The 57671-nt window shown below is 41.5% G+C and carries 44 protein-coding genes and 2 pseudogenes (1 of these 46 running past the window's edge); 18 read left to right on the plus strand and 28 right to left on the minus strand.

Annotated features, from left to right (window positions below; translation table 11 throughout):
• Positions 1–35 precede the first annotated feature (35 nt).
• Positions 36–668, minus strand: a complete 633-nt coding sequence (locus B4Z47_RS17250; RefSeq protein WP_070568694.1) for a hypothetical protein — start codon at positions 666–668, stop codon at positions 36–38.
• Between the two features lie 208 nt (positions 669–876).
• On the opposite strand from B4Z47_RS17250, the pseudogene B4Z47_RS17255 reads away from it, so the two are divergent.
• From B4Z47_RS17255 to B4Z47_RS17270, 4 genes and pseudogenes are all read left to right on the plus strand, one after another.
• Positions 877–1196, plus strand: a pseudogene (locus B4Z47_RS17255) (ArsR/SmtB family transcription factor).
• A complete protein-coding gene (locus tag B4Z47_RS17260) occupies positions 1144–1662 on the plus strand; it encodes an SRPBCC domain-containing protein (protein ID WP_312195394.1) in 519 nt (172 codons plus the stop codon). Before B4Z47_RS17255 ends, B4Z47_RS17260 begins: the two are co-directional and overlap by 53 nt.
• An 8-nt stretch (positions 1663–1670) precedes the next feature.
• Positions 1671–2255, plus strand: coding sequence for a YdeI/OmpD-associated family protein (locus B4Z47_RS17265; RefSeq protein WP_236560166.1), 585 nt, complete (start codon positions 1671–1673; stop codon positions 2253–2255).
• Between the two features lie 152 nt (positions 2256–2407).
• Positions 2408–3967, plus strand: coding sequence for a sulfatase family protein (locus B4Z47_RS17270; RefSeq protein ID WP_115048099.1), 1560 nt, complete (start codon positions 2408–2410; stop codon positions 3965–3967).
• 226 nt (positions 3968–4193) lie between these two features.
• On the opposite strand, the gene B4Z47_RS17275 is transcribed toward B4Z47_RS17270, so the two are convergent.
• The 4 genes from B4Z47_RS17275 to B4Z47_RS17290 all read right to left on the minus strand — a co-directional run bounded on the left by B4Z47_RS17275 (position 4194) and on the right by B4Z47_RS17290 (position 6672).
• Positions 4194–4943, minus strand: a complete 750-nt coding sequence (locus B4Z47_RS17275; RefSeq protein ID WP_286727701.1) for an SDR family NAD(P)-dependent oxidoreductase — start codon at positions 4941–4943, stop codon at positions 4194–4196.
• Between the two features lie 109 nt (positions 4944–5052).
• On the minus strand, positions 5053–5736 hold the full coding sequence (locus tag B4Z47_RS17280; protein ID WP_046675907.1) for a hypothetical protein: 684 nt from the start codon (positions 5734–5736) through the stop codon (positions 5053–5055).
• A 107-nt stretch (positions 5737–5843) separates the two neighbouring features.
• On the minus strand, positions 5844–6368 hold the full coding sequence (locus B4Z47_RS17285; RefSeq protein WP_070568706.1) for a hypothetical protein: 525 nt from the start codon (positions 6366–6368) through the stop codon (positions 5844–5846).
• 4 nt (positions 6369–6372) lie between these two features.
• Entirely contained in the window at positions 6373–6672 is a 300-nt protein-coding gene (locus B4Z47_RS17290; protein WP_046675905.1) for a hypothetical protein, read from the minus strand.
• A gap of 143 nt (positions 6673–6815) precedes the next feature.
• Here B4Z47_RS17290 and mazG point away from each other — a divergent pair, with 143 nt between their 5' ends.
• The 4 genes from mazG to kdsB all read left to right on the plus strand — a co-directional run bounded on the left by mazG (position 6816) and on the right by kdsB (position 10165).
• Complete coding sequence (mazG, locus tag B4Z47_RS17295; protein ID WP_115048097.1) at positions 6816–7628, plus strand: nucleoside triphosphate pyrophosphohydrolase; 813 nt, start codon at positions 6816–6818, stop codon at positions 7626–7628.
• A 76-nt stretch (positions 7629–7704) separates the two neighbouring features.
• Positions 7705–8703 (plus strand): tryptophan--tRNA ligase, encoded by a 999-nt coding sequence (trpS, locus tag B4Z47_RS17300; protein ID WP_046675903.1) that lies wholly within the window; start codon positions 7705–7707, stop codon positions 8701–8703.
• A 12-nt stretch (positions 8704–8715) separates the two neighbouring features.
• Positions 8716–9333, plus strand: coding sequence for a deoxynucleoside kinase (locus tag B4Z47_RS17305; protein WP_046675902.1), 618 nt, complete (start codon positions 8716–8718; stop codon positions 9331–9333).
• An 88-nt stretch (positions 9334–9421) separates the two neighbouring features.
• Positions 9422–10165, plus strand: coding sequence for a 3-deoxy-manno-octulosonate cytidylyltransferase (gene kdsB, locus B4Z47_RS17310; RefSeq protein WP_070568708.1), 744 nt, complete (start codon positions 9422–9424; stop codon positions 10163–10165).
• 6 nt (positions 10166–10171) lie between these two features.
• On the opposite strand, the gene B4Z47_RS17315 is transcribed toward kdsB, so the two are convergent.
• The 3 genes from B4Z47_RS17315 to B4Z47_RS17325 are packed head-to-tail and all read right to left on the minus strand — an operon-like array spanning position 10172 to position 12788.
• Positions 10172–11077, minus strand: a complete 906-nt coding sequence (locus tag B4Z47_RS17315; protein ID WP_070568711.1) for an aldo/keto reductase — start codon at positions 11075–11077, stop codon at positions 10172–10174.
• A complete protein-coding gene (locus B4Z47_RS17320) occupies positions 11064–11795 on the minus strand; it encodes an FKBP-type peptidyl-prolyl cis-trans isomerase (RefSeq protein ID WP_286727702.1) in 732 nt (243 codons plus the stop codon). Before B4Z47_RS17320 ends, B4Z47_RS17315 begins: the two co-directional genes overlap by 14 nt.
• Positions 11796–11801: 6 nt before the next feature.
• Positions 11802–12788: a glycosyltransferase family protein gene (locus tag B4Z47_RS17325; RefSeq protein ID WP_046675898.1), complete on the minus strand. Its 987-nt coding sequence runs from the start codon at positions 12786–12788 to the stop codon at positions 11802–11804.
• Positions 12789–13007: 219 nt separating this feature from the next.
• Between B4Z47_RS17325 and B4Z47_RS17330 the strand changes: the two genes are divergently transcribed.
• Positions 13008–13919 carry a zinc dependent phospholipase C family protein gene (locus B4Z47_RS17330; RefSeq protein WP_236560165.1) on the plus strand — a complete coding sequence of 304 codons (912 nt, stop codon included), beginning with the start codon at positions 13008–13010 and terminating at the stop codon, positions 13917–13919.
• Between the two features lie 101 nt (positions 13920–14020).
• Complete coding sequence (locus B4Z47_RS17335; RefSeq protein WP_070568720.1) at positions 14021–15907, plus strand: TonB-dependent receptor plug domain-containing protein; 1887 nt, start codon at positions 14021–14023, stop codon at positions 15905–15907.
• A 154-nt stretch (positions 15908–16061) separates the two neighbouring features.
• Here B4Z47_RS17335 and B4Z47_RS17340 read toward each other — a convergent pair whose 3' ends face one another.
• The 3 genes from B4Z47_RS17340 to B4Z47_RS17350 all read right to left on the minus strand — a co-directional run bounded on the left by B4Z47_RS17340 (position 16062) and on the right by B4Z47_RS17350 (position 18224).
• Positions 16062–16778, minus strand: a complete 717-nt coding sequence (locus B4Z47_RS17340; RefSeq protein WP_070568723.1) for a ThuA domain-containing protein — start codon at positions 16776–16778, stop codon at positions 16062–16064.
• Positions 16779–16899: 121 nt separating this feature from the next.
• A complete protein-coding gene (gene aroB, locus B4Z47_RS17345; RefSeq protein WP_070568725.1) occupies positions 16900–17967 on the minus strand; it encodes a 3-dehydroquinate synthase in 1068 nt (355 codons plus the stop codon).
• Positions 17968–18017: 50 nt separating this feature from the next.
• Complete coding sequence (locus B4Z47_RS17350; RefSeq protein ID WP_070568728.1) at positions 18018–18224, minus strand: RNA-binding S4 domain-containing protein; 207 nt, start codon at positions 18222–18224, stop codon at positions 18018–18020.
• Between the two features lie 95 nt (positions 18225–18319).
• Between B4Z47_RS17350 and B4Z47_RS17355 the strand changes: the two genes are divergently transcribed.
• From B4Z47_RS17355 to xpt, 3 genes are all read left to right on the plus strand, one after another.
• Positions 18320–19513, plus strand: a complete 1194-nt coding sequence (locus B4Z47_RS17355) for a proline dehydrogenase family protein (RefSeq protein WP_046675892.1) — start codon at positions 18320–18322, stop codon at positions 19511–19513.
• 260 nt (positions 19514–19773) lie between these two features.
• Positions 19774–21552 (plus strand): AMP-dependent synthetase/ligase, encoded by a 1779-nt coding sequence (locus B4Z47_RS17360; RefSeq protein WP_070568731.1) that lies wholly within the window; start codon positions 19774–19776, stop codon positions 21550–21552.
• A 68-nt stretch (positions 21553–21620) separates the two neighbouring features.
• Complete coding sequence (gene xpt, locus B4Z47_RS17365; protein WP_070568735.1) at positions 21621–22196, plus strand: xanthine phosphoribosyltransferase; 576 nt, start codon at positions 21621–21623, stop codon at positions 22194–22196.
• A gap of 67 nt (positions 22197–22263) precedes the next feature.
• On the opposite strand, the gene B4Z47_RS17370 is transcribed toward xpt, so the two are convergent.
• A complete protein-coding gene (locus tag B4Z47_RS17370) occupies positions 22264–22749 on the minus strand; it encodes a hypothetical protein (RefSeq protein WP_070568738.1) in 486 nt (161 codons plus the stop codon).
• 177 nt (positions 22750–22926) lie between these two features.
• Here B4Z47_RS17370 and mnmE point away from each other — a divergent pair, with 177 nt between their 5' ends.
• Entirely contained in the window at positions 22927–24306 is a 1380-nt protein-coding gene (gene mnmE / locus B4Z47_RS17375; RefSeq protein ID WP_070568741.1) for a tRNA uridine-5-carboxymethylaminomethyl(34) synthesis GTPase MnmE, read from the plus strand.
• Positions 24307–24420: 114 nt separating this feature from the next.
• Here mnmE and B4Z47_RS17380 read toward each other — a convergent pair whose 3' ends face one another.
• The 8 genes from B4Z47_RS17380 to B4Z47_RS17415 form a co-directional block, all read right to left on the minus strand.
• Positions 24421–26865 (minus strand): glycoside hydrolase family 2 TIM barrel-domain containing protein, encoded by a 2445-nt coding sequence (locus B4Z47_RS17380; protein ID WP_115048094.1) that lies wholly within the window; start codon positions 26863–26865, stop codon positions 24421–24423.
• A 4-nt stretch (positions 26866–26869) separates the two neighbouring features.
• Positions 26870–27805 carry a hypothetical protein gene (locus B4Z47_RS17385; protein WP_070568744.1) on the minus strand — a complete coding sequence of 312 codons (936 nt, stop codon included), beginning with the start codon at positions 27803–27805 and terminating at the stop codon, positions 26870–26872.
• Positions 27806–27854: 49 nt separating this feature from the next.
• Positions 27855–29483 carry a RagB/SusD family nutrient uptake outer membrane protein gene (locus B4Z47_RS17390; RefSeq protein WP_070568747.1) on the minus strand — a complete coding sequence of 543 codons (1629 nt, stop codon included), beginning with the start codon at positions 29481–29483 and terminating at the stop codon, positions 27855–27857.
• Positions 29484–29495: 12 nt separating this feature from the next.
• Positions 29496–32633 carry a SusC/RagA family TonB-linked outer membrane protein gene (locus tag B4Z47_RS17395; RefSeq protein ID WP_201303509.1) on the minus strand — a complete coding sequence of 1046 codons (3138 nt, stop codon included), beginning with the start codon at positions 32631–32633 and terminating at the stop codon, positions 29496–29498.
• Between the two features lie 28 nt (positions 32634–32661).
• Positions 32662–35526, minus strand: coding sequence for a TIM-barrel domain-containing protein (locus B4Z47_RS17400; protein WP_201303508.1), 2865 nt, complete (start codon positions 35524–35526; stop codon positions 32662–32664).
• A 182-nt stretch (positions 35527–35708) separates the two neighbouring features.
• Positions 35709–39719 carry a hybrid sensor histidine kinase/response regulator transcription factor gene (locus tag B4Z47_RS17405; protein WP_115048092.1) on the minus strand — a complete coding sequence of 1337 codons (4011 nt, stop codon included), beginning with the start codon at positions 39717–39719 and terminating at the stop codon, positions 35709–35711.
• A gap of 420 nt (positions 39720–40139) precedes the next feature.
• Entirely contained in the window at positions 40140–40730 is a 591-nt protein-coding gene (locus tag B4Z47_RS17410; RefSeq protein WP_046675883.1) for a YdeI/OmpD-associated family protein, read from the minus strand.
• A gap of 545 nt (positions 40731–41275) precedes the next feature.
• The gene (locus B4Z47_RS17415; RefSeq protein ID WP_115048090.1) at positions 41276–42973 is read right to left on the minus strand and encodes an ISL3 family transposase; all 1698 of its coding nucleotides are present in this window, start codon (positions 42971–42973) and stop codon (positions 41276–41278) included.
• 539 nt (positions 42974–43512) lie between these two features.
• On the opposite strand from B4Z47_RS17415, the gene B4Z47_RS24610 reads away from it, so the two are divergent.
• Together B4Z47_RS24610 and B4Z47_RS24615 are read left to right on the plus strand one after the other, a co-directional pair.
• The gene (locus B4Z47_RS24610; protein ID WP_115048088.1) at positions 43513–44043 is read left to right on the plus strand and encodes a metallophosphoesterase; all 531 of its coding nucleotides are present in this window, start codon (positions 43513–43515) and stop codon (positions 44041–44043) included.
• A 48-nt stretch (positions 44044–44091) separates the two neighbouring features.
• A pseudogene (locus B4Z47_RS24615) lies at positions 44092–44442 on the plus strand (metallophosphoesterase); the annotation flags it as partial.
• Between the two features lie 109 nt (positions 44443–44551).
• On the opposite strand, the gene B4Z47_RS17425 reads toward B4Z47_RS24615, so the two are convergent.
• The 6 genes from B4Z47_RS17425 to B4Z47_RS17445 form a co-directional block, all read right to left on the minus strand.
• The gene (locus B4Z47_RS17425; RefSeq protein ID WP_115048086.1) at positions 44552–46321 is read right to left on the minus strand and encodes a RagB/SusD family nutrient uptake outer membrane protein; all 1770 of its coding nucleotides are present in this window, start codon (positions 46319–46321) and stop codon (positions 44552–44554) included.
• An 11-nt stretch (positions 46322–46332) separates the two neighbouring features.
• Positions 46333–49578, minus strand: coding sequence for a SusC/RagA family TonB-linked outer membrane protein (locus B4Z47_RS17430; protein WP_115048084.1), 3246 nt, complete (start codon positions 49576–49578; stop codon positions 46333–46335).
• Positions 49579–49954: 376 nt separating this feature from the next.
• Positions 49955–50731, minus strand: coding sequence for a phosphatase PAP2 family protein (locus tag B4Z47_RS17435; RefSeq protein ID WP_070561926.1), 777 nt, complete (start codon positions 50729–50731; stop codon positions 49955–49957).
• A gap of 116 nt (positions 50732–50847) precedes the next feature.
• Positions 50848–50931, minus strand: a complete 84-nt coding sequence (locus B4Z47_RS24760; protein WP_083295797.1) for a hydroxyisourate hydrolase — start codon at positions 50929–50931, stop codon at positions 50848–50850.
• A 61-nt stretch (positions 50932–50992) separates the two neighbouring features.
• Complete coding sequence (locus B4Z47_RS17440; protein ID WP_070561925.1) at positions 50993–52264, minus strand: glucose-1-phosphate adenylyltransferase; 1272 nt, start codon at positions 52262–52264, stop codon at positions 50993–50995.
• Between the two features lie 252 nt (positions 52265–52516).
• Positions 52517–52975 carry a hypothetical protein gene (locus B4Z47_RS17445; RefSeq protein ID WP_070561923.1) on the minus strand — a complete coding sequence of 153 codons (459 nt, stop codon included), beginning with the start codon at positions 52973–52975 and terminating at the stop codon, positions 52517–52519.
• A gap of 228 nt (positions 52976–53203) precedes the next feature.
• Between B4Z47_RS17445 and B4Z47_RS17450 the strand changes: the two genes are divergently transcribed.
• Entirely contained in the window at positions 53204–53812 is a 609-nt protein-coding gene (locus tag B4Z47_RS17450) for a methyltransferase domain-containing protein (protein ID WP_070561921.1), read from the plus strand.
• Here the strand turns inward: B4Z47_RS17450 and B4Z47_RS17455 are convergent.
• The gene (locus B4Z47_RS17455; protein WP_115048082.1) at positions 53796–55328 is read right to left on the minus strand and encodes a SulP family inorganic anion transporter; all 1533 of its coding nucleotides are present in this window, start codon (positions 55326–55328) and stop codon (positions 53796–53798) included. The genes B4Z47_RS17450 and B4Z47_RS17455 overlap by 17 nt on opposite strands.
• Positions 55329–55428: 100 nt before the next feature.
• Between B4Z47_RS17455 and B4Z47_RS17460 the strand changes: the two genes are divergently transcribed.
• A complete protein-coding gene (locus B4Z47_RS17460) occupies positions 55429–56961 on the plus strand; it encodes a DUF3943 domain-containing protein (protein ID WP_053003933.1) in 1533 nt (510 codons plus the stop codon).
• A 42-nt stretch (positions 56962–57003) separates the two neighbouring features.
• Here B4Z47_RS17460 and B4Z47_RS17465 read toward each other — a convergent pair whose 3' ends face one another.
• Positions 57004–57671: the 3' end of a L,D-transpeptidase family protein gene (locus tag B4Z47_RS17465; protein WP_083295796.1), read on the minus strand. It continues 781 nt past the right edge of the window; 668 of the gene's 1449 nt are visible here — the last part of the coding sequence; the start codon falls outside the window, past its right edge; the stop codon is at positions 57004–57006.

The raw sequence follows: 57671 nt of genomic DNA on the forward strand, positions 1-57671 counted from the left end.
CTTGCTTGCTTGCTTGCTTGCAGTGATCAACGCATTTAGTTGGTCAGCCAAACAAAAAGTAGCATAAGCCATTGGACAAGAATACATGTCCAAAATGGCTTACTACTTGCTGTGGTCAATATTTCGAGTACACCAATAAACTTTGACCTTATAATAGCATAGAAGCTAGTGTTATTGTCCAAATCCAAAGAATCAAACTTCACTTTGTTCAGACCAAAAATGACAATGCGTCGCACCCAAGGGCTCTCAATTTTGGTATTTTTTACGTCATTAATCAGTTTAAGTTTCGCAAACGAATAATCAGCGACATTTTGTATTACATCGGGCTGATTTGATTGAAAAATTAAGAGTACTTTGTCAAATGCCGGAAGAATGAGATCATCCTGCCTTTCCTCCACGACAAGACTTGCAATCTTCGAAAACACATATTTGTTGCTGAAAATAAAAAGTAATACAGGTAGCAGGATCAATCCAATCAACCAAAGGAATTTAGCCACGGCTTGTACAGGACTGACTGTCGAAAAGAAAGCTTCATGACTAGCATTAAATTGTAAACTACCAACCACCAAATAAAGTAAAGTCGAAACAATAGCCAGCAAATAATATTTGACTAAAGTTTTCGTCCCCAATACGCTCAATTTTTTTAAGTACGATAACTGTGTTTTCATCTTGTTATAATTAATTACCCTAATTTAGCATTATTCGCCAAACATTGATCAGTAGGTTTAATTCTCGATTGTTTTCATTTTAAATCCGCCAGGAAAGAATTTTTATTCGTCATCTCCTTTTCTGCCAACCGATTTTCTCTACAGAAATGTAAAAAATATTTGCGTAGCTAAATAACTACACGTATATTCGTAGTCAAATGACTTCAAAATGAACTTAAGACGAGATGTTTTCCAAGCTATAGCAGATCCAACAAGAAGAGCGATCTTACTTCTTTTGGCCTCACAAGCCATGACTGCAGGTGCAATTGCAGCCAACTTCAACACCGCAAGACCGACAGTTTCAAAACATTTACAAATATTGACAACATGTGAGTTATTAAAGTCTCAACAAAATGGACGTGAGATATACTATCAACTCAACCCAACGAAGATGAAAGAAATTGCAGATTTCATCGAACCTTTCGTCAAATGTGGGATGACAGATTCAATAAATTGGAAGCTATTATGCAAAACTACAAGAACAAATAATATGGAGGTAAAAACCAACGTACAGGCTGAGGATAATAAACAGGAGATTGTCATTACAAGAGAGTTCGATTTACCTGTTGAACTGCTCTTCAAAGCATACGAGGATCCCGAAATTTTTGAACAGTGGATGGGAACCAAAGTCCTAAAATTGGAAAATAAAACGCATGGCTCCTATGCGTTTGAAACTTCCCATAATGGCCAGGTCATGTTCAAAGCAAATGGAACGATACACGAATTCCTGCCCAATCAACGTATCACACGGACGTTTGAAATGGAAAACAGTACATTTCCCGTACAATTGGAATATTTAACATTTGAAAAAATAGGTGCAGAACGTAGCAGGCTTCACATCCATATTATATTTCAGTCGGTCGCGTTTAGAAACCAGCTGCTACAGATGCCTTTTGCGCAAGGAATCAATATGGCGCACAACAGATTACAAGAAATTCTTTCCAAACTTACCTAAAGCACTACATGATGAATCCAAAAATTGAACATTTTTTTGAAAATGCGACAAGATGGAATGAAGAATTCAATCTGTTGAGAGAAATTGTCCGTGGCAATAAAACACTGCAAGAGGATTATAAATGGATGCACCCTTGTTATACATTTGAAGGTAAAAATGTCGTATTGATACACGGGTTTAAAGAATACTGTGCACTGCTATTCCACAAAGGTGCATTATTAAAAGATCCCAAAAATATATTGATCCAGCAAACCGAAAATGTTCAATCGGCCAGACAGCTTAGATTCACCACTGTTGAACAGATTGAATCATTACGAGAGGTGATATCGGCATATATTCAGGAAGCCATCGAAATTGAAAAATCAGGTAAGAAAGTGGACATGCGAAAAGCTACTGATTACCCTGTACCAGAAGAATTTAAGCGCGCCTTACTGGAAGACCCTTTGCTCCAAAAAGCCTTTCAATCACTTACGCCTGGTCGGCAAAAAGGGTATCTATTCTACTTTAACCAGGCAAAACAAGTGAAAACTCGCGAGGCAAGAATCGAAAAATACTACCAGCATATTCTCGATGGAAAAGGTGTCGATGACTAACATATTTATTACAGTTTATTCGCGATATAGTAGTCTATAAAGAGTAGATTTGTCTACAATCAAATAGACAGAACTAGACCAAGACGAACGATTATAGCAATTATCGTAATCCGGTATACTCAATTCGTCGACTCATATATCGCTGAATTCACATGAATAAAAAATTAGTATTGCTCCTCTGCGGCCTCTTGCCCATTTTTTCACAAGCACAGAAAAAGAACAACGCAACACAACGCCCCAATATCGTCTTTATCCTGACGGACGATTTCACGGCCCAGGCATGGGGCGTATACGGTGGTATTTTAAAAGATTTTATCAAAAATCCGAATATTGAAAAATTAGCCAGTCAAGGGGCGGTGCTCAATAATACCTTCTGTACAAATTCCATTTGCACCCCTAGCCGTGCAACCATACTGACAGGACAGTACAGTAATAAAAACCAAGTTTACACACTTGAAGATGCTTTGGATCCCGATAAGGAAAACATCGCTAAGGATCTGCACCATGCAGGCTACCAAACTGCTGTTTTTGGAAAATGGCACCTAAAAAAGAGGCCAAGTGGATTTGACGATTTTAAAGTTCTACCTGGACACGGTGTTTATCATAACCCGACTTACCTCTCTAAAGACAATTGGAATGATAAGGAAGAGGCTGGCACACCTTACGAAGGCTATGTAGATGATATCACCACAACGATGAGTCTGGACTGGTTAAAATCACGCGACCCAGACAAACCCTTCTTTTTAATGTGTCATTACAAGGCGACCCATGAACCCTTTGATTTTGCTGAGCGATTCAAAGATTACTACAAAGATGTGGAGTTTCCTTATCCTCCTACATTTTTGGACTCAGGAGCAATCACGACTGGACGCTCTTTTGAAGGCCAACCCTTGGAAGAGCTTGGCCGCCGTTATGAGCAAGCTTCGGTTGGCCCCTTTTGGACATCTTATCCCGAGCTTCCGTTTTCAACAAAAGGAATGGACCCTTTAGAAGCTCGCAAAAAGATCTACCAAAAGTTCATCAAAGATTATCTGCGTTGCGTCGCTGGGATTGATGATAATCTGGGAAAAATTATGCATTACCTTAAAACCGCAAATTTGGACGAAAATACCGTTGTGATCCTAGCTTCCGATCAAGGTTACTTCTTGGGAGAACACAATTTCATGGATAAACGTCTCATGTACGAAGAATCACTGCGCATGCCTTTTGTAATCAGCTACCCCAAAGAAATCAAAGCAGGTAGTCGATTAGACGATATGATTCCAAATATCGATTTCGCTGCGCTATTTGCAGACTATGCCGGCATCAAAAAACCCGCTTACATCCAAGGCGAAAGCTTCCGGAATAACCTCAAAGGAAATACATCCAAAGCATGGCGCTCTGCCCTATATTACCGTTACTGGCAACATGCACCAATACGCCCTGCCCACCTGGGAGTCCGTGATGAACGTTACAAACTGATTTATTTTTACGGACAGCCCTTAGAAATGACAGGTAGTGACTCCAAAACAACAGCACCAGCCTGGGAATTCTATGATCTACATCAGGACCCCATGGAAACACACAACGCCATTCTAGACAAAAAATATGTCAAAGAAATTGCCCGGTTGAAGAAAAAGCTGACTAAACTAAAAGCCGAAGCAGGCGATGATGATGCAACAAGACCCGCTTTTCAGCAGGTCCTCAAGCAAGAACACTTAACCGTTAAATAATTAATTACAAGCGATGGATTTAAAGCATCTATTTTCGTTTATACCATTCTTATTTACCCTTGACGCTTCTGCAGCTTCCATTACAGATGGGAATAAACCGGCTCCACCCCCAAACACCGTTATTATTTTAATGGATGATATGGACCTGCTGCCAACCATCGTCAACTCAATTATAATAAAAACGGGGATCCAGCTTTGGATCCCCGTTTTTATTAAACGACCTCTGTTAAACAGCGGTATATCCACCATCAACTAAATAGTACCCTCCTGTCATAAAGGAGGATTTATCCGAACTTAGGAAAAGAACCAGTTCAGCGACTTCTTCGGCCTTTCCCAAACGTCCAATAGGGTGTTTACCGATTAATGCATTGATATGCTCTTTATCCAACTTCGCCAATAACGGGGTATCAATGTAGCCGGGTCCGACCGCATTGCAACGAATATTTTTTTGACCATATTCTGCACCAATGTTCTTTGTCAATCCCACAACAGCATGTTTGGCTGCAGCATAGGCACTTGACATTGGCGCAGCAACAGTACCATGAATGGAAGCCATATTCACAATAACTCCGCCTCCATTTTTTTCCATCGCCTCCAGCTGATATTTACAGCCATAAAATACGCCATTGAAATTAATATCGATGACTTTTTTCCAGCCATCTAGACTATACTCTCCAGTTAGGGCAGTCTCTCCCCCAATACCCGCGTTATTACAGGCAATATCGAGCCGACCAAATGTTTTGACTGCAAAAGCTACCAACGCCTCATTGTCAGTCGGAGATGAGCTATCTGCTTTAAAGAACGCGGCCTCTCCTCCCAGAGATTCAATTTGTTTTACTGTTTCTTGGCCCGCTTGCTCATTGATATCTGAGACAACGACCTTTGCTCCTTCTTTACCATAAGCCAGTGCAACAGCCTGGCCGATCCCCGAACCAGCTCCTGTTACCAAAGCTACTTTATCTGCTAAAATTTTCATATGTTATAAATTTTATGATAAATACAATTTACTAAAAGCAACGCGGAATAAAGCAGAAGCGGACATTTACTTCATTTAAATCGAAACTAAAATGACATTTCTAGACGGGTTAGTTCTGTAGCTGCGGATATTTTTTATATAATCTATCCAAAAACAAACGCCCCATCAATTGGAGCTTGGCTTGCGTTTCAAACATACCTGAACCTGGAGAAATAATACCATGCGGCATACGCTGAACAGTGCCATAATACATGATATCGAGCCCATTTCCATTGAGGTCAAGATGCATTTTCTTAGGTTTCAAGCCCATAACGGAGCCCATACGCGTTACCTTTTCAGCATTTGTAATCTGCGCAGTCCGTGCATTGAGCAAGGTTTCATGATCGAAAACCAAATGGTCTCTCACCTCCCCCTCATCAAAAAATACGTAATGCAATTCGTTGTTGCTAAGCACCAGATAAGAAGCGTTATCCCGTTCATTGTAACGAGCCTTTACTCCTACAGCCGCCCAAGCAACAGTCTTCGCTGCTGTCGCCGCAGCCGAAGCAACTTTATCCCCAACCGTTGCAATATACGCGCATTGCGTAAAGGCGTCGATTGGAGCGCCGTTCAATTGTTTTCTTAATTCGCTAAATTCATCATTTAACAATTCATCTTTTACACCTGGGGCTAGGCCAATCCCGGATTCACCTTCATATTTTTTGGCCGTTTCCTTTTGCTTTTTCATCATCATAAGAGAAAAAAACACGCAAGCCACAACGATAACAGCAAAAATGCCGATGTACAACATCATAAAATAAAATTTAAAATGGGTTTATAATTCAATAAAAATCCAAAAAAGGAACAACCTAGTTAGTTTTCCTTTTTTTTAATACAATCGGCTACAAAAATTTTGCCAGACTAAAGAATTTTATCCGGGTAGTGAATATTATTTAATGCGGTTTGGTGCATATCCACCCAAATAGCGCTGTTTGACTGCTGTATAAGCCAATTTGGAGAACTTCGCATGTCGGCATCGGCATCATTATTATAAACGGCTGGAAAATCAGACTCTTTGGTTCGAAGCAAAACGACGATCGTACCTGCCATAAGCAAAGGAATATCACCCAACACGAGATTATAAAAACCATCTTCAAGCAATCCTGGGCTAAAACGCTGTAAGCTGTCGTAACTACGCTCCAATTTGCCAATCAATTTTTCCAGTTCGTGTGGGTAGTGAACCTCAGCATATGACTCAAACAGCCTCGACCCTTTGTCGTAGGCGCCAGATTTCATCAGGTTGAGCGCTTCATTTCTATACACCTGCAACCAACGATCTGACCCGAGATCATGATATTCCGCTGCCGCATCTTTACCATCCCGTTTCAGGGCCCAAAGTTTAAGCTGCTCAAGCCGCTCGGTGGTTTCCATTTCATTTTTTCCCATAAGACTACCGCTCCCGTTCCCTAAGCTCTAATTGTAATAGAATATCGCGCTTTTTACCTTCAATCAAAGATAAATTGCCAGCAACAAAAACGCCTTTCTGTCCTGAATTTTTGCTGATACCATATACAGTCGATTCATCATCAGGATCTGACGCCCCTTCGTAGCGAAATAAGTAGTCAATTTTATACTCATCAGCATGAGCCAACAAATCGTCAAATTCGATATTATAGTCTATTGTGTAACCTAAGTTGTTTAACTTTTCCAAGGCAACACTTGCAGAGGAGTATCCATGCATTCTTTCCATAGTTGATTGTTCTAAATCCGATCTAAATTCTAATTTTTATAATTTATTATAAAACGATTGACAAAAGGGTTTTGTTTTCCGCAAATTGAAATAGTTTATTCAAAATCATATGTCTACTTTTGTGCTACCAAACACGATGAAATATGGCAAATCTAGCAGCACCAGCTTATCAGCATACACCTCAATTGGCATTTCAACGATTACTCGATGTCTTATATACCTTACGGATTGAATGTCCTTGGGATAAGAAACAGACCATGGAAACCCTTCGCCATTTGACGATGGAGGAAATGTATGAATTGACCGATGCCATTTTGGAAAAAGATTATCCCGAAATAAAAAAAGAACTTGGTGACGTCTTGATGCACCTTGTATTCTATGCGCGCATTGCCGAAGAAGAGGGACAGTTCAATATCGTAGACGTACTTAATGCAATCTGTGATAAATTGATTACGCGGCATCCCCACATCTACGGTAACACTAATGCCGATACAGAAGATCAAGTCAAATCCAATTGGGAAACAATCAAGCTCAAAGAAGGCAACACATCTGTTCTTTCTGGCGTCCCGAAAGGTTTGCCCGCATTGGTGAAGGCGTATCGTATTCAAGATAAAGTGCGCGGTGTCGGCTTTGACTGGGAAGATAAGAAACAAGTATGGGAAAAAGTAGAGGAAGAACTGGCCGAATTTAAAGCTGAATTTAATCTAGAGACAGCACTTCCAATGGATCAGGAAAAAGCGGAAGGCGAATTTGGCGACCTCTTATTCTCCTTGATAAATTATGCACGGCATATGGGTATAAACCCCGAAAATGCGCTTGAACGTACCAACAAAAAATTCATTGCACGCTTCACCTATCTGGAACAAAAAGCAGCCGAAAATAAGCAGCAACTGCAGGAAATGAGTTTAGCAGAAATGGACATTTATTGGAATGAAGCTAAAAAATTGAAAAAATAAAGCAATTCCTATAAAAGGCGGGCAGCGACCGAATTTAATTCGACTTTGTCAAATTTATGCGTAAATTCGCAGCAATATGGAAACAGTTGTTAGCGGTATCAGAAGTACCGGAAAATTACATTTAGGAAATTATTACGGCGCATTGAGCAATTTTGTGAAAATGCAAAACGAATATAATTGCTTTTTTTTCATTGCGGATTTACATTCACTAACGACCCACCCCACTCCTCATGGGCTTCAGGGAACGGTTCGCCAAGTTATTGTTGAATATTTAGCAGCAGGAATAGACCCTGAAAAATCGACTATTTACGTTCAATCTGATGTTCCAGAAGTCGCGGAACTCTATCTATACATGAATATGAACGCCTATCTCGGCGAGCTTGAACGCGCTACAGCTTTTAAAGATAAAGTTAGAAGCAATCCCGACAATGTTAACGCAGGTTTGTTGACCTACCCCGTCTTGATGGCCTGTGATATATTGATTCACCATGGCACAAAAGTTCCGGTAGGAAAAGATCAGGAACAACATTTGGAGATGACGCGGACTTTTGGTAACCGCTTCAATCGCTTATATAATGTAGATTATTTTAAAGAGGCATTTGCGTTCTCCTATTCTGACAAATTGGTGAAAGTTCCTGGACTTGCAGGCCAAGGAAAAATGGGTAAATCTAACGGTGAAGCTGATTGTATTTATCTATCGGATAGTGAAACCGTAATTCGTAAAAAGGTGATGCGCGCAGTATCGGATTCAGGCCCGACGGAGATGAACCAGCCTAAACCTGAAGCTATCCAAAATCTTTTTGACTTAATGAAGGTCGTATCTACTGCAGACACATTACAGCATTTTGATGAACTCTATAACAAATGTGAAATTCGTTATGGTGATTTCAAAAAGCAATTGGCCGAAGATATGGTCCTTGCCACCAACGATGTACGCTCCCGTATTGAAGAAATATCAAACGATGATGCATACATTGCTAAAGTTGCAAAAATGGGCGCTGAAAAAGCAAGCGAGTCCGCACGCAAGACCCTGAAAGAAGTTCGTGAGATTATTGGTATTAGAAGATTTTATTAAGCTAGAAATAATATGCACATAGCTATCGTTGGAAATATAGGTGCCGGCAAAACAACATTAACCGAAATGTTGGCCAGTCACTTTAAATTTGAACCTCAGTTTGAAGCTGTAGACAACAACCCTTATCTGGAAGATTTTTATTCGGACATGAAACGCTGGGCTTTCAATCTTCAGATTTTTTTCCTCAACAGTCGCTTTAGACATATTGTAAAATTGCAGGAAACCGGCATTGATATGATTCAGGACCGTACCATTTATGAAGATGCTTATATCTTTGCCGAAAACTTGTATGATATGGGCTTAATGAGCGCACGTGATTTTGAAAACTATAGTAATATTTTTCAAAGCATCATCCACTATATCAAACCGCCGGATTTATTGATATACCTCAAAGCCTCTGTCCCTACCCTGGTGAATAATATCCAAAAAAGGGGCCGTGATTATGAGTCTGCAATTCGTTTGGATTATTTGTCAAAGCTAAACGATAAATACGATAAATGGATCAATAATTACAAAGACGGTAAGGTCATGATTCTCGACAAAGACAATCTGGATTTTACCACAAACCCAGAGGACCTCGGAAATATCATTCAAAAGATCGAAGCCGAATTATTTGGATTGTTCGAATAACTGCGATATCAAAAAGCCTGTAAGTCAATTGATTTTACAGGCTTTTTAATAAACGCGCATTTCCTCAGCCAATGATAAAAAATAAAAAATGAAATTTTTAGGTATTATTCCTGCCCGATATGCATCGAGTAGATTCCCTGGAAAACCGCTAATCGACATCGAAGGAAAAACGATGATCCAGCGTGTCTACGAACAGGTCAAAAAATCAACAAAATTAAACGAGGTTGTTGTTGCTACTGACGACCAACGCATCGCACAGACTGTACGCTCTTTTGGTGGCGAAGTCGTCATGACCGCAGCGCATCACCAATCGGGAACAGATCGTTGCGCCGAAGTCATAACAAATATAGGAGGCTATGATGTTGCCATCAATATACAGGGTGACGAACCCTTTATCGACCCCGCACAAATTGATCTTTTAGCAAGTTGTTTTGAAGATACCACTACGCAGATTGCGACCTTGGTCAAGGAAATTACAGCAGAAGAGGAACTATTTAATGTAAACATACCCAAAGTTGTCCGAAACACCAAAGGAGAAGCCATCTACTTCAGTCGGCAGACCATTCCTTTTTTAAGAGCTGTGGAAAAAGACCAATGGCTACACAAGCAAACATTCTATAAACATATCGGAATATATGCCTACCAGGTAGATACATTAAAAGCCCTGACACAACTTCCTATTTCTATGCTAGAAGAAGCAGAAGCATTGGAACAGCTGCGCTGGTTAGAAAATGGTTACGCCATTCAAACGGCAATTACAACGCATGAAACTGTCGCTGTGGATACAAAAGAAGACCTCGCTAAAATATTAAGACTATTTTTCAATAAATAGTAAAGCTTACCGGTGTTCGGTATAGTATAACGACCGGACACCTTCCAATAGAAGCTGCTTATCCGAATCACTGAATTTGATCATCTGCTCTTTTGCTCTGATCAATTCATCCAATTGCAATTTGGTACTCACACCAACAAGTGCTGTTGCTACTGCTACATTAGAAAGCACATAAGAAAGAGCAACAATCATATTGTCTTTTCCGATACGTTTGGAAAGATTTGCCAAGTTTCTCACGATATGGGCCACCTCTCCCGAACTATACTGCAAGAAAGGTTCAATAGGTTTGTTAATGAGAACACCTTTGGCTAATACGCCGCGTACGACGATACTTACCCCCCGTTCTTCCAATAAGCTACTGATTTCTTCTTCAGGTCTTCTATCCAATAAGCTGTATTGCATCATAACTGAGGCCATATCAGATTTGGATAAAAATGCCTTAATAACATTTGGGCGAATTGATGAAAGACCATAAGCACGGATTTTCCCTTGTTTCTTCAACAACTCAAACGCTTCAACAATCTCCTCTATCGGATCTTCTATCGTACCACCATGTAACTGATAGAGGTCGATGTAGTCCGTTTTTAAACGTGACAAGGAACCTTCCACAGCCTTGATAATATAGTCCTTTGAAGCCTTCCAATCCCAACCTGATCCATCTGCACGCCAAAGGTTACCAACTTTCGACGCCAACACAATATGTTTGCGAAAGCTTTGCACACTTTCCCCAACGATCATCTCATTTAGACCCTTATCGTAGAGATCAGCCGTATCGAAGAAAGTGATCCCTTTCTCGTAAGCTTTTTGGATAATATCTTTCGATTGTTTGGACTGATTGCTTTTTAGCGACATACAGCCCAAACCTATTTTCGAAACGATTAAGCTTGTATTACCTAATTTACGTTGTTCCATCTGCACCAATATCAAGCAATTCTACCTCAAACACCAATGTGCTGTTTGCCGGAATTTCACCTGTTGCCCGTTCGCCATACGCTAATCTGCTTGGTATAAAAAATTTATACTTTGCCCCCTTATACATTAACGGGATTCCAATCTGCCAACCTTTGATCACCTGACCCAAGGATAGTTTCAACGGCTCCTTACGGTCATATGAGCTATCAAATTGCTTTCCATTCAATAAGGTACCTTTATAATGCACTGTTACCTCATCGTCACTTTTTGGTTTTGGCCCTTCGGTTTGACTTAGAACAAGATATTGAATCCCCTCAGCTGTAGATTTCATCCCAGCAACCTTTGCATTTTCGGCAAAAAATTTATCTTCTTCAGCACGGCTAGCAGCCTCTTTTTTAGCACGAACGTCCATGATCGCCTGTTGGATAACAGCTCTTCCTTGCCCCTCTTCCAATAGAGACTTCTCTCCTTTCAGAACATCCGAAATTGCTTTTGCAATGACATCTGACTTCAAATAATCGATCTCAATAGACTTTAGGGAATTTCCGATATCGGCACCAAATGCATAAGACACAGAATCGGCCTTCGTTTTCAGTTGATTTGTTGCACTTGGTTTAGTTGCGACGACCTTCTTCTTTGCCGTCGTGTTCGTTTTTTTTTGTTGAGCAAATCCTGTGACCGTCGTCAAGGATAATAGGGCTAATGCGATATACTTCATGTGTGTTTAACGGTGCTTCTGCACGATTTCATTTATAATTTCTTGCGTGATATTAGGGTAATCAACGTCAACCCTAGATTTACTGTTGAGCCAGGCTTCTATCGCCAGCATGTTCTTCTGTTTTAAACTCGAAATTACAGGCACTCCCATCTCTTCCAATGACGCTGCATTCAAATGCTGCTCATACTGGTTTTTCATTGGGATAACTAACAGTTTCTTTTTCAAATATAACGCTTCTGCCGGTGTTTCAAAACCCGCCCCACATAAAACTCCAGAAGAAGATGCCATACTATCAATAAAAGATTGGTTATTGATCGGCCTTATCGTTACATTTTTCATGTCAAATGCCTTTGAATTATGTTTACTAAAGACATCCCATTTCACGTCCGGAAACTTCATCAAATGCTTTAAAAGATGCGCATCGTCATATGCGGGGAGGTAAACAGTGTAATGTCCCTGATCGGTGACATTTAATTCACGAACAGCATTACGGATAACCGGTGGATAAATGTTCTTGCCGTACCGCTTGAAATGGAAACCATAGGAATGGGTAGACGGGGCATAATTTTTCATGATAAATTTGCCCAACATGTCACTATCTTCTGGCTTGGGGCTCGAGGGGTCTAAAGCAGCGATCTGATGGCTCAGCCCAATGCATTCTAGATCTTTTGAATGACAAGCCCAAGCAGAGATCGGTTCAAAATCATTGATCACCAAATCATAGTTTTCGATGGGCAAGCTCTTAATTTCATTCGTAAATTTGCGGATCGTCGAACTCATAAAAGTTTTCCACAGGTCTACCCCGCCGGATTTACCGAAGATAAAACTCAGCCCATGATAACGGTATTTCACTTCAAAAGGTAATGATAGATCCGCTTGAATTCCACTAACCAAAACATCAACTTCCCCTAACTCCCTCAGACAGGGGACAATATCCATTGCACGGCTCAGATGTCCGTTTCCTGTCCCTTGTACGGCATACAATATCTTCATAACGACTGCATTTTGTGTCGGCAAATTAATCAATTTTAACGAGTATCAATATTATTTTATTGTTTAGTTATGTTAAGAAAATATAAATTAACATCAATAAAAAATACAGTTAATCCATTTTTAATTTTCCTTTATGTATATTTAATATCAACAATTAATTAATAGCCAGTTTGATACCCCATGAAGTCTCTATTTTATCAGATGCTTTGCATAATCGCCATGCTAATTTTAACATCGTGGGGATTTTTTGCGCATAAAAAAATTAATCATTATGCCGTTTTCTCCCTACCAGCAAAGTTGGCAAAATTTTATAAATCCAATATCGACCTTATTACCGAAAAAGCGGTCGATCCAGACAAACGTTGCTTCACAGATAGCGCTGAAGGCCCGAGACATTTTATCGATATGGAGGACTATCTTAAGGAAAGTACAATTGACACCATACCCCTACATTGGTCACAAGCCAAAGAAAGATTTCAAGAAAGTCAATTGTTAAAAAATGGTATAGTACCCTGGCAAATCAACCTTACCTATCAAAAGCTTGTTAAGGCCTTTCAAGCAAAAGATTATAAACGAATCATCAAACACTCAGCAGAACTGGGCCATTATATTGCAGACGCCCATGTTCCATTGCATACGACTAAAAATTACAATGGACAGCTCACCAATCAACTAGGCATACATGCATTCTGGGAAAGCCGCTTACCGGAAATGTTTTCCGAAAAATACAACCTTCGCGTCGGAAAAGCGAGCTATATCAAAGATCCTCTACAAGAGGCCTGGGTTATTGTTTACGAAAGTAATCGCCTTGTGGATTCTGTCTTAACGATTGAAGCTGGTCTCGATCGTCAATTTAAGGCATCTCAAAAAAAATCATTTATTGAACGAAACAATCAATTGGTATGGACCTACTCTGATAATTATGCCAGAGCCTATCATGAAGCCATGAACGGTATGGTAGAAAGGAGAATGCAAAAAACCATCTTACGTGTTGCCTCCTATTGGTATTCCGCCTGGCTCGAATCTGGCCAACCCGATTTGACCAACATCGAAAAAATAAAAAGCACCAACAAGCAAGATCACATCGATATAACAGGGAAAAAGCGTATCGGTAGAGAAGAATGGATGTAAAAAGGCTATAAAACATCATCCGGACTACCAGTATTATTCACACCGGACTATTTGTTTTTTAATCTGCTAAGCTACTTTTGCAGCGTAAAATCTAGGAAAGCATGTTGAATAAGAATATTACGTTAACAAAACTTGCATTAGTACTGAGTATTGGAGCTGCGACTGCGCAGATTAAAGACACAACCGCTTTGGGTGAAGTCATCATTAATCAAAATCGCTTACAGATCCCTTTTTCAAAACAAAGCAAGAACATCCAAATATTGACGCAGGAAGATATACAGAGACTACCAAATCGATCAATCAACGAATTGCTTAGCAATATCCCAGGAGTTGATATTCGCCAACGTGGACCATTCGGTTCGCAGGCAGATATAAGTATCGACGGAGGCTCTTTTGAACAGACAGCGATCCTACTCAATGGTGTTAAAATCACCGATCCACAGAGTGCCCATCACAATATGAACCTTCCGGTTCCGCTGGAGGCCATCGAACGTATCGAAATCATTCGAGGACCAGCATCCAGAATTTTCGGCATTAATGCGCTAACCGGCGCTATTAACATCGTAACAAAAAAAATTGAATCAAATCAAATTAGTGCCCAGGTGTATAGTGGTTCTTCATTCAAAGATAATGAGCAGACAAGTGCAGGCAAGTATTATGGTAAAGGTGTTCAGCTTGGCTCACAGTTCTTAACCAAACAAACAAGCCACGGTTTATATTTTGGCCACGAAGATTCGAATGGACAACGCTATAATACAGCCTCTAATAACAATAAACTCTATTATGACGGGACATATCAACCGAATACAGCCAATATGATAAAAGCCAATGTTGGCTATATCAACAATCAATTTGGAGCCAATGGTTACTATGCTGCACCGAATGACAAGGAAGCGTATGAACAGGTTAAGACAGCTTTCGCTTCCCTGCAGTCCAAGCATCAATTAACACAGGCATTTTCCATCAGTCCACGCCTCAGTAATCGCTACAACGAAGATGAATATTGGTATTTAGGCAGAGAAACAACCAAAGGTAGGTCCAAACATTACAGCAACGTCTTTGGAGCTGAAATCAATGCTACATTGGAGCATAGTTATGGTACATTTGGCTTAGGACTGGAAAGTCGATTTGAACGTATCAATAGCACCAGTATTGGCGACCATAACCGGGAGAATTACGGCGGCTACCTGGAATTCAAAACAGAGGCGATCGAAAAACTGATGATCAACTCGGGTGCCTACATCAATTATAACTCAAAATTTGGCTGGCAGGTATTCCCGGGTCTAGATTTGGGCTATAATATTACCGAACATTGGAAGATTGTAGTCAACGCAGGTTCTAGCCAACGCATCCCTTCCTTTACGGATCTTTACACCAATCAGACAGCCAACGTCGGAAACCCCACACTGAGCTCTGAAAATGCCTATCAGATAGAAAGTGGTATAAAATACTTATCCAATCGAGTTATTGCGCAAGTGGGCTATTTCCATCGAAGGATAAGCGATTTCATCGACTGGCAAAAAGAGGATGCCACTACAGGAAGCGGAACGGTCATTCCGTGGAAACCAATAAATATTGGAAAAAATAAAATTGATGGATTCAATGCTTCATTCCGATATAATATCAATGATCCCAGCGCAACGACACGATACTTTACTACGCTAAGTTATAATTATCTCAACCCAAGCATAACACTAGCAGATGGGATACTATCCAAATATGCTATTGAAAGCTTAAGGCATCAAGTTATTGCCAACTTTACCATAAACCACAAGAACTGGATGTTCACTTCTGCAAACCGCTTTAATGAGCGTATCAGTTACAAATCTTATTTCATCGCTGACGTAAGAGGATCGTACCAACTCCAAGACTTAAACATCTTTGTGGATGTTCAGAATATATTTGACAAGAGCTATATAGAAGCTGCCGCCGTTCCAATGCCCGGTCGTTGGTTTAGTATCGGCGCAAAATATAAACTGAACTATTAAACCCGATTAAATGGCAAAATCGGTTCTCTTCCCATTCGCCATCAATTATAAAAAAGTCCCAAATGGAATGACCATTTGGGACTTTTCATTGTGTTATTGCCACATAGAAGCATGTACCATGCCCTATTTAAGAAAACGCCAACTATAAAACAAGTTACTTTTTCTTGGGAAGAACAGATAAAATTCCTCCAATTAAATGTTTTTGGAACTCAGGTTCGTCATAGGACTCATCGGTATGTCCAAGCCCGGTATAGAAGACTTTCCCTCCATCGTAGCTCTGGGTCCAGGAGATTGGATGTTGATCCCCCATTTTTCCTCCTTGGTAGCTTTTTTCATCCAAATTCATCAACACATGCAATCCGTCCTTCACATCCTTGAAATTATACCATTCATCTTTGTGCCACCAGATCGGATCGAGGTGCTTGGTGGCCGGATGTTTTCTGTCCAGCACATCAATTTTGGCTTTTTGTACAGCAGGATGAGACGCAAAATACGCCCCTACAAGGCCGTTATACCATGGCCAATCAAACTCAGTATCCGTCGCTGCATGGATACCCACAAACCCTTTTCCCGATTGGATATACCGCACAAAAGCTTCCTGTTGCGCATTATCGAGAATATCGCCGGTTGTGCTCAGAAAGATAACGGCGTCATATTTGTTCAATCCCTGATCGGTAAACAGAGCTGCATCCTCCGAATGATCAGATTTTATCTTTTCTTTATCAAGCAATTGCTTAAGTACCTCTGCGCCCTTTTCGATGCTTCCGTGTCTAAACCCTTTTGTCTTGCTAAAGATCAATACTTGCCTTTGTGCCTGAACAGCAGCTGATATCCCCAACAGGAGAAACAGAAAAATGAAGATTCTATTCATGATATAAATGGTTATTATGATGATTAAAGTTTAGGTTTACTATTTTACGAAACGAAATCGCGATAAAAATAGCTGTGAAGAAAAGCCGTGCATTCTCCCGATACACGGCTTTTCTGTTTTATTATGGTGTGATTAGCTCACGGTAAAAATCAAGGCTTTCAATAATATCTTCCTCAGAAACGTAGATATCATATTGACAACTGCCAATTTGGTCAAGCAATGCAAAACCGATCTGATTGGACAAGTTTTTCTTATCATTTCGCATCAAATCCAACAAGGCTGTATCAATGGATGAATCAAATGTATAATCTTTAAAGTATTTTCTGAAGGTTTGGATCAAATCGTTTAATTCATCCAAAGGCAGACCATTCAATTTATGCGATAGATACCCCTCACAAATCATTCCCGCTGCAATAGCTTCTCCATGTAATAAAGGTGAAGCATCGTTCAACAAAGAGTATCCCTCAATAGCATGACCAATTGTATGACCAAAGTTTAATATTTTACGTAGTCCTTTTTCTTTCGGATCCTCAAGGATAACACGGTTTTTGATCGAAACAGAATGCTTGACCAAAGAATTGTCGATTTGATCGATCTCTAATGTTTTCACTCGCTCATAGTAAGCCCGATCGAAGATCAGTCCATGTTTAATTACTTCAGCAAAACCTGAGATTAACTGACGCTGATCTAGGGTTTTCAAAAACTGGCTTGAAATAAATACTGCTTGAGGTTGTGCAAAAGTTCCAATAATATTTTTCACACTGCCCATATCAATGCCGGTCTTACCTCCTACCGATGCATCTACCTGGGAAAGTAAAGTCGTCGGAATTTGAATAAAATCCATCCCTCTTTTGAAAGTTGACGCTGCAAATCCCCCCATATCGGTGACTACCCCACCACCCAGGTTGATCATCAACGAATGCCTATCCGCTCCGAAATCGAGCATATTATGCCATACGCCAATACAGAAATCAATATTTTTATTTTCCTCGCCAGGATCTACTTCTATCACGTCATAATTCGCCAAATTGGGTAAGGCCTGCTGAAATAAGGGTAAACAATTATCCAAGGTGTTGGTATCCACCAAGACGATGATCTTTGAGTAACTGCGCTCAGCTAAAAACGCCTCCAAAGAGGCCAACGTATCATCAAAATATACCTGATAGCCCAAACTTTCTATGACTTCCATTCTACGATTCTTTAAGGTTTAAGTTTTCTATTTACCAATATTGTTTAATATTACACCAATTTTATTTGCATCCCATCAAATTCAACAACATCTCCTGGTCGCAATTTGAGCCTTTTCCGGTAATCGACCTGCCCATTATACTTTACATACCCTTCCGCTACAACCCATTGAGCCATAGCACCATGCTCCACCCAATTTAAAGCTTTAAGTAACTGTATGAGCTGGATATATTCGCCCTCGATTTTAAATTCTTGCATTTCACAAAAATAGTGGTTTCACTGAGGAATACAACAATTATCATCGTTTTAATGCTTAGTAAATTGCTACATTTGCCTTATTGCAAATAAAGATTATGATTGAGAATTCTGAGCCCAAGACATTATCCTTTGATAATACAGAGATTGCTTTTAAAAGTAAAAGCGATAAGGATTTGGAAAGAGCGTATTGGTTATTCAAAATAATAGCGAATAACTTCTTGACAAAAGTAGGTCCATCCATGACCAACTTTGCACTGAACATCGGATTACCTATCCAGGGTATCATCCGTAAAACAATCTTCAAGCATTTTTGTGGCGGAGAGACCATCGAAGGTTGCGAAAATGCGATTAACGAATTGGGAGAGAATGGTGTAGGAACAATATTGGATTATTCCGTTGAAGGAGAAGAAACTGAAAGTGCATTTGACGCTTGCTGCAACGAGGTATTGCGCACCGTAGTCGCGGCCAGTAAAAACAAATACATTCCATTTTCAGTATTTAAACCAACTGGATTAGGCCGATTTGAACTGTTTGAAAAAGTCAATGCAAAGGAAGCCTTGACAGAAAGTGAACAGGCAGAATACCAACGTATGTTGGATCGTACCGATCGCATCTGTAAAGCTTGTCATGCAGCTGGTGTAAAAGTTTTAGTAGATGCTGAACATTCATGGATCCAAGATGCAATTGACGATATCGCTCGTGAAATGATGGAAAAATACAATATGGAAAAACCAATTGTATATAATACTTATCAATTGTACCGTAGTGATAAGTTGGCATCTTTGAAAGCTGACTTTGAATACGCCAAAGTTAGAGGATTTCACATGGGTGCTAAGATCGTTCGTGGTGCCTATATGGAGATCGAACGTGCTCGCGCTGCGCAAAAAGGTTATTCCGATCCCATCCAGCCAAATAAAGAAGCTTCCGATAGAGATTATAATGAAGCTATTGAATTTATCTTGGACCATCTGGACAACTTTGGACTAATGGCGGGTACACACAATGAGGACAGTAGCATGCTACTTGCAAAGGAAATTGACAGACGCGGTATCGACAGATCAATCGACCGTATTTACTTTGCACAATTATTGGGTATGTCTGATAACCTGAGCTTCAATTTAGCTGCACACGGCTACAATGTTGCCAAATACATGCCTTACGGACCGGTGAAAGCAGTGATGCCATACCTTTTCCGTAGAGCACAGGAAAATACTTCAGTCGCAGGAGCGACAGGTCGGGAGCTCGGGCTTTTGATCAAAGAAAAACAAAGAAGAAAAGCTAGTCGATAACGACTAGCTTTTTTTATAATTGGCGCGCATCAAGTCCATCTACTCAAGGAACTATGCTCAAATGGTCTCCAAGAAACACCCTACTTTTGAAAAGCACAAAAGCACTTCACCTATCGCTCCCCTTCGCACTTTTGAAACAAGCTAATTACAAAATCATTCCATATTCTTGAAACAATTATTTATGTTTGCAAACTTTTCCCTTAAAACAAAGTTCATACTGGAAGGGTGCTCCCGCGGAGCTTAAAAGAATAAGATTTGAAATGGAAGAAAAACTTAGATTATTTGATCTTGCACGTCAACAGATGGGCAAATACCCCAATCTTGATATGTTTGCGCACAAAGTGGACGGCAAGTGGAATTATATCAAAACAGCAGATTTTCTTGAACAAGTAGACAATCTCTCCAAAGGGCTGATTGAACTTGGCGTGGAACCCAGCGAGAAAGTTGGTCTCATTGCCGGCAGTAGCATGGAATGGCATATGATTGACTTTGCAATCCAGCAAATTGGTGCAGTCGTGGTGGCCATCTATCCAAATATTACCGATACAGACTATCAATATATTTTTAATGATGCCGAAATCAGGGTTTGTATCGTCAGTAACAAAAGCTTGTACGATCGCCTGATGAATCTAACCGATTCAATCTATACATTGAAGTATCTTTTTTGTATCGCCGAACAGGAAGGAACACGCAGCTGGAAAGAACTTAATGATATAGGCTCCAATTGCTCCCCAGAAAAACTAGCAGCACTCCGCGATCAGATCAAACCTGAAGATCTCGCTACCCTGATTTACACTTCCGGAACCACAGGGAAACCAAAAGGCGTCATGTTGTCGCACAATAATATCTTTTCCAATGTATTGGGCGCAGCAGAAATTACCCCTTGTAAAGCTTATGACCGCGGACTGACCTTCCTCCCTCCTTGTCACGCCTACGAGCGTATGGTTTTATATACCTATATGTATCTTGGCTTTACGATCTATATCGCAGAATCTTTTGACAAGATTGGTGATAATCTGAAGGAAGTAAAACCTCATATCATGGCCGTTGTCCCACGTATTCTGGAAAAAGTTTACGAGAAAATCATGAAAACAGGCCACGATCTCACTGGTTTCAAACGCAAAGTATTTGATTGGGCTGTTTCAGTTGCAGAAGAATATGATCCAAATCCTGAGAAAAGAAGTCTATCCTATAATCTCAAACTAAAGCTTGCCAAGAAACTTGTCCTTAACAAATGGTATGAGGCTTTGGGTGGCGAATTGCTTACCGTTGCCTCTGGATCAGCCTCTCTTCACAGCAAGTTAACACGTGCCTTCTTAGCTGCAGGAATTCCATTATATGAGGGTTACGGCATGACCGAAGCCTCCCCACTCATTTCAGTCAATCATTATATCAAAGGTATTCGCATTGGCACTGTTGGACTTCCTGTACGTTTTGTTGAAATAAAACTCGCCGAAGACGGAGAGATATTGGTAAAAGGTCCCAACGTCATGATGGGCTATTATAAGAATAAGGCAGAGACGGATAAAACCATCATTGATGGATGGTTGCACACCGGAGATATCGGGAAGTGGGAAGATGAAAAATTCTTAAAAATCATTGACCGAAAAAAAGAGATGTTCAAAATTTCGGGCGGGAAGTACGTTATACCACAACCTATCGAAACCAAGCTCGTTGAATCTAAGTTTATAGAACAGGCAATGGTAATCGGTGACGGGATGAAATTTGCCTCTGCCTTTATTGTGCCAAACTATGCCCATTTATTGGATTGGGCCAGAACAGATGCTCCTGAACTTGCAACCATGACAAAGGACGATTTTCTGACTGACCCTGCCATTGTAAAAAAAGTCAATCAGGAGGTACGTCGTGCAAACCAACACTTTGGTAACTGGGAGCAGATTAAGAAACCAATTATTTTAACCGATGAATTTACTATTGAAAATGGAGAGTTAACACCAACCTTAAAAATGAAACGGAAGGTCATTCTCGAACATCATCAAGAAGAGTTCAATAACCTCTATCAAATGGAGATGGATTAAGGATCAACTGATCAAAATTTTGACACAGCGCGTTATATTTAAGCGCGTTATATTTATACGAGTAAAATATGAAATTATTAAAGGATAGAATCCATCATGACGGTAAAAGTCTTGCAGGAGGCATACTTAAAGTAGACAACTTCATCAATCACCAGATGGACCCCGTATTGATGAAATCTATTGCGGTGGAATTTGTCCGTCGTTTTGCAGACCTCCCGATCAATAAAATCATTACAATTGAAGCAAGCGGAATAGCCCCAGCGATCATGCTTGGCTACCTTTTGGAATTACCGGTTGTATTTGTGAAAAAAGCAAAACCGACCACCATGGTTGATATGTATGTAAGCCAGGTGCATTCATTTACTAAGAACCGAACCTATGACATCTGTGTCAGCAAAGAGTTTCTTACGCCGAGCGACAATGTTCTTTTTATAGACGATTTTTTGGCCAATGGGAACGCCGCTTTTGGTATGCTCGATCTCGTTAAACAATCGGGGGCTTCAGTTTTGGGCATGGGATTTATTATCGAAAAATCCTTCCAGGAAGGTGGTAAAAGATTAAGAGAATTGTCCGATTTAAGAATTGAATCGTTAGCGCGGATAAAGTCGCTTGAAGTGAATAAAGTCAGTTTCGAAGAAGACTAGCAAAAAGAAAAGCCTCATCTCCCTAAAGATTGAGGCTTTTATATTCAAACAACAAGATAAATTCTTTCTAATCCCAACGGTAGTCGTTGTAAAAATCTTCAGGATGTCTGCTAATTGCAACATCTTTTACAATCCGAATATTGGCTGCTCCCAAGTTGACATTCAACATAAACGAAGGCACGTTTGATGAAAAATTCCAACGGCCATTGCGCATATACACGTAACCTCCTCTGTAAGGGTCATAGAATGTTTTGTAATCTCTAAAGTATACATGGTGTCTACTATCGTAACGATGTGCACTTGCCCAGGCCGGTGCTCCATGACGGTACCCTTTTCGGTATGACTTAGCTACTTCTTTATGATACTTACGGTCTTCTTTTTCGCGTTTTTCTAAATATTTTCGATATTCCTTATCCCTTTTCTCTTCATATTTTCTACGCTCTTTGTCCTGTTTCCACTCACGTTCATGTCCCCGATACTGAGCGGACGATTGTTGTGGAGCCATTAAGACAAGTCCTCCTATTGCCAACGCGAAGTATATCATCTTTCTCATAACAGTATAATTTAAATTTAAAAATTAATTTCACTCCGCCTGTGTTTCATTCTTTTTTACAAGCGTTTCTATGGGTATGACACCAATGTTTGAACAAAGGTTTAATCGGTCAATATGAATTTAATTTGTTCCGCAATATATAGAATCCATTATTCCAATTTAACGTATCTTTGTACCATGTCAAATACGGGATATATCACTGAAGATACCATTGTTGCATTAGCGACATCTTCCGGAACAAATGGAGCTATCGCTGTCATACGCGTTTCAGGTCAGAATGCCATAAAAATTACAAACGAAATATTTAAAGGAAAGAACCTGCTTCAACAAGCATCGCATACTATCCATTTTGGAACCATAAGGGATGGCGAAGAGATTATAGATGAAGTACTTGTTTCTTTATTTGTAGCCCCGAACTCCTACACGAGAGAAAATTCGGTGGAAATATCAACGCACAACTCCAAATATATTATCGAGCGCGTTGTAAATTTACTGATCAAAAAAGGAGCACGTGCTGCTCGTCCAGGAGAATTTACCCTACGTGCATTTCTCAATGGCGGCATGGATTTATCGCAAGCAGAAGCAGTTGCCGATTTAATTGCATCCAATTCTGCAGCTTCGCATCAAGTGGCGATGCAACAAATGCGGGGCGGTTTCTCCAATCAGCTTAAATCCCTTCGTGAAGATCTCATTCACTTTGCATCACTAATTGAATTAGAGCTTGATTTTTCGGAAGAAGATGTGGAATTTGCGAACAGGGATCAGCTAAAAAATCTAATCAACAAAATACAGGTCATTGTTCAAAAATTAATACAATCTTTTGAACAAGGTAACGTCCTTAAAAATGGTGTTCCTGTTGTCATTGCCGGGAAACCGAATGTTGGAAAATCAACCCTATTGAATGCTTTCTTAAATGAAGAACGTGCCATTGTTTCCGATATTGCAGGGACTACACGTGATACGATTGAAGATGAAATTAATATTCATGGCGTCACATTCCGATTTATTGACACTGCAGGTATACGTGAGACGGCAGATGTTATTGAAGCAAAAGGAGTTGAGCGTACCCGTGAAAAGATGAAACAGGCACGATTGATCATTTATCTTTTCGATCCTACACAGGACAAAGTTGAAGAAGTACAAGCTCAATTACCAGAAATCGAGCGACTACAAATTCCATTTGTCACCATTATCAATAAATCAGATTTGCTTTCTGAGGCGCAAAAAGACGTTTACAATGTCCTTAATCCGCTCTACATTTCAGCAAAAGAGCAAATTGGCGTCGAGGAATTGAAAGACGAATTGATCAATCGTGTACAATTAGGAAATTTGAATACAGATGATGTTATGGTCACCAACATCCGTCACGTGGAAGCGCTACAAAAAACAGCAGATTCACTGGAACGCGTAATATATGGTATTAACAATCCGGTCACTTCTGATTTCCTAGCAATGGATATCCGCCAAGCGCTATATCATCTTGGTGAAATCACGGGAAGTGTTTCGACAGACGATTTATTGGATAATATCTTCTCGAAATTCTGCATTGGCAAGTAAATCATAGCCTTAATGATCGCGTTATACAACAAAGAGCAAGGTCCGACCATGGTCGGACCTTGCTCTTATTAGTGAAAAAAAACATACAAATCCAGAGCAGAGCAGAGCCAAGAACTAATTGGCTTCAAGTTGAATATCACCCGAAATTAGTCCTTCGCTTTTTGCCCTTACCTGTATTTTGCCTTTGTTTTTGCTCGTGACAATCGCCAAGGCTTTACCATGAAAAGCATTGCGGGAAGCAGATTGGAAGCTCGTCAGATCCGTCGTATTGCCATTGTCTGTCGCCAAAATTTTTGCACCATCTCCCTCCACTTCAAATTCGATTTTATCGTCTGCATAAGGAACGATCGTGCCAAACTCGTCCACGATATAAGCATGTACAAAGGAAAGTTCTTTCTTTGCCGAATTGAAAGTCACATTTTCTGCAAACAATTGTATACGATGCGCTTTCGCTGCGGTACGGATCGTTTTACTTAGCAGTTTCTTGCCACCTTGAAACGATATTACTTCAATCTCCCCTGGTTTGAATTCAACAGCTTTAAATACAAGGTCGTACCGATCTGGGTCTTTGGACTGCTCCCTTATCCTTTTACCGTTCAGATAAAGCTCCACCCGGTCAGCCTGATTAAAATATACCACGATATCTACCCGATCACCTTGCTTCCAATTCCAATGAGGTAATACATGTAAGACCGGCTTTTCTGTCCAGACGCTTTGATACAGATAGTAGACATCTTTCGGAAATCCAGCTAGATCCACAATACCAAAGTACGAACTTCGTGCCGGCCAGGTGTAGGGTGTTGGTTCGCCGAGATAATCAAATCCTGTCCATACATACATGCCCGCAATATGGTCGTACTTTTCCATCAACCTCAAGCTTGTCTGATGATTTGATCCCCAAGGTGTAAATACATTGTCGTAAGCCGATATGTTCCTGTCTTTGTTCCCGCCAGAAAAGGGAATATCCCATCGTTCTGGCCACATGCGACTAGAATCATATGGCACCAAATCATACGTTCCGCGGCTTTCCAATGCCGAAGTACTTTCCGTTACGATAAACTTCTTTTCAGGATGATCTTGTGGGAAGCTTGCCCATTTCTTATGGTTATAGTTATAGCCAATCAAATCTACCGCCGAACTCATCAGCACCGGATTGGCTTTGGAGAGTTCATTATTGGCAATGGTGGTCGGACGTGTGCCATCCAGACTATCGACGATTGCTGCCAGCGCAATCGGAATCGCTGCACCATCAGCTTTGGAATGCCATTGCTCCTGCGCTTCATTGCCCAAGCACCATATAAACAACGACGGATGATTCCGGTCCCTTTTGATATGGTCAACAAAGTCCCGCTTGTACCATTCGTCCCAATATAAATGATAGTCATAGGGATTTTTGCGCCCTTTCCAGACATCGAAGGTTTCACTCATCACAACAAAACCCAAGCTATCGCAGAGATCCAAAAACGCTGGCGCCGCAGGATTGTGTGATGTCCGTATTCCATTCACCCCCATTTCTTTCATGATGCGAAGCTGACGTAATGCTGCAGATCGGTTGAATGCCATGCCCAAAGCGCCGAGATCACTATGTAAACAGACCCCACGGATTTTAAGCGGCCTCCCATTGAGCATAAAGCCCTGTTGCTGATCGAAGCTAAAATTACGTAAGCCAAATTTCGTAAGCTGTTCATCTACAACCTGACCATCAACAATAAGTTTAATCTTTGCTGTATATTGATAGGGATTTTCGATACCCCATAAGATGGGATTTATGAGGACTATCTGCTGATCGAGGGGATGCAGACCTGCCTTGAGGGCGTTCAACGTAGTACGTTTACTCGCTAGAACAGCACCTTGAGCCGAAAGAACCTCTGTCAGTAGCGTAATCTTTTTTGATTCCTCAGGGTTATGCTCAATTTCCAGGGAGAGATCCACGACAGCACGTTTCTCACTGAGCTGCCCAGCTCTTATGAAGGTACTGTTCGTTCCTATGCTGACTGGATTCCGGCTGATTAATTTGACATCCCGATAGATCCCCGACCCCGAATAGAAACGCGAATTGGGCTGATTCTTATTGTTTACTTTTACTGAAAGCAGGTTTTCCCTACCATCCCAGTATAAATAAGGGGAAAGCTCATATTCAAATCCGATATAACCATTGGGTCTTTTTCCTAAGAAATGCCCATTGATCCAGACCTCACTGTTTTCGTATACACCTTCGAATGCAATAAATATCCGTTGCCCTTGCTCAGCCCGAGCCAGTTTAAACGTTTTTTGATACCATCCTACGCCACCATCAAGGTAAGCAGCCCCGCTACCTGCGGGACTGCTTTCTCTAAATGGCATTTCGATACTCCAGTCATGTGGTAGATCGAGCTTTCGCCAGCCCTCTCCTTTTCGTCCATTGCTATATTGCTGGCTGCTGTCCCGTTTAAACCACCAGCCCCCATTAAAATCAATAACCTTTCTGGACTGTCCACTTAAAGAACCCGCCGTCGCAAATAACAGGATCAGTATACCTATTATCCGGCTATACCTAGTATCAACTAATTGCTTCAGCATACATTTATGGGGTCTTATTGTTATTCTTGGCATCTTCGGCCAAACTCTCCTTGTAGGTCTTGCTGATAAAATTAAAGGTCAGCATGGCCGCTCCGTCATTCGAAAGCACGGGATCTCGCAATACGGCTAATTGCATGGTATTCTCGGTCAGCGACATAATACGGACATCGCCCCAGTCGACGACGATTCCATCTTGTGGCTTTCCATGTAAAGGCGACGCCCCAGTCATACGGATGGTTTTCTTTTCGGTATCAATGTTAAAAGTCCCCTTCTGGACTTTACCTAGCATGGCATGATTCACTTTGATGTTTGCACCGCCTTTCAGGTCAAAAGTCATACTTCCATAATCGCCTGCAGGCATAAGCCAGCTATTGCCTTTCCAATCGGGTTCCCAGCTCCAGCTATCGCTGTTTAAAGGCGCGGCTGTTTTATTGATGCTTCCCCACCAGTCACCGGTGCCGTAAAAATACATTGGACCTTTAAAGTAGCGAGAAATGCCCTCAGCATCCAGATCGAGGTACCAGGTTTTCTCTTCTCCCGCCCCACCTGTCAATAAGGTCCAAGTCTCGTCACTGATAAACTCGGCATACATCTGATCGATATTGAATGTCACAGGCTCGCCGTAGACGATGCCACCACGCGTCTCGACACCAAATTTGACAGTGTACTCACCAGGAAAAGGCATTCTTAGGGTTACCTTTTTCTCTTGACTCCGCCCCTGTGGATGCTCCCACAATGGGGTGTATTTTGAATCCATCAAGCTGGTTAAATACACAATATTGGGATTATTGGCATCATGTTCAACAGTAAAGGCCTTTCCCTTGTCCAACTGTGCCGATGTGACATCGATGTCTCCCAATATATAATTCTCAGGAGAACAGGCTCCAAAGAGTACCATCGCCGCAAAAAAGCAGATGGCATAGGTGAATATCTTTTTCATGTTTGTCTATTTATAATTCAACTAATAGTGAGTCCTCGTATACTTGTGTTTAGTTCCATCCAGCATTTTGTTTCAGTACACCATTGGATAAGGTAATCTGCTTATTGGGTATTTGCATAAATCCTTTCGTTGTCAAAAAACGCTCTTTAGTCACGATGACCTTCTCGGGTACAGATCCACTTAGCACATCCTCTGTTGTTTCTAGTGTTGCGGCGGCATTATTCAGCCCCTGCCGCAATACATCCCAATAGCGGATACCTTCAAAAGCAAATTCAAATTTTCTTTCTTTCAGAATATTGTTTTTTGAAACTGCTAGCGACACAAAATTGGTCTTATAAGCTCTTTTTCTTACCTCATCAAAGTATTTCTGCGCGTTTGCGGAACCGAGTTCTGCCGCCATAAGCAAGACATCAGCATAGCGGATGACAAAGTAATCCTGGTCTTGGGACAGTTGCATATCCTTATCCCCACCTGTATTGGTGGTCCCATCCGGCAATGCCGTGGGGGCGTATTTTTTTATGGTGTAACCTGTATACTCACGCTGGTCTTTGAGGTCAAATCCAGTGATGTTCTCGCCATCGATATCAATAATTGAGGCGGTTTTGCGCGTATCCGTGTTGTCAAACTCATTGAAAAACTTTTTGCTTACCGTACATGCCCCCCATCCTTGGCCATAGGGCGACCAATTTTTTCCGCGCAAGCCCAGAAAGACGACCCAGCGGTTGCCATCAACATAACCGTTGTAGTTCGATGTATTGTTGAATTTCTGTGCAAATACAACCTCTGCATTTCCCTTGCCGGCATATTTGGAGATATCTAGTGTATTATTGCTTGCATTGGGGATATAACTCGCTGCTGGCCACAGATTTTTGAAATCAGCCACCAACGCAAACTGGCCGCTACCGATAACCTCTTCCAGTCCCGCCAGGGCTTCGGCTTTGGAGACACCGATATCCTCGCCACCATAATAACCTGAATAAAATAGATAAACACGGGCTAATAGCGCTTTTGCTGCAAATGGAGTAGCCCGGCCATCATTGGTTGCCGCAGCTGACTTGGGGTAAGCTGTGGCTGGGATATTGGCAGCCGCAAATTTAAGGTCCGAAACAATCAGTTGATAAATCGCTTTGGGATCCGACTGTGGAATATTCTCATTGGTCGGGCTCGTTAGCAAAGGTATGTTTTCGAATAGACGGACGAGATCAAAGTACATGGTCGCCCGTAGGAACTTCGTTTCCCCTTCAATACGTGCCCGCGCTGTTGTGTTGCCTGAAAAATCAGTGCCATCCAATTTTCCCAAGAGTGTATTGCAGCGAAAAATTCCCGCATAGTAATCAGACCAGGTACCATCAAAGATATTATTGTCCGATTGGGACTGCGCAATATCAAAACGGTCTATTGCCTGAAATGATCGACCGTCTGTTGTACCTGTTCCGCCAAAACAATTGTCGGCGGACACCTCTGCTGTCAGATAGAAAGATTGGCTCCCATTGGAGGTCGTCCGTTGATAACCATCATAACAGCCGACCAAAGCCATGTCAGCATCGGCTATGGTTTTATAAAAATTGCTTTCCAAAACGCTTGTCATCGGTTCGACATCCAAAAAACTGGATGAACATGATCCTAAGATTAAGGACCCAAATAACATGGAATGATAGATATAGCTCGTTTTTTTCATGATTTCTTGTGTTTAGAATTTAACATTTAGGCCAAATAATACAGTCCTTGGTCTTGGATAGTAACCAAGGTCGATACCCGACACCCAACCATCGGTTCCATAACCGATCTCGGGATCCATCCCATCATATTTGGTGAACGTGAACAGGTTTTGTCCTTGAACGTAGAAGCGGATCTGATTAGCATACTTCCATTTGATCAGCTTCGACAGATCATAACCTAAGGTCACATTGCTGATCCGAAGAAAGTCTCCATCCTGAATATAAAGGTCTGAAAACTGCCAATTGACATTCGTTTCCGTAACACGGGGAATTGTACTGGAAGTCCCCTCTCCGGTCCATCGGTCTAATATTCGCGTGGTATAGTTTGCTTGTTTATTGGCATGATTGCGGTAAGATTGTACAATTTTGTTTCCCAGGGAACCGTAGGCATTCACCGAGAAATCAAATCCTTTATAATCCAGTCCAATATTAAATCCATAAGTAAAATTAGGCATGCCCACACCCAGATTTGTCTTATCCGAGGCATTAATAATACCATCACTATTCTGGTCTACATATTTCACATCGCCCGGTTTCACATCCGCTTGAAGGATACCTTTCCCGGCTGTTTTCCAGGCGTCGATCTCGGCTTGGTTCTGGAATAGGCCGTCTGTCTTATACCCCCAGAAGTAGCCAATGGGTAGACCATTTGCAGCACGATAAAATTCTTCCGAATTATCGTATAACATGGCTGTCTGTCCATGGATAATGCCATCTTCAGTCGGAATCTGTCCCACCTTATTTTTGTTATAGGCACCATTTACCCCAAGACGATACTTGACTTCATTGATCTTATCCGCCCAATTTAGGCCCAATTCCACCCCTGTATTCTTCACGTCACCGCCATTGATAAAAGGGGGCAACGTTCCGGTTGTCGCCAAAACAGGCGCTGTAACCAGCCAGTTCTTGGTCTTTTTGACATAAAAATCGGCAACAACATCCAGGCGGCTGTTCGCAAATTTGGCGTCAAATCCAATATTGGTCTGTTCGGAAGTTTCCCAGGTCAGATTCGGATTGGATAAGCGGCTCGGATAAGCACCGACGATATTATTATTGCTCGTTCCAAAGACATAATGTGCTCCGGGGTTGGAGGATGTAATGCCTGTTGAGGTACTGATGGGTGCCGCATATTGAAAATCAGCGATATCCTGGTTACCCACTTGCCCCCATGAAGCACGAAGTTTAAAGAAGTTTACAGCCGCTAAATGTTCTTTAAAAAACTCTTCGGAAGAAATGACCCAACCTGCCGATACCGAAGGAAAATATCCCCAGCGATTGCTGCGCGAAAATTTAGAGGATCCATCTGCACGCAATGTAGCATTCAACAGGTACTTTTCCTTATAATTATAGCCCAGCCGTCCAAAGTACGAGACCCTACGGGTGATGTTCTCTGGCTTTCCAGACACCGTACGCGTTTCGACGACGTTCCCTTTTTCATCCAGGTGCGCCTGGCCTGTGGTATTGTCCAAATAAGCATGTGCAAAATCATTGAACTGCGAAAGCAGATTCCAGTTGGATCCTGAAAGGTAAGTTCCCTGGTAACGTAGCGATTCCATACCGACCATAGCCGAAAAACGATGATCCGTATGGATATCAAAGTCATAGGAAGCCGTATTTGTCCAAGTCAGCGTATGACCTTTGCTCATGTTCTGCGAGGTTGTTGTATGATCTTGATTGTAGGTGTAGATAGAGAATCGATACATGGGCGTAAAACTTCTATATTCTGAAGCATAATAGTTGAATCCCAGCAATGACCGGATCTTCAAGCCTTTGATCGGTTCGATTTCCGCAAAGATATCGGCCAATAATTTTTGACCATCATTGGCATTGTTCGAATTGGTCATCATCACCCCATATGGATTGCTGTCACCATTGTACCATGGTGAATTGGAGGTATCATTATAAGGACTTCCGTACAAGCCATTGTCCGAATACACCGGTGACAAGGGCGAAGTAGCAAAAGCACCGCGCAGCGTATTGCTGTACTGATTGCCGACACTGATGCCTCGATTTTTGATGTAGTTAAAGTTGAGGTGCTGACCTATTTTCACAAAGTTATCGAAGAGTTTATGTTCCGAGTTCGTACGGAAACCATAACGCTGATAGTTGGAAACGTCTTTACCACCTACAATCCCCTCCTGACCAATATAATTCATCGATAAGGCGTAGGTGGATTTTTCATTGCCCCCGGTCAGAGCAACATTGTAATTGTCCATTTTTGCATTATCCTTAAACATGTAATCCATCCAATTGGTATTGGCCAGACCATCCATGCTGTTAAAATCAATCACCGCGGCTCCCGAATTCAGTGATTGCTCATTCATGATCAGCTTGTACTGATCTGCATCCAGCAATTTTGCTTTACGCGAAACGTTCTGAATACCCGTATAGCCATCAAACGACAACACATTTTTTCCGGCAGCCCCCATTTTAGTGGTAACCAGGATAACCCCATTTGCAGCCTGCGAACCATAGATGGCTGCCGAGGCGGCGTCTTTCAGTACATCGATAGATTGAATATCGGCCGCATTCAAGACCGAAATATCCCCCCCTGGGACGCCGTCGATGACGTATAAAGGGCCTGAATTGCCAATTGTTCCCAGCCCCCGTACGACCACCTTCATATCTGCTCCCGGCTGACCGGAAGTTGATGTAATGGATACACCCGGTGCTTGGCCCTGAAGCGACTGCAGCGGGTTCAATTGATTGCGTTTCTGCAGTTCTTCACCCTCCGCCTTCAAATTGGCTCCCGTATTCAATTTTTTCTTTTGTACACCGTAGCCGATAACCACCACCTCTTCGAGATCGGAAGCTTGCGGCTGTAGGCGGATCACCATATTGGGACCAGTAATTTTAACTTCCTCCGTTTTGTACCCTACGTAAGTAATGGTCAATATAGTCCCTGTGCTGGCCCCAAGAGAAAACTTGCCCGACTCATCGCTACTCGTTGAAATCTTCTGATTCTTTACGCTGATACTCGCTCCCCCGATCGGCAATCCTGAATCAGCCGAAACAACTGATCCCGTGAAGGATTGTGCCCAGACCAAAGAGGTCACACTGGTCATGACCACGACGGCCATGCCCCTGCTCAACAATTGTTTGCTTATCATATGTCTTGATTTATAAATTGGTTTTTTATTATTTTAATTTGATCTGCAAAGCTTTACCTGAATAGGTTACCTCTATTGGTTTTGCTGGTGATACATCCAGTCCAACGGCGTTGCTGTCGCTGACAAAAATGATATTGAACTTTCTTTTGGTCAGCATGCCGTCGAAATCCCCCTGACGGCTGGCCAAAGACAGTGTTTGTGCAGAATTGTCATAGCTGAAATCAATGCGGCTATATTTCCCTTTTTCATAATTATAATTGCTGCCTTCGTCTTCATAAAGTGAAAACTGACCGTCTGCTCCGGCATAGATATAAAGATCCAATACTTCCGGCTTTTTCTCGGCTGTATATTGCATGACCGGTCCAATGGGCAATATTGCTCCGGCTCTGACATAAACAGGGATACGTTCGTATGGTGCTGCAATAAGCAGATCCTGCCCGCCTGCTACCATCTTGCCATTGTATAGATCATACCAGCTGGCTCCTTTTGGAAAGTGTATCTTACGTGAGGTAGGCCCTTTTTCAGTAACTGGACTGATAAGCAAGGATGGTCCCCAAAGGTATTGGTCGTTGCTGTCGAATCCATCTTTGTCCTGCGGGAAATCCATCGCAAGTCCACGTATCATCGAATAGTCTTCAAAAAAAGTCTTCGCGGCAAGACTATAATTATAGGCCAGTAATTTATACCGTAGATTAATCGCATAGATAATGCTTTTATAGGCCGGATGATCCACAGGAGCGATATTATACGGCTCGCGGTAGGGATATTGTCCATGCGCCCTGAACAAAGGCAAAAATGCCCCGTATTGGTACCAGCGGCTATTCAGCTCGCGCCACTCCTCCAAGTCCGCCGCATCAGGTTTGTGAAACCTGTTTTCAACCAAAAAGCCACCTGCATCCATTGTCCAATAAGGTGTACCGGACATCGAGAAATTGATGCCCCCGGCAATTTGATCTTTCATGTCATGCCATCTCGAAGCAATATCGCCGCTCCAGGCAGCCGCCGCATAGCGCTGCTGCCCTGCAAAAAAGGATCGCGTCAGAATAAACACCCGTTTGTTAGGATCTGTTTCACGCTGGCCCTCGTAGATACCCTTGGCATTTTGCAAAGGGAACACATTATAGTAGCGAACAGATGATCCTATAGCTGGCTGAAAGACCGATTTACGCTCGTCCAGATCAATATTGGAGTGAATATCTGGCTCACTCGCATCCATCCACCAGGCATCGATCCCAATTTTGAAAAGATTGTTGTCCAACAATTTCCAGAACCCATCGCGTGCCGCTTTGTTGAAAGGATCATAAAATGTCGAGGTATAGCCCTTTCCGATCCAATCTTTACGGCCGTCATAAATATTTCGCGGATAGATCCATTTGTTTGCTTTAAATTCTTGGTATACCGATGACTCTTCATTGATTTTGGGCCAGGCCGAAATCATGATCTTAAAGTGCTGATCATGCAGCTTCTTCACCATCGCCTGAGGATCTGGAAAACGCTTTACATCAAATTTCTGGCTCCCCCAGTCATTTTCAGTCCAGTAAGACCAATCCTGCACAATATTGTCGATCGGAATCTTGCGCTTACGGAATTCAGCTGCGACCGCTTCAATTTCCGCTTGCGTCTTGTAGCGTTCCCTGCTCTGCCAAAATCCGAAGCTCCAAAGCGGCATAATCGGTGCCTTGCCGGACAAGTGGCGATAACCTGCAATGACCTCATCCATTGATGTGCCCTGAACAAAGTAATAATCAATGGCATCTCCAGCTTCCGAATTAAAGGAAAATACGTTTTTGCGCGCTTCTGGGATAGGACTCTGCCAGTTTAAGGTAAAATAAGATTCCCCCCCATCTGGTATCCATTCCATGCGGATCTGGTGGATCTTATCTTTCTGCAGGTCCCTTTCAATCTCAAAGGTACCTGCATTCCAGGATTGCCGCCAGCGGTCGGCGACCTGCTCCCCGTCAATCCAGACTTTCATATAACCTGAATATTTAAAATGCAGCACATGTTTGCCTGTGTAGGGCGAAGAGAAACTTCCGGCATAGATGACCTTACTTTCGGCCAGATTTACGCCCTTTGGAAACTTATGCTGATCTGTTAGGTAGCCATAGTCGATAATCGATTCCGGTCGGGATAGATACACTTCTTCGTCCCTGTTCCGATTTACATAGGTTGCCGTGAGCCAACCCGGCTCTCCTTCTTTTGACTGCAACTTAAAAGAATTTAAGGGCAATAAGGGCCTTACGTCGCCCGCTTTTGTAATGGAGTAATTGTGCCATAAAATACCATAGTTATTGGTTGACAGTAAAAAGGGTATTCCGATTTCTGTATTATATTGCAGCAGTGAAACCTGTTTTCCGCGGTTATAGTTCATCACTGCATTCTGATGTTGGCCGAGTCCATAGATCCCTTCTTCCGTATTGACAATAAAGTCCTGGTTTATGTGATAAAATGCATCACCTTGATAACTATTGGCTAAAAAAGAACTTGAATTCCGCTTTGCTTCTTTCAAGATGGATTGCCCCTTAAGGTCAAAAAATTCCACTTGACCATTCATCAAGGAAACTACGGCCTGCATATTGGCCGTTTGGACATTTACTGTTGAGTCCGTCGAACTTACTGCGAGTGATTTTACTTGCCGGCGCAGTGAATCGACGATTACTAAGCTTGTTTGTCCTGGTAAGGCTGCACCAGCCGGAACAGCTGTGACACGCACGATCTTGTCGGTCACGACATCCAAATAAATATCCTGATCAATGGAGGTCTCCGAATTTTTGAAGCTGACCTTAATACCGGAAGGCATTTTTTCATAATGAGCTTTATTGGTTTGGCTAAATCCCTGCTGCACGATTGCGAAGAGCATCAAACCACTTAAAGCGTACGTTAAGTTGCGCATTTAAATAAGATTTATTGGTTATTATATTCCCTTGGTTATTACGCGTCCTTTCCTATTGAAAGAACAGATCAAATATAGAATGCAACCGGTTGTATAAGGGGTATATTTTGTTAACTTTTAGGGGTTATTTTGTTAACTTACGCGGGGATACTGGCGGAAAACACTATCAACAATTCTCTTATTTACAAGCTTTTTCGATAAAAAGACGGCAGGTTACCAAATGCAGATTTAAAATATTTGCTGAATTGTTTCGGATTTCCGAATCCTACTTCATAAGCAATTTCAGCCATCGATAATTTCGAGTTCTGAACCAGATGCATGGCACGTTTGAGCCGAATATGTCGGATGTATTCCATCGGTGAATAGCCTGTGATGGCAAGCACCTTTTTATAAAGCCCTACGCGCGTGATGTTCATTCTTTTGGCAAGCAGTTCGACAGAAAGCGAAGAGTCACTGAGATCCTGTTCAATTTCCATTACCAGCGCACGGATAAATTGTTCATCAGCAGATGCGATATCGGGCTGCGTCAGATTAACATTAATCTGTTTTTTATACCGTTTTACCATTGTCTGTTGTTGATGGAGTATCTGCGCTAATTTTGAACGCAGCAGGTTAATATTAAAAGGCTTGTTGATATAATCTGTAGCACCCGACTCCAAGGCTTCCAGTTCAATTTTCTGATTGACTACGGCCGTTACAATCAGCACAGGGATATGGACCAGCTTGGCCTGGGCCTTTATAAACCGGCAAAATTCCAGTCCGCTCTCTCCAGGGAGGCTGAGATCGGTGATGATCAGATTGACCTGTTGCTTGCTTAGGATCAATTTTGCATCATTGATGCTTTGCACAGCGTGGATTAGGTAGGCTGAACTCAGGCTCCGCTCCAGGTAATGGAGGAAGTCGATATCATCTTCGACCAATAAAATAGCGGGTTTATCCTGCTTATTGCTTTCGACAGGATCGACACTCGCTTCGGCCTTATGTATGGGTAGCTGAACTTTAAAAATCGTCCAGTGCACATTGCTGCTTAGCGCGATAGTTCCGCCCAAGAATTCGACATAGTCTTTAACAATAGAAAGCCCGATTCCCGTACCCTGATTCAGTTTTCCATTGGGCACATCCAGTTGCATGTAACGTTCAAATACGCGGGCTTGTAGGTTTTCGGGAATCGCTGTACCCTGATTTTGAACTTCAATACGCAGCATCTTTCCTGTTTCGTGTTCAGTGACTTCGGCATTGAATGCCACAATGCCGGATACCGGGCTAAACTTGATCGCATTTGACATCAGATTGAAAATAATGCTTTCCAATTTGTTTTTGTCAAACCAGGACAGATAGGTGTCTGGAGCGATATTGACCTGCAGCGAGATCTGATTGCTTTGCGCTATCCCCGCAAAGGCATCAAGCATTTCGCGGATAAATCCCATGAGGTCCCCATACGCTTCGTTCAGCTCAAGCTCACTTTTCTCCAATTTTCTAAAGTCCAGCAGCTGATTGACCAATTTAAGTAGACGGTCTGCATTCTTCTTGATTAAGTTTAGGTCGGCTTTTTTTTCTGGATGCTGCTCTTCATCCAGCAGCTGCTGCGCTGGAGTTAGAATCAAACTGATCGGAGTTCTGAATTCATGACTTATATTGGTAAAGAAACGTGTTTTCAACGCATCCAGTTCCTTTGCCTGTGCAGCCTGTTCCTGGGCGAGGTAGAGTTGATTGCGCGTCTTGACACGTAGTTTTGTCAAATAAAAATAAGCCCATAGGACGATCAGTACCAGGCTGGCATAGAAAAGAAAGGCCCAAGCCGAACGCCAAAAAGGTGGCTGTATATCGATTGTTAGGAGCAGCACGCCCTCAGACCAGCTATTCGAATCGATGGCGTGCCGAATATACAAATTGTAGCTTCGGGTGTCTAGATTGGTGAAATTGGCGCGCATGGTTGCCGGTTCAAAATCAAACCATTCATCACTTAGACCAGCAAGCTGATATTGGTAGAGTCCATTATGCTGTTGCAGGTAGTCAAAGGTAGAGAACTCCAGCGAAATGGCATTGAGGTTGTAAGGAAGACTCAGTTCTTTAAGATTATTCAGGGCTTGATCGTAAATGACCCGGCCCGAAAATTCCTCACCTACGGCTATCCGCTTGTTAAATAAATAAAGATTGGACAAAAGCGGTAAGACCAGTTCACTTTCGCTGCTAATTTTCTTAGGGTCGATAAAATTGAATCCCTTTGGCCCACCAAAGACAAGTCTTCCGTCCCGCATTTTTAAAGCGGCGTTTTCATTGAATACATTCCCCTGAAGGCCTGATTCCCTTGTAAAATTGCGGATGATGAACTTCTCGGCCTGCCCTTTGCCGACAATCGCCGACAGTCCTTTGTTTGTTGAAGCCCAGATTCCCCCCTGATTATCGACCAAGAGCGCCAGGATCGCATCGTCGCTGAGTCCATCCTGCTGTGTGAGATAGCTTACTTTTGTACCGTCGATTACATGCAAGCCCTCTTGTGTTGCTACCCAAATACGACCAGTTTTGTCCTCTTTAATATCATAAATCAGATCATTCATAAGTTTCATGGGCGAACTGGATGTATTCATATAGCTAATCTTGTCGTCGGGAGCCAACAATGCCAAACCTGTCGCTGTGCCGATCCAGAGCCGTTTTTTTGAATCTTCAAACAAGACAGAGATATAATTGCTGTTAATGGTTTGTCCCTGCCGAGTATACGCTCTCGAAAACTGTTCTGTCTTTTTATCAAACAGGTACAAGCCAGCACTTAAGGTTCCTATCCAAAATCGATGTTTACTATCCTCGTAGATCTCCCATACACTATCGTCGTTCAACTTTCCAGGTGCCGAATCACGGTGGAAAACCTTAAAACTTTTGCCGTCGAATCGACACATACCACCTCGATAAGTTCCGATCCACAGCTTATCTTCCGTATCCAGCAATAAGGAAACAATCACGTTGCTGCTCAAACTGTTGGGATCCTGAGGATCATGCAGGTATTGCGTGAATGTTTTCTGACTGATATTATAATAGAGCAATCCCCCACCGTTTGTCCCGATCCATAGATTACCCTTTCGATCCTGTACAAACTTATTGACATCGTCAAAGGGAAGCGATTTAGGAAGCCCTGGATAGTTCCTGATTAAAGAGAATAACAACAGCTTGGGATGATAATAACTGATGCCACCTTTATAGGTTCCCGCCCATATGATACCTGACTTATCCCGATATAAAGCCGTTATGCTATTGTAAGGTAGGCTCCGTAAATCATATTTATCGTTAGCGAGGATCTGTACACTTTTTGTTTTTTTATCATAAACATTGATCCCACCATGATCAGTTCCTAGCCAAAGATGCCCTTGATCATCTTGCACGATATTACCTACAAAAGGATTGGATAGTTCTTTTTGGAGATGTTGAATTGATCCATCTTTCGGGTCAAGCCAGTATACACCGATTGGAATATCCTTTGAGAAGATCCATATCGCCCCATCCTGATCGGCAAATAGATTATAATTTACCAGCTTATTGCTGATCGGCAATAAGCTAGTTTTGGTACTTCGCAGTGATTTCGTATCAATGTGACCCAGCAGGCCATTTTCGTAGATTACCCAGATCGTCTGCCCTTGCCCAGCTATCACATCGGCTATTCGGTTGTTTTTGGTCAACTGCGGTACAGTACGATAGGTTTTCTTTAGGCTATCGTACAAGATCAGCGAACGATCACTATACAATAGTGCAAAGGTCTGCCCTTCCAGCTGTCTTATCGTATGTACGTCTTTGACGGGCAACTTTAAGCGGGTCAGTATGGAATCAAGCTGCTGGACGATAATGCCTGAATGCTGATCATACACATTCATCCGGTTGCTGGTACGGATCCATACATTGCCTTCTGGTCCCTCAAAGATTGCGGAAATCGAATTTCCACTCAGCCCGGTACGTTTATTAGCGGAATAGCGAAAATTTGTGAATTGCGCTCCATCAAATCGGCTAAGGCCAGATTCGGTACCAAACCAGAGGTAATTGTACTTATCCCTGAGTGCGCAATTGACATGATTATGGACCAGGCCCTGGTCAGAAGTTAAGGTTTTAAACGCATACGTATTGACCTGGCTCCAAACTGAAGATTGCCCTAAGAAAAGGAGAAGAAAGAGTTGGAGATAAGCGAATAAAAAAGACTTAAGCTGCTGCATTGGTTATCATCTCCCCAATGATACAAAAATTGAGTAAATACAGCAAATCAAGTTGCTATTAATATAAGCTTTAGCATGAGCCCCATATTTTTTATCCTATAAACTAGGTTACCACATTGAGATCAAGTTCGTGAGTTAAACCTAAATAACACCATTTTTATAGGGATATAGCAGGGGGTTAACAAGGGTTTACCCCTGTTATACCCCTGTTAACCCCCTCCTACTGGTTGAACTCGTATAAATTAATTGATACGTTTAACCACTCTAAACAATCGTTAAAATCCAAGAAAGAAATTGACTTATAAGGAAGCGATGGAAAACGTAAAAAAAGCGAAACAACGCTACATAGAACGTGCAATATTAGTCATAAAAGACAAAAGCTAATGCTATAGGCCTGATTCATTTCGATAAATGATCCCTTTACTGAAATTGTTTAGGCCTATCTTTTTCTGCTGCTCTTGCGGCAATCTCATCAATGCGTTTTTTGCGGGTATCTGGTCTTTTGGCAAGAACAATCCATTGCAACATCATTTTTTTGACGGATTTACTCAGCCCAAGAAAATAATCTTTTGAACCAGCATAATGTCGAAATGCTTCATCCAGATCCTCGGGAATAATTAATTCTTCCACACTGTCCAAAATTGACCAAGAGCCATTTTCTTGTGCTATTTTTATAACCGCGTACCCCGCTGGAGCCATCAGATTCGCATCGATTAGTTTTTTAACTTTTTCTTTGTTAATTCTAGACCACGTGCTCTTTGGTTTTCTTCGACTAAATAATTGCATAAATGAATAGGCATCAATCGGCCTCCTCGTGCTATCAATCCAGCCAAAACACAAAGCTTCATCCACCAGCTCTGTCCAACTGACGACTGGTAGATTTGATTTTTTGGTATTACAGATCACCCAAATTGATTGTGCTATTTGATGATTGTTTTCGAGCCAAAGCCGCCACTCTTCCTTTGTGTTCAGGTAAATAGTGACTCTTTCTTCTGCATGGTGTTTTATCATTGTTTTTGTCGATTGGAATGGATCGAATTTATCTATTGTGAAAATACGACTTTTTCAAATGCTAATCATCACTGTTGTACAAAAGGATATGGATAAGCCCAGCACATTTGTTAATCCAAATTGTTCACCAATATTTCCCTTCTTAAATTCTAAGAATGTACCTTTTTGGAACTAGGATAAGTATGACGAGTAGAACAATCTGTATGCAGACTGCGAAAAACACACCGACTTTTCCTCACTTGCCAGATGATCACTTTTCGTAGGCGCCAAATCGATAGCGTCAAATAGGGTAAAAAAAAAACATTTATTTTTTTGCATTTCGTTTCAGATAACAAGCCCTTAAAGAAATTATGATCAATGCAGCAGTTAACCCCGAAACCAGAAAAGACGAAAACTGGAAAATCACTTCACCAAACGCTTTACTGTCGCCAAAGCACTGTACGGAGTTTCCCCATGCATCCGTACCCATAGCCCCCTCATAAATACATTTCCGACAAGCCCAATATTCGGGAAGTATAATTGGTTCTTCGCCAATTTTGATGCACTTATCCAGTTTGTGAAAGGCAGACCTTTCTTCTGAGCAATTCAAAACTCCCCTTACCATACATTTCACGTTTTTTATTCTTTAACCGGTTCACATTTCCTTCCACCAGTCCGTTGGTCCAATCATAAGTTATCGCATTTTTTACTGCCTGAATATCCTTTTCTAATCCATTACAAAAAGTATCTATTCTTTTGCGGCCAATTAATCGGCCATCTTTAATCCAAGTGTCCAATTGATCAGGGCATCCTCCTTTTAGAAGAGCGCTAAACTCTATGTAAAGCTTGCGTAAGCTGGATAGAAGTGAAACTTCACGAACTAGTTTATCAACGGTTTGCCTTTCCTGTGAGCATTCTCCCGTATCTTTCGCAACTCCAAATTCCGAATTTGTCACATAAATTGATAGCATTTTGGGTAAAGGTAAAGGAATGAAATTAGTCACGATATCAGGATTATTGATTTTTAAGGGTTTAGTATATGTTCGATTCCCTTTATGTTTATAATCTGGAAAATTTAAGCTAAACCATCTAGTGAACGATCGTTCACAACATTTTAGCCCTATATCTTTTAAGGATCTAAACATGGCGGTAGGATTGATTTTCAAACTGCACATGTGTTTGATTTCGTTTATATATCTATTATAATTTACAGATGTACTCCTCTCTGGTGAAGGTATTCCGTGTTCTAAATATTTTTCAACGGTGCGCCAGTTAGTTTGTGTTTTTCGAGCTATTTCAGAAATGCTGCATCCATTTTCCTTCATTTTAATCATCTGAACAAGTTTTTCTTCTTTCTCCAACATACCAGACGGGATATTCTGCTTAATATTTTCTTTAGTATAGTTCTCGGAATCCAAATTCGTTTCAATATCAGGAGGGTTTTTTGATTCTGTCTTGGCATGAATAGCTTTAGAAACCGTCTTTAAATAGCTGTATTCTTGCCGAATTTCGTCTTGAATAGCATCACTTAAATTTTTTACTAAATGGAACCTGTCGGCAATCTGCTTTGCGTCCGGAATAGCTTTGGCGATGGCACTGGCATAGGCTGTGGCTCGATCCCGAGTTACATACTCTATTTCTTTATGACGGGATAGCCATTTGACAACATCACTGGAATCCCTACTGTCCAGAATATCTATGGGGCGTCCCGTATATGCGTCAACGATTATTGTTCCATAGTTCATTCCCTTTCTCTTTGCCCAATCATCAATACCGATGCAATACAATTGTTTATTTGTGGTCATAGGCATGGATTTGACCATCCTAAGACAAGTATTGTTGCTGACAGGGATATTCAATATTCTAGAAAAGTAAGCGCCTTTATTAGCCGAAATCTCAATGAAAAACTTCTTTAAATATTCGGAAGCTCTATTTGTACGTCTAGAATAAGGTTCAGTTAAATTATTGCACCTTTCTGAAAATATCTGCTTTTCACAGTCAAGATTTTTGCAGGCAAAGCGGCGTACCTCAAGCATTATAATAACTGAACTCGCCGCCAAGGGTAGATCTACGAGTTTTCTTACATAGGAAGAGCGCACAATGGCACTGTATTTCATACATCGTGGACACTTAGAACGAGCTCCTGTTCTTTTTGCAAATAGACGTATTGTTGTACCATGTACATCTGAACTGTATATCTTAGTTTCTCTGTCACCATAAAATAGACCTGTAGTTTTTAAGTTAAAAGTATCGCTTGAATTCACTGAAAAATATCTGATTATCAATACTTTAAGTTACGAAAAAAGCATTACTTAAACAAGTTTTTAAGTCGTTATGTTGCTGATAATCAAACAATTAATTGACTCTTATAGGAAGGGGTATTAGATGCATCAAAATTGGCGAAGAACCGTATAATTCCGAGATAAATTGGCATCAAAATACCATAACAAGTAAGCAGAATAATTGTTATTGCACGAATCAATTTCATATGATCTATATACCTAAACCTTTTATTCGTTAAACACCACAATCGCCAATTTACAGTTTTACAATAGCTAAAAAATCGATAGTTTATATGTGTTGGCAATCATTTATAATTCGTTAGTGATCCATCAATTTACACAAACGTTTGTGTATTCAATTTACTTGAATCTCTAATTTATTCTCAGTATACTCGTGATAACATTATAATCAATTACCCAGAACAGTGGTTCAAAAAATAGACTAAACAGACAGCAAAGCAACATTACCGGAATACGGACTAATATATTCTTATAGCAACATATTTTAAAACGCTAAAAAAATGAAACAGATTGGCTTAAAAATCAAACAGGAATGGAAGTTTCTTTCCATATTCGTCATCTGCTCTTTACCCGGCTTATTCAGCATGGCACAATCCAACACACCGGTCCTCCGTATCGGTATCATGGCGGATATGCAATACGCAGACAAAACAGACCACGGTAGCCGTTTCTACCACAATTCATTAATGAAGGTCGATACGGCTGTAGACTTCTTCAATCGCAATAAGGTCGATTTTTCATTGATTCTTGGCGATCTTGTCGACGAAGGTCCAAAAGATCTTCCAGTACTGTTAGAACATCTCTCCCCCTTAAAAAAAACGACTTATTGTCTACTTGGAAACCACGACTATGTCAACGTATCCAAACCAGATCTTTTGCACACTACTTTTGGGATGCCAGCTAAATACTACGCATTAACAAAAGGAAAATGGCGATTTGTTTTCTTAAATACGAATGCGCTCAGTGAATATGCCACAACGCTCAATTCAGCAGACCAACGTGAATGGAAAACCTTGATGGATAGCCTATAGGCAGGCGGAAGGAAAAATACGCAACCCTGGAATGGCGGGGTTGATCGAAAACAACTCGAATGGTTACAAAACGAACTTGCCCAAGCGCGGAAAAACAAAGAGCATGTGATTGTATTGACACATCATCCTTTATTGCCTGAAAACGGCTATGAAATACTCAATAACCGGGAGGTTCTTGATATACTATACAAATTCCCAGAAGTTAAACTGGTACTTTCCGGTCATAATCATAAAGGCAATTATGTGATGGTAAACAATATTCCTTTTGTAACCATGGAAGGTATGATAGAAACACCTACAAGCAATGCCTATGGTCTTTTGGAGCTTTATCCGGAAGAAATCAAAATCAAAGGCCAGGGTAGACTCAGTTCAAGAGTTTTTAAATTATCATCCAAATAAGGCTCAATCGGGCGATTAAAAAACTCGCCATAAATGAAATTTAAATAAAACACCCCCAACAGCGAAAGCCGTTGAGGGTGTTTTTTATTGAATGGGTTTAGTGAATACACTATTCTAAGGTTGGATTAAATGTTCCGCCCCAATCTTTATTCTGCTTGATATTCGGATTTTTATCAATGACTGATTGTGCTATTGGAAAGAAATAATAGGTATCTGGTACCAGGTTCACTTTGTTTCCTGTACTTGGCACCTGCAAGAAACTATATTTAAACTGATTCTCTTTCAACGTGTATGTTTTGGCCAATACATTTGCATCTTCCAGTTTCATTTCAGTTCCATTAGCATTGATCGCAATAGCTTCAACTCCATGCTTTGTCGTATTGTTTAGTATATTTAACTTACGTAACCGTCGTAAATCCCAAAAACGATGTCCTTCAAAGCAGAACTCAATATTACGCTCTGCTAAAATGGCTTCACGCATTTGCTCTTTCGTAGTCGCTGCAATACCATATTTATTATCCGCACCAGCTTCTATACCCGCTCTTTTTCTGATCTGTGTCACCAAATCTAAGGCTGTCGCAAAGTCTCCGGTTTCATTTGCTGTTTCAGCATAATTCAACAGGACTTCGGCATAGCGCATCAAGACAAAATCCACATCATACTGGGTTTCCACTTCGGTCTGTTTTAATGATAATTTAGAGTTTTTTAAGATAAAAAATCCACTATATCGATCCAAATTGGAAGAAGGTGTTTTTGCGTTAGGGTTTATACCAAAGTCATCTAAAGCCGGAGCAATACCTACGGAAGTGTATTGTCGTTTGCCAGTCTTTCCTGAAACTTCATAAATCTTGGCATTCCACACAATGGATTTATCAAAACGCGGATCGCGGTTTTCCCAATAGGATTGCAAAAATTGATCTTCTGTCTTATAGTATTTGCCCGTTTGATCGGAATAAAGCTTTCCATCTTTCATTGGAAAAGCTTTTACAAATTCCCAGGATGGAACGGAACCCGCTGGCCCCCTACTTTCGGAGCCGGGTCGTACGCCATTATCCCAATTAGCGACTTTATTTGGATAAGTATTAATCACAGCAAAAACAACCTCTGGTCCTTTTTCAACCAGCGCAATATTGGAATAATCTGGAGTCAAACTATAGCCATCCGCTTTAAGTTGCTCATAAGCCAATTTATTCGCAGTGTTGGCCTCCTGCCAATAAGCATTTCCATAAGGATTGGAGGGATTAAACTGGGGTGAAGCTTTATATAACAATACTTTCGCTTTAAAAGCTGCCGCAAAATCACCGTCAACCTTTCCATAATCTGCCGTACCCTTGGCAATCGTTTTTGGCAGTAAGGAAATAGCCTGATCCAAATCTTTGATCATCAGATCAAAACACTCTTTTGTAGAATTGCGGGGTACATTAAGATCATCATTTTTTAAATCTTGAGGTACCGTAATATAAGGGACCCCACCATGAATCCTGACCATATTAAAATACATATAGGCACGGAGAAACAAAGACTGCCCAATCACCGCATTTTTGAAGTCCGCTTTTAGCACAGTACTTTCACCAACTTTCTGTATCGCCGTATTAATTTTTCGGATGGTTGTATAGTCCCAGGATTTGTAAGAACCGTTGTTGACGGTGACCGCATCCAAGGGGAAAGCGATGCCAATTAGTTGTTCCGAATTTCCATCCGCACCAGCGTTCCAGTTGCCAAATAGTGGATATAGATTGGCAAGATAGCCGTTGACTAGATTTGGATCGGCCCATACCTTGGCTTCATCCAGCGAATTGAGATCATCAATGTCCAGCACATTTTTACAGGAAGACATACACAGAGCCAACGCTATTAAAGGATAATATATTTTTTTCATCTTTTTTTCATTTAAAATTTAACATCAAGTCCAAACGTAAAGGTTTTCATGACTGGATAAGAATCATACAGCTTTTGTTCCGGGTCATGGAATTCTTTCATCGGCGAAAAAACAAACAAATTGGTTCCATTGAAAAACAGATTGACATCTTTTACACGCAATTTCTCTGTCATGCTTTTCGGCAATCGATAAGAAACATTAATGTCACGTAAGCGCAAATAGGCTCCATTTCTTATCCAGAATGACGAAGGGGCTGCACCGGATTCGGCCCATCCAGAGTACCCCGTTGGTCGCGGATATTTGGCGTCGGTATTATCCGGTGTCCAGACATCGGAAGCCCAAATTGGATAATATGGACGGAAGGTATCACCGTGCTGGCGCATTCCACCGCCTTCTTGATTACTGATCATGCGATCATAAGCAAGAACTCCCTGAAATAAAGCCGAGACATAAAAGCCCTTCCAGCTCGCATTGAATCCAAACCCATAATTGATGCGCGGAGAATTATTGTCCGACAATAACTGCAAATCGTTATCATCAATTTTCCCATCCGGGCCACCTGAATAGTTCGCCCCCTGAATATCTTTATATAAGATCATCCCAGGAAAAGGATCCCTTCCGTAGGTCTTAAATCCTTTTGCTTTCAGCGCGTCGGCTTCAGCCTGTGTCCTTACTAAACCCAGTGCCTCTAAGCCGATAATTCTATTTTCTGGCCGCCCAATTCTGGAACGAAAGTTCTGCGGTTGGCCGGCAGCATACGCCGGTTCCTCGTCAATGATATCCCAGCGGTCTTTTGCATAACCCAGATTCCCATTGAGCCCATAGGTCACCTCGCCCACCTTATCATTCCAGTTCAACGAAATCTCCCCGCCTTTGTAACTTCTTGCGGCATAGTTTTCAGGAGCAAGTGCGCGACCATAGTTATCCGGAACTTTCAGTGATCTTGGTCCTAGGATGTTAGTTTCCTTGCGTGAAAACAGATCTAGGCTACCGGTCAGCTTATTCTTAATAAATCCAAAATCCAAACCGAGATTGACGCTTTTAGAAGTCGTCCAAGTGAGGTTCTGCGTCGGTGTTGCACCATACGCAATACCATTGTAATAGCGATCTCCGAACATATAGCCACCAGAGCTGTAATATTTTTCCAGATAGCCAAACTGACCGATTCGATTAGCATTTACATCCAAATCATTACCCGTTGTACCGTAAGAAGCTCTGAACTTCAAGTCTGATATCGTATTCTTTATATCCGTAAAGAAGTTCTCGTCCGATACACGCCAGGCTGCCGAGACTGAAGGAAAAAAGCCCCACCGTTTATCGCTAGGAAACAAAGGTGATCCATCGTAGCGGAAAGAAAACTCCGCAATATACTTATCTGCATAATTATAATTAGCACGCCCAATCACGCCGCGTCTTGAATCAATTGTTTCATTGGCAGTTGTCGACCTAAAGTTCCGATCTGTAGGATAAATAAACACCTGATCCAGGGCTGTAATCGGATTCTCTGCCCGTGAAGTAACGTACGTCCCTCCTTTTTTGGACTGCTCATAAACCAATGTCCCATCGACGGAATGTTTACCAAACTTGCGGTTATAGTTTAAAAACCAGTTTACCTGATATTCCCACAATCGTTGTGGGCTGTAATCCATGAAAGGCTGACTCTGGCTAAAAGTAAAGATATTGATATTCGCTTCCGAAGGCGGGGCCGGTATAAAGCGGTTGTCATTTGGATTCAGTGAAGTAAAGGTGTAGTTTTTTTGAAAGCTCATATAGCGCTTGCGCATATAGTCACTGGCAAGATAACTCCCCACAAGTTTTGTCGATAGACCTTGTACCAATTTATCCAGCTTCAAGTTTAGGGTCATAATAGGATTAACCTGCCGCACTTTGCGGTCGATATAACGATCACCGATGACCTGGTCGATCACATTCCATGCCTGCCAACTTCCCATAGGTGTCTGTACGGGATAAGCCGTTGGTGTATTGCTCGGTGTTCCGTCTGCATTCAGGTAAAACGGATACATCTTTGGCCAGTTGAAGGTAACACGGTAGAAATCGGATACATCAAAATCATCATCATTGGAAGATGTGCTAAAGGGCCAAAAAAAGCGCTTCGAATTAGTCTGGTTGGCTGAGATATTAAAATCCATGCTAAAATCTTCGGTAATCTGCGCGGAGATATTGCTGCGCAAATTGAACTTCTCATGTTCCAAAGATTTATAGGATCCATTTTCTTTGCGGTAGCTCAGCAAGCTATAATAAGTAATTTTGTCGCCACCACCATTGACCGATATGGATTGCCGATGGGTAAATGGATTGCGCCAGATCACATCATTTGCATTGTAATTTTTATCCTTGAAATAATCAAACTCTTTTTGTCCATTTGGGATGGAAAGACCGCGAAATTCGGCGACCCTGTTTTGATAGGTGAGTTCATCTTGTGCAGTCGTTAAATTCGCAAGAAGTTCCTGTGTTGGCGTATTAAAAGTATAATTACTTTGTACATTAAAAACTGGTGCTTGCGCTGTTCCTTTTTTCGTCGTCACAACGACAACGCCATTACCCGCCCGGGTGCCGTACACCGCGGCAGTCGCTGCATCTTTTAAGAAGGTCATTTGGTCGACCTCGTTCGCTTCAAGCACATCAAATGCAGCTTTATCGCGGACCACACCATCAATTACATAAAGTGGCTCGGCAAAACTCCCCCGGATACGCAAGCTCGACGATGCTCCAGCCATCCCCGAAGTATTGGTGACATTGACCCCCGCTGCTCTACCGGCAAGTGAATTGGAAAGATTTGAACTGGGGATATTTTTTAGCTGTTCTGCATTGACGGTAGCGACGGAACCGGTGATATTCCCTTTCCGCTGCTTACCATAGCCAATGATCACGACCTCTTCAAGCGCCTGATCACTCGAAACCATAACAACACTGATGTTGCCTGCGGAAACGGCTACCTCCTGTTTTGTAAAGCCTTGGTAGTTCACGACCAAAACATCACCACGCTTGGCCCGAATAGCAAAAATACCTTGTTGATTGGAGGATGCTTGAACGGATGTTCCTTTGACGGTGATGGTAGCGCCGGCTAATGCCTGACCTTTCTCATCTTTGACGATCCCTGTAACCTGATCTTGATCGACAATAGCATTGATCGGATCCAGATTCAGTGCGTAAGAATCAGGCTGACTAAACAGCAGGCAGAGCCCCAAAAGGCTAATGGGTCTCGCCTTTCCATGAAGAAAAAAATTTCTCATCATAATTACAAATTGGTTTAAAATAATAAAGAACCCTTAGGCTCAACTTTGGTTTATTTACTTAGCCTGCTTTTCTTTTTGTAAAAAACAGCAAAAGTGGATTAGATTGTCTACTAAATTTAAAAAACAAATTCTTATTTACGAAATTAACATGATTTTTTAATCCGAAGTTCACATAAACGTTACATGCTGAAATAGGGAACGGAAATGGCTGACACAGCAGTGCCGATCTTCAGGTAGAACACCTAAAAACTGTGGTGAATACAGGGGTTTAAAGTGGATTTATACCCCTGTACGAATATTATCTAGGAAATTTTGTTTTGAGGCAAGCCGAAAACGATCAATGTAGAGACCCCGAATGGGGCTTAAAAAAATGAGCCTAAAACTGTAAACTAGCGTTTAAACAAAATTGTCTCCCGTTATATGTTGGAAGCACAACATAACTCTTTTTCGAATTCTGTAATCGACTGTCTACCAAAGGGAGCAACCAATAGGCGATTTTAGTACTTAAGATACCGACCCCAGCTCCCATAGCGATATCCGAGAACCAATGCTTGTCGTTGTACATCCGCAGATAACCGGTACCTGCTGCAACAGCATATCCTGCAATACCGTACCAAATTGACTCCTGTCTATATTCCTGCCAAAGCAGTTCGGCACCAACGAACGCAGTAGCAGCATGCCCTGAAGGAAAGGAATTATTCGCTGAACTATCAGGCCGCCATACGGGAATGGTGGATTTCATAATTTTCACGGTTGAAGTCATAATAATATTAGAAACAGCTGTCGTAAACAGGCGTTGTTTAAGGTTATGCTTGGCAGGCACCCCTACCGCGTCCAAAACAAATACTCCGGCAGTTCCAGCAAAGCGGGTGAAATCGTCCAACTTAATTTTTCGGCTAGTTCCTCTCGATACGCCGTCTCTAATGTCTTCATCTATCCCCTTTAAAAAAGGATTTCCTTTGGCAACGACACCATAGGTGATCAGTCCTACAGGAACAGCCAGTTCCTTGTAAGGAACTTTCTTAAAAAAATGAGATCCGCGGCTCGAATCCGACGGTTGTTCCGACAGAATTTGGGCAATTGAGGTAGCCGGTACTACAAAAAGTGAAACCAGGATACAATAAAAAATAAAGTATCTTTTGTAAGTGCTCATTTTATCCGTATTTATTTTATCGTGCGCAAAGATAATATTAAAATATCCAGTAAAAAAAGACAACGGGCATTGTCAACTCGGAAACTAAGCATCTTGCATCCACCTTCGTCAGAGGGTCAGCTTCCCTTATAGGTTGAATAGCCGTAGGGCGAAAGCGTAATCGGCACATGAAGATGTGTCTGCTCAAAAAGCGTAAACAAAAGTCCGCTGTTTCATGAATTGATGTGAACAGCGGGCTTTAGATTTAAAATTTATGTATGATCAAAGTCCTATCGTCACACCATTGGCAATGACCGCATCTTTTTTCACAACAACAATCCCATCACAGATCATATGCGTATCAAAATCGCCATCATTCAAACCCGGTCCACCAATGATACGAACGTCATCTCCAATTCGGCAGTTCTTATCCAAGATTGCGTTTTCGATATAACAACGTTTACCTACACCTACCGGTGGTGGCTTTTGTGTATTTCCCAACTCCAATACTTCTTCCAACTGCTCATAGTAATCAGTTCCCATCATGTAGGTCGATTTAATAACCGTTCCTTCACCAATACGGGAACGTATCCCAATAACAGACCTCTCCAGTTTATCGCCATTTAAAATACATCCATCGGCAATTACCGTATTATTTAACGTTGTACCCGAAATTTTCGAAGGCGGGAGCATCCGCGCACGTGTATACACGGTTTCATTAAACAAATTGAAATCCGGAATATCATCTGTCAATCCAATATTGGCATCAAAAAATGATTTGATGGTCCCGATATCGGTCCAATACCCATCAAATTGATAGCTCAATACCCGAAGTGCTTCGATAGCATCAGGTATAATTTCTTTACCAAAATCCATCCCCGGGTTGGCGATCAAAAGGTTGCGCAATATGTTTTTCGAGAAAACATAAATGCCCATGGATGCCAAATAATGCCTTCCCTGCTTATGCAAAACCTCCGAGACCTCCGAGGTCCAATTTAATACTTCATCCTTATCGGGCTTTTCGACAAAAGCAGTAATCTCATTCGCTTCATTCGCTTTTAAAATACCAAATCCCGTAGCATCTTTACCATTGACAGGTATCGTAGCGATGGTAACATCGCCTCCATTTTCAACGTGGAAATCAATCAGCTTTGAATAATCCATTTGGTACAACTGATCGCCAGACAATACAAGAATGTAGTCGTAATCGACATTAAGGAGATGCTTCTGCGTGCGCCTGACCGCATCAGCGGTACCCTCAAACCAACGATCGCCCTCGTTGGTCTGCTCTGCAGCCAAGATGTCGACAAAGCCCTTACTGAAAATGCTGAAATTGTAAGAATTTTTGATGTGTGTGTTCAAAGAGGCTGAATTGAACTGCGTCAGTACGAAGATCTTATTATAGCCTGAATTCAAACAGTTCGAAATCGGAATATCGACCAAACGATATTTTCCAGCTATTGGAACCGCTGGCTTCGAACGTTGTTGCGTCAATGGGAAAAGGCGCGATCCTCGACCTCCTCCCAATACAAGGGAAACTACTTTGTGTATCATACCTCAATCCATTAATTGGTTATAAAACTATTATCTTCAAGAACAGGGACCTGATCAGGTTTACGCTCGAGATCCTTTAAATTCAGGTTTAAGAATCCTTATTAAATTAGCAATTTTCCAGATAAGAAGCAAACACCAATTTTGATCAATGATTCTTTTTACAATAAAAGTCATTCTCGAAAAACGAACAGAACCATTCTTAATTTTAACCGATTAAAAGACGATGATTACAAGTCCGTGTCTCCCGTAGATTTAATATCCAAATAGACCACTGAATAAAAAAAGGCAGTAGATATAACCAACAAGCAATAGATTAATACCTATTTGCGGATATTTCTTTTGCGTAAATAACCATAGGATCTCAATAAAGGCATAAATAGACAAGGGTGCCGCAAGACTGACTGTCATAAAATAGAGTAAATATCCTGCCCCCAAACCATCATTTTGTTGCTTAAGAATCAAATATGGGACAAGAAGTAGCAGGAAGGCGATACAAACCACAGAAAAGCGGATAAAAAAATGTCGTTTCAATTTTCTATCTCCTTTAAGAGGTTTGTAGACAAACATAGTTAATCCTGATATATAGACAGTTAACAGCAAATAACCGATATAGTGATGCGCGCTCTCCAAACCATTCCAATCTTGGTTAGCATACGCAAGACCAACAATTAGAAATAAAACAATAAATAAGACTACTTTAATATAATTCATCTAAAAACACAGGGTACTTGCCCTACTAGAGTAATTGAACGCTATAAATTTTAATATCGTATGGCACGCAAGCGAATTACAAGACTTTGCTCCTTTTCGATAGCTCCCAAAATTGAAATTAGATGATCAACTTCCGAGAGGGTAGCTAAACGCAATTTTCATTGGAGAGAAGCACACTATTGACCTAATATTTATGTAAATTGCTAAAGTATATAGAACAAAACAGCTATGGATTCTTCACTATTGGATGAGAACTATTGGGATGAACGTTATAAGACCAAATCGACAGGCTGGGATATTGGCTACGCATCCCCTGCAATCATCAACTATGCAGCGGGGTCTATTGCTAAAGATGCGGCGGTTTTAATTCCAGGTTGTGGAAATGCTTACGAGGCGAAGGCTCTCCTTGCCATGGGGTTCAGTCAAATTACCTTACTTGATATCGCCCCAACACTCGTTGCAAAGGTAAAAAGAGAATTCGAAAATAACCCTAACATCCAAATTCTATGTCAAGATTTCTTCCAGCACCAGGGCCAGTACGACTATATAATTGAGCAAACCTTTTTTTGTGCACTGGATCCTTCATTACGCCCCAGCTATGTACAACAAATGCATACTTTGCTCAAGCCTCAGGGTATACTGATGGGCTTATTGTTCAAACGGGAATTTGCACAACAGGGACCACCTTTCGGTGGAGATCAAACGGAATATCAACACTTATTCAAATCTAAGTTTGACATTTTACACCTGACAAATTCCACCAATAGTATTCCCCAAAGAAAGGGAAATGAACTGTTTTTTGAGCTGCGCAAAAAATTGTCTACTTGTCCGGCATAACCCGATAAGTGGGATCTTCCACGATATTGACCTTCACAATGTCTGCTGCATCTTTTAGCAGTGAGCGACAATCCTCACTGAGATGCCACAATTCGATCTTTTTCCCTTGTGCGGCATAGCGTTCGGTAATTTTGTTAAGCGCATCCACAGCGGACATATCCACCACACGACTCTCCTTAAAATCTAAAATCACACGGTCAGGATCTTCCAAAACATCAAATTTATCCAAGAAGTTAGCTGTCGAACCAAAGAAAAGGGGTCCATAAATTTCATAATGCTTGATGCCCTCGGCATCCAAATATTTTCTTGCTCGAATACGCTTCGCATTGTCCCAGGCAAATACAAGTGCGGATACCACGACACCAATCAGCACCGCAAGTGCCAAATTATGTAAAACCACTGTAATCGCTGCGACAAGAATACCAACAAAAATATCAGATTTCGGAAATTTATTGACAATACGCAAGCTCACCCATTGGAAGGTACCTATTGCCACCATCATCATCACACCGACCAGCGCGGCCATTGGTATCTGCTCAATGAAAGGAGCACCTACCAAAATAATCACTAAGATGGTCATGGCTCCAATAAAAGAAGAGAGCCTCGTGCGTGCACCAGCATTTAAATTGACCAGTGTTTGAGCAACCATAGCACATCCACCCATTCCTCCAAAAAATCCATTGATTGCATTGGCTACCCCCTGCGCCATGGATTCGCGGTTTGCATTTCCTTTGCTCGCGGTTATTTCGTCCACCATATTTAGTGTCAAAAGCGATTCCACCAACCCTACTCCGGCCATCACCAACGAATACGGAAAAATCAGTTGCAATGTTTCCCAGCTCAGGGGTACATTGGGTAAATGTAAATGGGGTAATGTCCCACTGACAGAGGCTATATCTACTACTTTTTTGGTATCAATTCCTAAAAGAGAAACCAAGCCAAACACAACGAGAATAGCGACTAAAGAGGCCGGGACTGCCTTTGTGATTCGAGGAAATCCAATCACGATCAACATCGTCAGTAGAGTCAGTCCGCCCATGATGTATAAGGTACTTCCCGACATCCACTCCACCCCCGATCCTGTGTTCTCTTTAAATTGGACCACTTGCGCCATAAAAATAATGATGGCCAGTCCGTTTAAAAAACCGTACATCACAGGCTGCGGAATTAAGCGTACAAATTTCCCCCATTTAAAAAGTCCGACCAAAAATTGTAGAAGCCCCGCCAAGACGACAGCAGCAAAAAGATAATCAATACCGTGACTTGCCGCCAGGGCCATTAAAACAACCACTGTTGCACCAGCACCTCCAGAGACCATCCCTGGCCTGCCTCCCAAAACGGAAGTAATCAAACCCATTAAAAATGCTGCGTAGAGTCCCGTTAAAGGCGGTAATCCAGCCAAAATAGCAAACGAAAGTGATTCCGGAATCATCGTCATCGCGACCGTTAATCCTGCAAACAACTCATTCTTAAGATTGATCGATTTTATATTGAATATTTCAAAGGTATTGTTCATTTCTAATTACTTGAACAGGATAATTGCTGCAAAGGTACTAATCGCACAAACACTTTTATCCTATATTTGTTATTCTTTACAAATTTTATCGCAAAACAGTATGTTCATTTCGATCAAACAACGCATTAACCAACGTCACTATAGTCTCTTTATATTTATCTTTTGGGTGCTTGTCCAGCTCGGGAATATAGGGCCAAGTAAGGCAGCACTCCTTCCAGCAAGAGACTCTTTAATGAATTCAGACAGCCTATTTCGAGCGACATCAGTCGAAAAAAATCACTTGTTCCACCGCGAGCAGCCAAAACCATGGAACAATCATCGTATCAATGTAAAACAAACAGACAGTCTATTTGATTACCAAAAAAAGAACTTCTTAAGGGCGGGAATTGAGTGGTTCTCCATCCAGGCTATTCCTGCCTCGGTTAATTACTTCATTCGAAAAGATCCTGTTTCCCATATTTCCTTTAAAAACTTCTTTAGCCATTTAAAACTGTCTGCCTGGACCTGGGACGACAATCTTTTTGCAACGAATCAAATGGCGCACCCTTATCACGGTCAGTTTTATTTCAATTCCTTCCGATCCAACAACTATAGTTTTCTACAATCAACAGCTGCAACCGTAGCTGGTAGCTATATCTGGGAAACTGCAGGTGAAACCGAACCCCCATCCATCAATGATATCATCAACACAAGCTTTGGGGGTACTATTTTAGGTGAAATGACCCATAGACTATCGCATCATATTCTTTCACGACCAAGCCTAACTAAAGGACAACGTAATAAAAAAGAACTACTGGCCATGCTGATCAATCCGATAAACGGACTCAACCGATTGCTCGACGGGCGCTGGGGAGATAAGGTCAAGGGAGCTGTTATCGACAGTTCTTTAGTGCACACCGAAGTTGAATTGGGGCTAAGACGGTTTGATGCCAAAGAACATGACATCTTAAATAAAGGAAAGAATGACGTATATGCACGTATCAAACTGATTTACACCAACAATGATATAGACAAAAAGAAACCCTTTGATGACTTCTTCCTCAATTTGGAACTCGGATCAGATGATAGTTCCATTGTCAATGCGGTCAATGTCTATGCTTCGCTATATGGAAACCGTATTCTCTCCAATTTAACAGGACGCCACCGTGGTATCGTGTCTGCACATTTCGACTTTCTGCGCAATGAAGCTTTTTATTACGGATCCCAGAGCATCAATTACAATGTCTTTTCAAACTTCAATATTGGTAGCCGTACCAAGCTGACAACCATTCTTGGTGGTGGTCCGGTGGTATTGGCCGCTGTACCCGATCCCTACCTCCATTTTGGTGAAAGCCGCACATACGATTACGGACCCGGAGCTGATGTTAGGGCTTCGGCTACATTGAGCACATTGAACCGCTTTAAATTTGGTGTAGATTATCGTGGTGGATATTTTGTCACAATCAGTGGTAACAAATCCCACCATTTTCTTCATACGGCATCCACGAGTGCTTCAATGCGTATCTGGAAGAACTTTGGCGTCAACCTTTACTCTGGTTACTTTAGATTGGAAGGTCGTTATCAAGACCATAACAACGTAAACAAAGACTATCCTTTTGTCCGGATAGCCCTAGCCTACAACTCTGAATATTAGCTATAAAAAAAAGGCTTAACGCATTTGGTTAAGCCTTTCTCATCAATTTGTCCAATACTTCTTTAACGCTTCCTTTAAACGCGGGTCATACCCGTATATATCCGGATAAGTAACAATTTTACCTTCGTCATCCAACCAAGTTGTATAATACGTGATATAAACTGGCATCTGCCGTTTTAGTGTTACCCAGCGAGACTTTGAAATGGAATCTGTCGTAATTTCTTTCGCAATTTTTTCGGCCTGTTTTTCATTATTGACAAGATAAGAAGCCAAATCCACAGGTTTTTCTACACGCACACAACCATGGCTGACCGCCCGGTTGCTTTGCCCAAACATTTGTTTTGCCGGCGTATCATGTAGATAAATAGAATAGGGATTCTCAAACAGGAACTTTACATTCCCCAATGAATTATCTGAACCGGGATTCTGTTTGAAACGAAAATTCTCCACAGAATCCGAATTCCAATTGACAGTTGTGGGATCCACTTGTTTACCTTTGTAATAAGCCACCATATTGCGCGACGCCAAATAGTTTGGATTATTCCGAACACTTGCCAATAATTCTTTCTTAACAATACTGCTTGGAATATTCCATACCGGATTAACTTGCATGGCATCCAACATCCCCTGCATCACAGGCGTCTCATGGTTCTCACCTTTCCGCGTATATGCCGGATTGTCTGTTTCACCCACACACACATTCATCAGTT

The sequence above is a fragment of the Sphingobacterium sp. UBA2610 genome (assembly GCF_002339225.1).
Lineage (GTDB): Bacteria > Bacteroidota > Bacteroidia > Sphingobacteriales > Sphingobacteriaceae > Sphingobacterium > Sphingobacterium multivorum.

Bases quoted from the DNA above. Each gene is read 5' to 3' on its own strand.
- trpS (WP_046675903.1), top strand. From the start codon at position 7,705: ATGGAAACAGTTGTTAGCGGTATCAGAAGTACCGGAAAATTACATTTA.
- B4Z47_RS17390 (WP_070568747.1), bottom strand. From the start codon at position 29,483: ATGAAAAAAACGAGCTATATCTATCATTCCATGTTATTTGGGTCCTTA.
- B4Z47_RS17460 (WP_053003933.1), top strand. From the start codon at position 55,429: ATGTTCATTTCGATCAAACAACGCATTAACCAACGTCACTATAGTCTC.
- B4Z47_RS17285 (WP_070568706.1), bottom strand. From the start codon at position 6,368: ATGGGAAAAAATGAAATGGAAACCACCGAGCGGCTTGAGCAGCTTAAA.
- B4Z47_RS24610 (WP_115048088.1), top strand. From the start codon at position 43,513: ATGAAACAGATTGGCTTAAAAATCAAACAGGAATGGAAGTTTCTTTCC.
- B4Z47_RS17380 (WP_115048094.1), bottom strand. From the start codon at position 26,865: ATGCTGAAGCAATTAGTTGATACTAGGTATAGCCGGATAATAGGTATA.
- B4Z47_RS17395 (WP_201303509.1), bottom strand. From the start codon at position 32,633: ATGATAAGCAAACAATTGTTGAGCAGGGGCATGGCCGTCGTGGTCATG.
- B4Z47_RS17320 (WP_286727702.1), bottom strand. From the start codon at position 11,795: ATGAAGTATATCGCATTAGCCCTATTATCCTTGACGACGGTCACAGGA.
- B4Z47_RS17370 (WP_070568738.1), bottom strand. From the start codon at position 22,749: ATGAGAAAGATGATATACTTCGCGTTGGCAATAGGAGGACTTGTCTTA.
- B4Z47_RS17355 (WP_046675892.1), top strand. From the start codon at position 18,320: ATGATTGAGAATTCTGAGCCCAAGACATTATCCTTTGATAATACAGAG.
- B4Z47_RS17450 (WP_070561921.1), top strand. From the start codon at position 53,204: ATGGATTCTTCACTATTGGATGAGAACTATTGGGATGAACGTTATAAG.
- B4Z47_RS17410 (WP_046675883.1), bottom strand. From the start codon at position 40,730: ATGATAAAACACCATGCAGAAGAAAGAGTCACTATTTACCTGAACACA.
- B4Z47_RS17265 (WP_236560166.1), top strand. From the start codon at position 1,671: ATGATGAATCCAAAAATTGAACATTTTTTTGAAAATGCGACAAGATGG.
- B4Z47_RS17330 (WP_236560165.1), top strand. From the start codon at position 13,008: ATGCTAATTTTAACATCGTGGGGATTTTTTGCGCATAAAAAAATTAAT.
- B4Z47_RS17340 (WP_070568723.1), bottom strand. From the start codon at position 16,778: ATGAATAGAATCTTCATTTTTCTGTTTCTCCTGTTGGGGATATCAGCT.
- B4Z47_RS17445 (WP_070561923.1), bottom strand. From the start codon at position 52,975: ATGAATTATATTAAAGTAGTCTTATTTATTGTTTTATTTCTAATTGTT.
- B4Z47_RS17250 (WP_070568694.1), bottom strand. From the start codon at position 668: ATGAAAACACAGTTATCGTACTTAAAAAAATTGAGCGTATTGGGGACG.
- mazG (WP_115048097.1), top strand. From the start codon at position 6,816: ATGGCAAATCTAGCAGCACCAGCTTATCAGCATACACCTCAATTGGCA.
- kdsB (WP_070568708.1), top strand. From the start codon at position 9,422: ATGAAATTTTTAGGTATTATTCCTGCCCGATATGCATCGAGTAGATTC.
- B4Z47_RS17325 (WP_046675898.1), bottom strand. From the start codon at position 12,788: ATGAAGATATTGTATGCCGTACAAGGGACAGGAAACGGACATCTGAGC.
- mnmE (WP_070568741.1), top strand. From the start codon at position 22,927: ATGTCAAATACGGGATATATCACTGAAGATACCATTGTTGCATTAGCG.
- B4Z47_RS17275 (WP_286727701.1), bottom strand. From the start codon at position 4,943: ATGAAAATTTTAGCAGATAAAGTAGCTTTGGTAACAGGAGCTGGTTCG.
- B4Z47_RS17455 (WP_115048082.1), bottom strand. From the start codon at position 55,328: ATGAACAATACCTTTGAAATATTCAATATAAAATCGATCAATCTTAAG.
- B4Z47_RS17350 (WP_070568728.1), bottom strand. From the start codon at position 18,224: ATGCAAGAATTTAAAATCGAGGGCGAATATATCCAGCTCATACAGTTA.
- B4Z47_RS17270 (WP_115048099.1), top strand. From the start codon at position 2,408: ATGAATAAAAAATTAGTATTGCTCCTCTGCGGCCTCTTGCCCATTTTT.
- B4Z47_RS17385 (WP_070568744.1), bottom strand. From the start codon at position 27,805: ATGAAAAAGATATTCACCTATGCCATCTGCTTTTTTGCGGCGATGGTA.
- B4Z47_RS17290 (WP_046675905.1), bottom strand. From the start codon at position 6,672: ATGGAAAGAATGCATGGATACTCCTCTGCAAGTGTTGCCTTGGAAAAG.
- B4Z47_RS17335 (WP_070568720.1), top strand. From the start codon at position 14,021: ATGTTGAATAAGAATATTACGTTAACAAAACTTGCATTAGTACTGAGT.
- aroB (WP_070568725.1), bottom strand. From the start codon at position 17,967: ATGGAAGTCATAGAAAGTTTGGGCTATCAGGTATATTTTGATGATACG.
- B4Z47_RS17430 (WP_115048084.1), bottom strand. From the start codon at position 49,578: ATGATGAGAAATTTTTTTCTTCATGGAAAGGCGAGACCCATTAGCCTT.
- B4Z47_RS17260 (WP_312195394.1), top strand. From the start codon at position 1,144: ATGACAGATTCAATAAATTGGAAGCTATTATGCAAAACTACAAGAACA.
- xpt (WP_070568735.1), top strand. From the start codon at position 21,621: ATGAAATTATTAAAGGATAGAATCCATCATGACGGTAAAAGTCTTGCA.
- B4Z47_RS17400 (WP_201303508.1), bottom strand. From the start codon at position 35,526: ATGCGCAACTTAACGTACGCTTTAAGTGGTTTGATGCTCTTCGCAATC.
- B4Z47_RS17315 (WP_070568711.1), bottom strand. From the start codon at position 11,077: ATGGAACAACGTAAATTAGGTAATACAAGCTTAATCGTTTCGAAAATA.
- B4Z47_RS17360 (WP_070568731.1), top strand. From the start codon at position 19,774: ATGGAAGAAAAACTTAGATTATTTGATCTTGCACGTCAACAGATGGGC.
- B4Z47_RS17435 (WP_070561926.1), bottom strand. From the start codon at position 50,731: ATGAGCACTTACAAAAGATACTTTATTTTTTATTGTATCCTGGTTTCA.
- B4Z47_RS17305 (WP_046675902.1), top strand. From the start codon at position 8,716: ATGCACATAGCTATCGTTGGAAATATAGGTGCCGGCAAAACAACATTA.
- B4Z47_RS17280 (WP_046675907.1), bottom strand. From the start codon at position 5,736: ATGATGTTGTACATCGGCATTTTTGCTGTTATCGTTGTGGCTTGCGTG.
- B4Z47_RS17440 (WP_070561925.1), bottom strand. From the start codon at position 52,264: ATGATACACAAAGTAGTTTCCCTTGTATTGGGAGGAGGTCGAGGATCG.
- B4Z47_RS17425 (WP_115048086.1), bottom strand. From the start codon at position 46,321: ATGAAAAAAATATATTATCCTTTAATAGCGTTGGCTCTGTGTATGTCT.
- B4Z47_RS17405 (WP_115048092.1), bottom strand. From the start codon at position 39,719: ATGCAGCAGCTTAAGTCTTTTTTATTCGCTTATCTCCAACTCTTTCTT.